The sequence below is a fragment of the Curtobacterium sp. MCBD17_034 genome, assembly GCF_003234515.1.
Lineage (GTDB): Bacteria > Actinomycetota > Actinomycetes > Actinomycetales > Microbacteriaceae > Curtobacterium.
Genome location: NZ_QKTN01000004.1, coordinates 230,686 through 286,872 on the forward strand (window position 1 = coordinate 230,686; position 56,187 = coordinate 286,872).

Here is a 56,187-nt window from a genome sequence, read left to right on the forward strand (position 1 = left end):
GACGATGAGGCCTGCCACGCCGGCCAGGGACAGCCGGTAGTCGATGCGCCACGACATGATCGCGATGACCAGGTAGGTGATCGCGGCGGACACCGCGAGCGACAGGACGGTCACGAACGCGAGCGCCCGGTACTGCACCACGGAGTAGATGACGACGAGGAGCAGACCGATGAGACCGGCGATCAGACCGCCGATGAGCTGCGCCGAACCGAGGGTCGCCGAGATGACCTCGTTGCTCTGCACCGTGAAGTTGATCGGCAGGGCACCGAACTTGAGCTGGTCGGCGAGCGTCTTGGCGGAGTCCGCGGTGAACGACCCCGTGATCTGCGCCTTGCCGTTGGTGATCGCGCTGTTCGTGGCGGGCGCGGTGATCACCGTGCCGTCGAGGACGATGGCGAACTGGTTCCGCGGCGCCGTGAGCGAGACGAGGCGCGAGGTGACCGCCCGGAAGTCCTTGGTGCCCTGGCCGTTGAAACTGAGGTTGACGGCCCACTCGCCGGTGGACACGCCCTGCGAGTTCGTGGCGATGCCGGACGTCGCGTTGCTGATGTCGGCGCCCACGACCTCGACCGGGCCGAGGATGTACTTGCTCGCGCCGTCCTGGTCACACGTGACGAGCGGCTTCGAGTCGGGGGCGGAGGTGACGTCGTCCGGCGCGTTGCAGTCGTAGTTCTCGTACAGGTCCTGGAGGCGCGCGCTCACCCAGTTCGGGTCGCTCGCGTTCGTCGGCTTCGCCGTGGGTGTGGCCTCGAGCGACGCGGGCGGGCTGTACGGCGTCGGTGAGGCCGTACCGTTCTTGCCCTTGCCGCCGACCGAGGTGTTCGTCGCCGCGGTCGTGTACAGGACGGGGCGGAAGGTCAGCTTCGCGGCCGCCTCGATCCGCTGGATGGTCTGCTTGTCGGGCCGGCCGGGGATCGACACGACGATGTTGTTCGAGCCCTGCGTGTTGATCTCGGACTCGGACACTCCCGAGGCGTCGATGCGCTCACGGATGATCTCGACCGCCTGCTGCAGCTGCTGCGCGTTGACGTCGTTGCCACCCGTTTGCTTCGCGGCGAGCGTGATCTGCGTGCCGCCCTGGAGGTCGAGCGCCAGTTCCGGCACCCAGCTCGCCGAGTCCCACCATCCGGAGGTCTTCGCGCTGTTGGCCAGGATGGTCGCCGTCCCGTTGAGCGCCGAGAGCGCGGCGATGATGATGACCAACCAGGTGAGCGAGCGAAGCGCCTTCTTGACCGGTGTCGTTCGTGCCACCTGTGCGTCTCTGCTTTCTGTACGGACCGCGCAGCCGATCGGCTACCGGGTGCGGAGGAGTCGCCCTCGGGCGGGCCGATCGGGGTCGGCCGGGCGGTGGGTCGGGGTCAGCGGTCGTCGCGCTTGGCGTCCGGGTCGACCACGCCGGTGGTGTCGCTGCCGAGACGTTCGCCGAACTCCGGCTCGCCCGTGGTCTCGACCGGGGCGATCACCGGCCGGGGTTCCTCGTCGCCCGTGGCCGTGGTGCCCACGACCGCGGTGGCGGCGTCGTCGCCGTTGTCGTCGACGACCCGCGACAGGGTCTGGCGGTGGACGGTGACGATCGTGCCGGGCGCGATCTCGACGTCGGCCGTGACCTTCTCGTCGTTCACGGACACGATGGTGCCGTAGAGCCCGAACGACAGCATGACGCGCGCGCCCGGGACCATCTTGGTGGTCATCGTCTCCTGCTGCTGCTTCCGCTTCCGGCTGTTGCGGAACATGAGGAACACGAGCCCCAACGCGAGGACCAGCATGACGATGGTGGTCGGACTAGACTGCATGGGATGGGCCTTCCGGGGGGTGCTCGAATCGGGCGGGGGTAGTCTAGGGCACCGCGCTGGGAGCATCGTCCCGCCCCGCGTCGCCGCTCGGAGCGTCAGTCGCGCTCGAACAGTTCTGGCTGTGCCGTGGGAGCGGAGCCCTGCTGGGCGGCGCCGCCGGGTGTGAGCCCGAAGTGCCGCCACGCCGTCGGCGTCGCGATCCGGCCCCGGGGTGTCCGGGTGACGAGCCCGACGCGCACGAGGAACGGTTCGACGACCGACTCGATGGTCTCGCTCTCTTCGCCCACCGACACGGCGAGCGTGTTGAGACCGACCGGACCGCCGTCGAACCGCGTGAGCATGGTCTCGACGACCGCGCGGTCGAGGCGGTCGAGACCGAGCTCGTCGACGTCGTACAGGTCGAGTGCGCCACGGACGGCGTCGATGCCGCTGACGGGCGCGTGCACGAGGGCGTAGTCGCGGACGCGACGCAGCAAGCGGTTCGCGATGCGGGGTGTCCCCCGGGACCGTCCGGCGATCTCGCGGAGGGCGGACCGGTCGATGGCGAGGTCGAGCAGCCCCGCGGCGCGGACGAGGACCTGCTCGAGCTCGTCCTGTTCGTAGAACTCGAGGTGGGCCGTGAACCCGAAGCGATCGCGGAGCGGGTTCGGCAGCAGCCCGGCCCGCGTGGTCGCCCCGACGAGGGTGAACGGGGCGAGGTCGAGCGGGATGCTCGTCGCGCCCGCGCCCTTGCCGACCATGATGTCGATGCGGAAGTCCTCCATCGCGAGGTAGAGCATCTCCTCGGCGGAGCGCGCCATGCGGTGGATCTCGTCGATGAACAGGACCTCTCCCGGCACGAGTGAGGACAGGACGGCGGCGAGATCGCCGGCGTGCTGGATCGCCGGCCCGCTCGACATCCGCAACGGTCGCCCCGACTCGTGCGCGACGATCATCGCGAGCGTCGTCTTGCCGAGCCCGGGAGGCCCGGCCAGCAGGATGTGGTCCGGCGTGCGCTCCTGCATCGCCGCGGCCGTGAGCAGGAGCTCGAGCTGCCCGCGCACCTTGCGCTGGCCGACGAACTCCGCCAGGGACCGCGGCCGCATGGCTCCCTCGAAGGCGAGCTCGGCCTCGGACTCGGGTGCGGAGGACGTGATCCCGCTCATCGCGCCGCACCCGACGGCCGGAGCGTGCCGAGCGCGGCACGGAGCAACGCCTGCGTGCCCATCGCTGCGACACCGGGCTCGTTCGCGATCGTCTCGTCGACGGCGGTGCGCGCAGCGTCCTCGCGCCAACCGAGACCGACCAGGGCGATGACGACGTCCTCCGATGCGGGGTGCGGAGCCGCGGGCGAGGGGGTGGCCTGGTGTACGGCGGTGAGCTTGCCTGCGAGGGCCACCGTGATGAGCTTGGCCGTCTTCGGGCCGATGCCGCTCACCTTGCGGAAGGCCGTGTCGTCGTCGTCGGTGACCGCGCGCGCCACCTGTGCGGGCGTCATCGTCGCGAGCACCCCCATCGCGGACTTCGGCCCGACGCCGGAGACGCCGCGGAGCAGGTCGAACACCTGCAGCGCCTCGGCGGTCTCGAACCCGTACAGCGACATGTCGTCCTCGCGGACGACGAGCACGGTCCACAGGAAGACCTCGGCCCCGTGTCGGACGGCCAACGCGTGCTGCGGGGTCACGGTCACGCCGTACCCGACGCCACCGACCTCGACCACCATGCGGGAGCCCGCCGTGTCGATGCAGGTACCTCGGAGACTCGCGATCATCCTCCGAGCCTACGAGACACCACCGACCGCTCGGCCTCTCGCCACGCCCGCTGGGCCGGCGTGAGCGTGACGGCCCGCACACCGGCCTCGGTCGGTGCGCCGACCCTCCAGGCGTGGCAGATCGCGAGTGCGAGCGCGTCCGATGCGTCGGCGGGCTTCGGGGCCTCGGCCAGTCCGAGCACCCGCGCCACCATCGTCGCCACCTGCTTCTTGTCGGCGTTGCCGTAGCCGCTGATCGCCGCCTTGACCTCGGAGGGGGTGTGCAACGTGACGGGGATCGACCGCGACGCCGCTGCGTGGAGTGCGAGTCCTGCCGCCTGGGCGGTGCCCATGACCGTGCGCACGTTCGCCTGGGCGAAGACACGCTCGACGGCCACGGCATCGGGCCGGAACTCGTCCATCGCGGCACCGACGCCCGCGGCGATGCGGACCAACCGCTGCTCGAGCGCCATGTCCGACGGTGTGCGGACCACCGTGACGTGCACGAGACGGGCCCGACGGTCGGCCGCGACCTCGACGACGCCGACGCCACACCGGGTCAGGCCCGGGTCGACGCCGAGGACGCGGATCACGGACGGGGCCGGTCGGACCCGGTCACGGGACTAGTCCTCGTCCTCGTCGAGCTCGGCCTGCACCTCGGCCGGGATCGCGAAGTTCGCGTAGACGTTCTGCACGTCGTCGCTGTCCTCGAGGGCGTCGATGAGCTTGAACACCTTGCGGGCCGTCTCGGCGTCGACGTCGATGCGGAGCCCGGGGACGAACTCGGCGTCGGCGGCGTCGTAGTCGATCCCGGCGTCCTGCAGGGCCGTCCGCGCGGCGACGAGGTCCGAGGCCTCGGTGATGATCTCGAACCCGCCACCCTGGTCGGTGACCTCCTCGACACCGGCGTCGAGCACGGCACCGAGGACGTCGTCCTCGGTGAGGCCGTCGGTCTTGGTGACCGAGATGACGCCCTTGCGCGCGAAGTTGTAGGCCACGCTGCCCGGGTCGGCCATGGTGCCGCCGTTGCGCGTCATCGCGGTCCGGACCTCGGCCGCGGCGCGGTTCTTGTTCTCCGTGAGGCACTCGATCAGCATCGCGACGCCGTTCGGGCCGTAGCCCTCGTACATGATCGTCTGGTAGTCGATCGACTCACCGGTGAGGCCGGCGCCGCGCTTGATCGCGCGGTCGATGTTGTCGTTCGGGACGGAGGTCTTCTTCGCCTTCTGCACGGCGTCGACCAGCGTCGGGTTGCCCGAGAGGTCCGCACCGCCCATCTTGGCGGCGACCTCGATGTTCTTGATGAGCTTCGCGAAGGACTTCGCACGGCGCTGGTCGATGACCGCCTTCTTGTGCTTGGTCGTTGCCCACTTGGAATGCCCGGACACGGTTCTCCTCGATCGGTTCTGGTGATCCCGGTCATCGTACAGGCCGGGAGGGACGGGACGGGTGGTGCCGCGCCTCCCCGCTGGCGCGCGCCGACCGGGTCAGGCGTCGGCGACGAGCTGGAGGAAGCGGCGGTGGAAGCGGTCCTCGCCGCTGACCTCGGGGTGGAACGCCGAGGCGATGACGTTGCCCTGCTGCACCGCGACCGGTCGGCCGTCGGGCAGGGCGCCGATGACCTGCACATCGGGACCGTGGTCCTCGACCACCGGGGCACGGATGAACACGGCGTGCACCGGGGCCTCGCCGAGGTCCGGCATCGGGATGTCGATCTCGAACGAGTCGTTCTGGTTGCCGAACGCGTTGCGGCGGACCGTCGTGTCGAGCACGTCGAGCGTCCGCTGCCCGTCGATGCCGTCCTGGATGCGCGACGACAGCATGATCATCCCGGCGCAGGTGCCGTACGTCGGCAGGCCCTCGTGGATGGCCTGGGACAACGGCTCGGCGAGACCGAACGACCGCGCCAGTTTGTCCATCACGCTGGACTCGCCCCCCGGGATCACGACGCCCTGGAGGCTCGCGAGTTCCTCCGGGCGACGGAGCGGCACGACCTCGGCACCGAGCGCCGTCAGCGACGCGATGTGCTCCCGGAAGTCGCCCTGGAGTGCGAGGACCCCGATCCGGGGCCGGACGCTCCCGACGACGGGGCTACCAGCCACGCTCGGCGAGGCGGTGCGGCGCGGGGACGTCGGCCACGTTGATGCCGACCATCGCCTCGCCCAGACCGCGGGAGACCTCGGCGATGACCTTCGGGTCGTCGTGGAACGTGACGGCCTTCACGATCGCCGCGGCGCGCTTCGCCGGGTCGCCGGACTTGAAGATGCCCGAGCCGACGAACACGCCGTCCGCGCCGAGCTGCATCATCATCGCCGCGTCCGCCGGGGTGGCCACGCCGCCCGCGGTGAACAGCACGACGGGCAGCGCACCCGTCCGGGCGACCTCCTTGACGACGTCGTACGGAGCCTGCAGCTCCTTGGCGGCGACGTAGAGCTCGTCGTCCTTGAGGTTGCGGAGCGCCGCGATCTCCTTCGAGATCGTGCGGATGTGCCGCGTCGCCTCGGAGACGTCACCCGTGCCGGCCTCGCCCTTGGAGCGGATCATCGCCGCACCCTCGGTGATGCGACGGAGGGCCTCACCGAGGTTCGTCGCGCCGCACACGAAGGGCGTGGTGAAGTCCCACTTGTCGATGTGGTTGACGTAGTCCGCCGGCGAGAGGACCTCGGACTCGTCGATGTAGTCGACACCGAGCTCCTGCAGCACCTGGGCCTCGACGAAGTGGCCGATGCGTGCCTTCGCCATGACGGGGATCGACACGGCGGCGATGATGTCCTCGATCATCGACGGGTCGGACATGCGGGCGACGCCGCCCTGGGCCCGGATGTCGGCGGGGACACGCTCGAGCGCCATGACCGCCGTCGCGCCGGCGTCCTCGGCGATGCGCGCCTGCTCTGCGTCGATGACGTCCATGATGACGCCGCCCTTGAGCATCTCGGCGAGGCCGCGCTTGACGCGCGAGGAACCGGTGATCGAGGTGCCGGGGGTCGAGGCGGGATCGGTGGTCGATGCGGTGCTGTCGCTCATGATCCACCCAGTCTAGTTGCCCGGCGGAGCGTGATCACGCTGGGCGAACACGCGACTCGTGCGGCCACGCCTCGGCCACCAGGCGCCGGGTCTCGCCGAGGAGCTGGGTGATCGCCTTCGTCCGCGCGATGATCGGGAAGAAGTTCGAGTCGGACGCCCAGCGCGGCACGATGTGCTGATGCAGGTGCGCCGCGACGCCCGCGCCGGCGATCTCGCCCTGGTTCATGCCGATGTTGAAGCCGTCGCAGTGCGCCACGGTCCGGAGCACGCCCATCGCGGTGCGCGTGAGGGCGGTCATCTCGGCGGCTTCCTCGTCGGTCGCCTCGTCGTACAGGGGCACGTGGCGGTAGGGGCAGACGAGCAGGTGGCCGTTGTTGTACGGGTAGAGGTTGAGCAGCACGAATGCCGTCCGGCCGCGGGCCACGATGAGGGCGTCCTCGTCCGGCAGGGTCGGCGCGACGCAGAACGGGCAGTCGTCCTTCTGGCCGCGCCCCTCCCCCGCGCGTCCCTGCTCGATGTACACCGCGCGGTGCGGCGTCCAGAGGCGCTGGAACGCGTCGGGCACGGCGGCCATGTCCGCGGAGGAGCGGATGACGAAGGGGTCGCCCTCCGTTCCCGGGGTCTCCGCCACGGTCAGACCTGCGCCCGCTCGCGGATGGCCGTCGTGATGCGGTCCACGGCCTCCTGGATCGGCACGCCGTTGAGCTGGCTGCCGTCGCGGAACCGGAAGCTCACGGCGCCCTGCTGCCGGTCCTCGTCGCCCGCGATGAGCATGAACGGGACCTTCTGCTTGGTGTGGGTGCGGATCTTCTTCTGCATGCGGTCGTCAGAGTGGTCGACCTCGGCGCGCACGCCCTGCTCGCGGAGCCGCGTGACGACCTCGTCGAGGTAGTCGCCGTACTCCTCGGCCACCGGGATCCCGACGACCTGCACCGGTGCGAGCCACGCGGGGAAGGCACCCGCGTAGTGCTCGGTGAGGACGCCGAAGAACCGCTCGATCGACCCGAAGAGCGCGCGGTGGATCATCACCGGACGCTGACGCGAGCCGTCCGCGGCGGTGTACTCGAGGCCGAAGCGCTCGGGCAGGTTGAAGTCGAGCTGCACCGTCGACATCTGCCACGTGCGGCCGATCGCATCACGGGCCTGGACCGAGATCTTCGGACCGTAGAACGCCGCTCCGCCCGGGTCCGGCACGAGCTCGAGACCGGAATCGGCGGCGACCTCCGCCAGCGTGCTCGTGGCTTCCTCCCAGACCTCGTCGGAGCCGACGTACTTGTCCGGGTCCTTCGTGGAGAGCTCGAGGTAGAAGTCGGTGAGGCCGTAGTCGCGGAGCAGCGACAGCACGAAGTTCAGCGTGCGGGTGAGCTCGTCCTTCATCTGCTCGCGCGTCGTGAAGATGTGGGCGTCGTCCATCGTGAGACCACGGACACGGGTCAGGCCGTGGATGACACCGGACTTCTCGTTCCGGTACACGGTCCCGAACTCGAACAGCCGGAGCGGGAGGTCGCGGTAGGACCGGGCCTGCGAGCGGTACACGAGGATGTGCATCGGGCAGTTCATCGGCTTGAGGTAGTAATCGGCGCCCTGCCGGGTGATCTCGCCCTCGTCGTTCCGTGCCTCGTCGAGGTGCATCGGCGGGAACATGCCGTCCTTGTACCACCCGAGGTGGCCGGACTGTTCGAAGAGGTCGCCCTTCGTGATGTGCGGCGTGTTGACGAAGGAGTAGCCCTCGGCCTCGTGGCGGCGCCGCGAGTAGTCCTCCATCTCGCGGCGGATGATCCCGCCCTTGGGGTGGAAGATCGCGAGGCCCGAGCCGATCTCGTCCGGGAACGAGAACAGGTCGAGCTCGGCCCCGAGCTTGCGGTGGTCGCGCTTGGCGGCTTCCTCGAGGCGCTCGAGGTACGCGCGGAGCTGGTCCTTGTCGGGCCATGCGGTGCCGTAGATCCGCTGGAGCTGCGGGTTCTTCTCGGAGCCACGCCAGTAGGCCGCAGCCACCCGCATGAGCTTCGCGGCGTTGCCGATGACCCGGGTCGTGGGCAGGTGCGGCCCGCGGCAGAGGTCCTGCCAGACGACCTCGCCCGACTTCGGGTCCACGTTCTCGTAGACGGTGAGTTCGCCGGCACCGACCTCGACGCTCTCGCCGGCGTCACCCTCGCTCGCCGCGCCCTTGAGGCCGATGAGCTCCTGCTTGTACGGCTCCCCCGCCATGAGCTCGCGCGCCTCGCCGTCGCTCACCACGCGACGGACGAACCGCTGGCCCTGCCGGATGATGCGGTCCATGCCCTTCTCGATGGCCTTGAGGTCCTCGGGCGTGAACGGCTCGGCCACGTCGAAGTCGTAGTAGAAGCCGTCGGTGACGGGCGGTCCGATGCCGAGCTTCGCCTCGGGGTTGATCGCCTGCACGGCCTGCGCGAGCACGTGCGCGGTCGAGTGCCGGAGGATGTCGAGGCCGTCCTGCTCAGCGAGGGTCACGGGCTCGACGACCGCCCCGGCGGAGACCTCGGCCGCGAGGTCACGGAGCACACCGTCGACCCGGATCGCCACGACCGACCGCTCGCCCGCGAACAGCTCGGTCCCGGTCGTCGTGGTCGTCGCCGTCACGGTCGCGGGTGCCGGCGGCACGTCGGGCTGGTCGGCGGCGGGGACGACTGACTCGGTCACGGTGGTGGGGCTCCCTCGTTCGGTGGTGCACCAACACTAGTCGGCCGGGAGGCCCGCACCGCCCCGTCGACGACCCCGGCCCGCACCGTGGCGGGAGTGCTCGCTGCGCAGCGCGCGCGAGGCGTCAGGCGGGCGCGGTCCCGAGGGTGTGCACCGGCAGTCGACCCTCGAGACGGGCCCGGCCCCCGAGGCCGTCGAGTTCGAGGAGCGCTGCGAACCCGACCGCGTGGTACCCGGCACGTTCGAGCAGCGTGATGGTCGCCTCGGCGGTACCACCCGTCGCGAGGACGTCGTCGACCACGAGGACGCGCGTGCCCTCGGGCAGTTGTCCGGGGCGCAGCTCCACCGCGGCCTCGCCGTACTCGAGCGCGTACTGCTCGCTGAGGACCTCGCCGGGGAGCTTCCCCGCCTTGCGGACGGTGAGCACACCCCTGCCCCGCTGGACGGCGATCCCCCCGGCCAACGCGAACCCGCGCGCCTCGATGCCCGCCACTGCCTCGACGTCCGTGAACGGCTCGGCGAGTGCGCCACAGACGGTCGAGAACGCGACGGGATCGGCGAACACCGGGGTGACGTCGCGGAAGAGGATCCCCGGCTTCGGGAAGTCCGGCACCACGGCGGTGAGTCGTTCGACGAGGGACGCGGCGTGCTCGGTCATGCCCCAACCGTACGGGGACGGCGCTGGCCGACGTGCCGTCGGTACCGGCGCGGATCGGGGTACGCCGTGTGCCGATCCGGGATGCCTACCGGGGTACAGGCCGTCCTGCTGTCCGGCGAGGAGCACACGGCGTGGCTGTTGGCAAGCCCCTCCGGTCCGCGTGGACAAGCGGAACGGCGGCCGGTTGACTTGTCCCCCACACACGGCAGACGTACAGGACATCTGTCAGCGATCACCCAGGGGAACAACCGATGAACCGCATCGTCCGTGCGGCCCTCGTGGCCGCCGCCGTCGCCTCGATCAGCACCACGACGGCCATCACCGAGACCGTCAGCGCATCGGCGGCGACCGCCACCGTCACACCGGCGACGATCCGTACTGCTCCGACGCAGACGATCTACCAGGGCGGTCTGTACGTCCAGCCCGACAGCCAGCCGGCGCAGGCGGCAGCGACCCTCGCCGCACAGGGCCGGGCCACCGAGGCAGCGGCGGCGCGGACGATCGCACGCCAGCCGATCGCGATCTGGTTGGGCGAGTGGTTCCAGGGCGGCCTGCTCGACAGCACCATCGCACGGAGCCTGGCGAGCGCAGAATCGAAGGGCACCACCCCGGTGTTCGTCACCTACGCGATCCCCGACCGGGACTGCGGCGGGTACTCCGCTGGTGGGCTGACGCCCGCGCAGTACACCGCGTGGAACCAGCAGATCGCGGACGACCTCCACGGTCATCGCGCGGTCGTGCTCGTCGAGCCCGACTCGCTCGCGATGCTCCCGTCGTGTTCGCAGGACGCGTCGACGCGGCTCCCGCTCCTCAGGACAGCGGTCGCACAGTTCCACGCCGCCGGTGTCCCCGCGTACCTCGACGGGGGGAACTCGAGCTGGAACACGCCGGCCGTCACGGCCTCGGAGCTGAACCAGGCGGGCGTCAGCCAGGCGCGCGGGTTCTTCACGAACGTGTCGAACTTCAACGCCGTCGACCCGGAGCGCTCCTACGCCGGCAAGGTGTCCGCCCTCACCGGCGGATCGCACTTCGTCATCGACGTCTCGCGGAACGGTCGCGGTGCCCGCGGCGACTGGTGCAACCCAGCGGGTGCCGGCCTCGGTCAGGACCCGCACGTCACGTACGGCAGCGGCCAGCTCGACGCGCTGCTGTGGGTGAAGACACCCGGTGCGAGTGACGGCACGTGCAACGGTGGGCCGGCGGCCGGCGACTGGTTCGCGTCGTACGCGGTCGGACTCGTGCAGAACGCCGCGCGCTGACGCCCGTCCGGTCCGTGGCACCGCCCGGACAGGGGACGGGAACGCCCCCGGTGTCGATGCGACACCGGGGGCGTTCCTCCACCCGGAGTGGACCTAGACCCGCACGCGGGCGTCCCGGTCCACGGTGGCGACGAGCTGGTCGGCGACCACGTCGATCGCGATGGTCTCGCCGGCCGCGACCTCGGAGCGGACCATGAGGTCCGCGACGCGGTCCTCGACCTCGCGCTGAATGAGCCGACGCAGCGGACGGGCGCCGTACTCGGGTTCGTACCCGTGCTCGGCGAGCCAGTCGACCGCGGCGGGACGGACCTCCAGGTCGAGGTCCTGCGCGGCCACCCGACGTGCGGTGTCGGCGAGCAGGAGCCCGACGATGGCGTGCAGCTGCGCGCGGTCGAGCTTGCGGAACAGCACGATCTCGTCGATCCGGTTGAGGAACTCGGGCCGCATGGCCTCGCGGAGCTTGCCCATCACCCGGTTCCGCAGGTCCTGCTCCTCGTACCCCGAGGCGTCGGTCGCCGCCGAGAACCCCAGGGCGCCCGAACGGCTGGCGAGGAACTCGGACCCGAGGTTCGACGTCATGATCACGACCGTGTTCCGGAAGTCCACGGTGCGTCCCTGCCCGTCGGTGAGCCGTCCGTCGTCGAGCACCTGCAGGAGCAGGTTGAACACGTCCGGGTGCGCCTTCTCGATCTCGTCGAGCAGGATCACCGAGTACGGGTTCCGGCGGACACGCTCGGTGAGCTGCCCGGCTTCGTCGTACCCGACGTACCCGGGAGGGGCGCCGACGAGCCGACTGACCGTGTGGCGCTCCCCGAACTCGCTCATGTCGAAGCGGAGCATCGCGGTCTCGTCGCCGAACAGGCTCGACGCGAGCGCCTTCGCCAGCTCGGTCTTGCCGACACCGGTCGGGCCGAGGAACAGGAAGCTCCCGACGGGGCGACGCGGGTCGCCCATGCCGGTGCGGCTGCGACGGACGGACTTGGCGATGGCGGCGACCGCGTCGTCCTGCCCGACCACCCGTGCGTGCAGGTCGTCCTCGAGGACCGCGAGCCGGGCGCGGTCGTCCGCGGTGAGCCGCGAGGCGGGGATGCCGGTCGCACGGGCGACGACCTCGGCGATGTCCGCCTCGGTGATCGTCGTGTCGGCCTCCGTCCGGGAGGCGCTGCTCGCGTCGGTCGCGGTCGGCGCGGTGGCGGACTCGATCCGGGCCTCCAGTCCGTCGATGGCGTCACGGAGCCGCGATGCCTCCTCGTACTGCTCCTCGGCGACCGCGCGGTCCTTGGCGGACTGCAGGTCGACGATCTCGGCACGCAGGGCGTCGACGTCGACCGTGCCGCTGAGGGCGAGACGGCGCCGCGCGCCGGCCTGGTCGATGAGGTCGATGGCCTTGTCGGGCAGGAAGCGGTCGGTCACGTAGCGATGTGACATCTCGACGGCCGCGCGGATGGCGTCGTCCGTGTAGGCGACGCCGTGGTGCTCGGCGTACCGCGGCGCCAGGCCGGCGAGGATCTGCACGGCGTCGGCCACGCTCGGCTCGCCGACCGTCACGGGCTGGAAGCGGCGTTCGAGCGCGGCGTCCTTCTCGATGCGGCGGTACTCGTCGAGCGTCGTGGCGCCGACCATGTGCAGGTCACCGCGGGCGAGGCGCGGCTTGAGGATGTTGCCGGCGTCCATGCCGCCGTCACCACCGCTGCCGGCGCCGACGACGGTGTGCAGCTCGTCGACGAACACGATCAGCTCGTCGCGGTGCGCCGCGATCTCGTCCATGACCTTGGTGAGTCGCTCCTCGAAGTCACCGCGGTAGCGCGTGCCCGAGACCATCGCGGCCATGTCGAGTGCGACGACCCGCTTGCCCTGGAGCAGCGTGGGGACGTCGCCGTCGACGATGCGCTGGGCCAGGCCCTCGACGATCGCGGTCTTGCCGACGCCCGGTTCACCGATGAGGACCGGGTTGTTCTTGGTACGGCGGAGCAGGATCTCGACGGTCTGCTCGATCTCACCGGCGCGGCCGATCACGGGGTCGATGCCGCCCTCGCGCGCGCGGGCCGTGAGGTCGGTGCCGAACTGGTCGAGCGTCGGGGTGTCGGACTCCTGGCCCGGTGTGCCGGCCGCGGTGCTGCCGGCGACCGGGCGACCCTCGCGGGCGGCACGGGCGGCGTCCTGCGCGTACTGCTGCATGGTCTGCGGCGTCACGCCCGCGGCGACGAGCATCTGCCCGGCGACGGTGTCCTGCTCGACCACGAGCGCGAAGAAGACGTGCTCGGGGTCGACGTACGTGGATCCGAACGCGCGCGCGGCCTGCGCGGCGTCGAGGAGCGCGCGCTGCGCTGAGGGCGTGAGCGCGGGACGGCCCTCGGGGCGCTCGTCGGACGGCTCCGGGAGTCGTTCGTCGACCGCGGCGGCGAACCGCTCGGGGTCGGCGCCGACGGTGCGGACGAGCCCGGCGAACGGCTCGGCGGTCACGAGGACGCGGAGCAGGTGCAGCGCGTCGATCTCGTGGTGGCCGCGCTCCACGGCGAACGTCGCCGCGGCGCGGAGCACTTCGTGGGTGCGGCGGCTGAGGAGCCGCGTGATGTCGACGGGCCGGCCGAACGGCACGGACCGCTGCTGGCCCTGGAGCAGGCGGGCGAGGAACTCGTCGAACGAGTTGTCGCTGCCGGTCGGGCCGAAGACGTCTGACAAAGGGACCTCCTGTGGAACTTGAGTGCGTCCGACTCAATACAACGCAGAGGTGCCCCGGCCATTCCCGGGTGCGGGAAGAAGTTGCGTCGACACGACTCAAGCCCGCGAGGAGGTCGCCACGGGGTCGGCTCAGTCCCGCGCGATCGCAGCCGTCGCGCCCGCCGTGACCGCGAGGAGGTCTCGCGGCGCGAGTTCGATGTCGAACCCCCGCCGTCCGCCGCTCACGAAGATCGTGGCGTAGTCCTCGGCCGACGCGTCGAGCACGGTTCGGAGCGTGGTGCGCTGTCCGACGGGGCTGATGCCGCCGACGACGTATCCCGTGCGCCGCTCCGCGAGGTCCGGTGCCGCGAGCGACGCCTTCTTGCCCCCGACCGCGGTCGCGATCGCCTTGAGGTCGAGTCGGTTCGCGACGGGGACCACCGCGACCACGAGCTGCTCGTCGACCTGGACGACGAGCGTCTTGAACACCTGGTCCTCGCGGAGCCCGAGCGCCGCGGCCGCCTCGGCGCCGAAGTTCGTCGCCGTCTCGTGGTGCTCGTACACGTGCGGCGTGTAAGGGACACCGGCACGGTCGAGTGCGACCGTGGCCGGGGTGCGCGGGGAGGCAGCGGTCATGCCGTGATCTTGCCTGGAGTCCGCTGAACGTGGTCCGCGGCGCGCGGGCAGCCGTCGCTCCCGCGGAACGGGATCAGCCGCCCTGACCCTCCTGCTGCGGGCCCTGGTCCACCGGGTCGTACTCCGTGCCCCGTCCCTGCTCCTCGTCCGGCAGCGGGTTGCGGCGCTCGGCGGAGACACCGCCCGTGTTCGTGGCCACGTAGTCCGCCGCACCCGACTGGGTGTCCTCGCTCATCGGCCGGGTGAGGTCGCCCTGCAGCACGCTGTCGGAGGTGCTCGCCGCTGCCGCCTCGGCAGCCGCAGCCGGGTCGCGCTGGTCGTGCCCTGGTTCCGTCATGTCGCCGAGCCTAGGCCGACGGCGACGACGACGTCCCTGGGAACGGGGGTCGCGCGCCGCGCCTACCGTCGGCGCGAGGAGCGCTCAGCGTGGGCGCCCCGGCCACGCGGACGAGGAGGCGTCATGAGCAACGACGGAACGAGCGGCAGCGACCGCGAGTGGGAACCGCCCATCGTCGACGGGGAGCCGGTCACCGCGGAACGGCTGGAGCGCGACCTGTCCTTCGACAGCGATGCGGCGCCCGCGGACGACGCGCTCACGGACGACGACGCCCGGACCGCCGACCTGGAGGCCACCGAGGCCGAGGACTGACCCCGGCCGCTCCGCGGGCCGCTCCACGGAGCAGGATGGGTGGGACGAACGGCGGAGGACATGTCGGCACTCGATGACGGGGTCGGCGGCGCAGGCCCGGAGCCGGGCCGGCGCCGCGCGGCGTTGCAGGCGATCGCGTACGGGCCGGACGCCACGCCCGCCGAGGCGCAGGCCGCTCGCCGGGCGCTCGATGCCCTCGACCCCGCGCCTGGCCGGCCGGTCGTCGCCGAGACGCGCGATGCTCGACCGACCGGCGCCGACCGGACCGACTCGATGCCGATGGCTGCCGACCGGGTCCCGTCCGGTGCGGGCGCCGCTGCCCCCGCACCGCCCGACCCGACCTCGGCCCGGGCGAGCGACGTCGCACCGGTGACCGCGCTCGACGACGGGCGGTCCAGCGGCTCCGGCTCCGGTCGCGCGCCGAGGCGAGGAGCGTGGGGCCGCCTCCCGGTCCGGCTCCGCCGTGTCGGCCTCGTCGCGATCGTCGGCACCGCACTCGCGTCGTTCGGCGTCGGTGCACTGGTCGGGACGACGATCGACCAACAGCGGTCACGACCGTCGGTCGCGGCCGCCACGAGCGACGGGGAACGCACCCTCGCGGCGCTGCTCTCGGCGCCGCAGACGTTCGCCGACCAGATCCCGGGAGCGGTCTCGGCTCCCGTGCGGCTGCACTCCACACGCCTGGTGTTCACGAACCGCTCCCTGTCCGCGGACGACGCCCAGACGCCGTGGGACGTGTACGCGGCGGTCGGGACGAACGCGTCGCTCGTCTGCCTGCTCGCGACGGCGGACGGTCGGACGGCGAGCACGTCGTGCTTCCCCCGTGCCGACGCCCTCACCGGATCCGTCACCCTCGTGACGCAGAGCGAGAGCGGCACCCTCACCGTGCACGTCCGCGGCGGGGTCGTGTCCGGTCGTGTGCGGCCCTCGTCCTGAGCCCGCCGCCTCTCTCGTGGGCGCGACGCCTCTCTCGGGTGCGACGCCCCTCTCGTGGGCGCGACGCCTCTCTCGCCGCCCCTCTCGTCGGCGCTACGCCTCCTCCCGACGGAGCAGGGTGAGCAGGGCATCGAGCGCGGGCACCTGACCCGCCACGAGGTCCGTCCGTGCCGTGGCGACGCTCGTCCACCGGGCGTCGTCCACCTCGGGGAACGACACCATCCGGCCCGACCCCCGCGGGAGCTCGACGAGGAAGGTCGTGCTCCGGACCGTCTCCACGACGAGGTCCGACGCGCCCGCGAACAGCGTGACGCGCTTGCCCGAGGCCTGGCGGAACGTGCCGAGTTCGACGTACGGCACGTCCGGTGCGGGGACGCCGATCTCCTCGTGGAACTCGCGCCGCGCGGCGTCGAGCGGTGTCTCGTCGAGGTACTCGCCCTTCGGGAAGGACCACGCCCGTGGTCGCCGCCGCCAGAACGGGCCGCCCATGTGCGCGACGAAGACCTCGGTGTCGATCTCCGGGTCGGCGGCACCACGAGCGACCGGTGCCGCGGCCGGTCGGTACAGCACGATGCCCGCGCTCGTCACCACGGCCGTCACGACCCGTCGGGACGACGTCGACGACGCACGAACGCCCAGACGACCACGACAGCGCCGAGGACGACCACCCCCGCGCCGATCGCCAGCCGGCCCGCGTCGGCGGAGGACCGAGCGGCGGCCGCACGAGCCGCTGCCGACGCGGACGCCCGCGCCTGCGCGGACGCGCTGGCCCGTGCCTCCCGGGCCCGTGCCGCGGCCTCCGCGTACACGGCGCGGATGCGGCGTCCGGCGTCCGTGGCCATCGCTCCGGCACCCGCTGCGTTCGGATGCAGCGCTCCGGGTACGAGGTCGACGTCCCGGAGGCCGGACGAGGCGGACAGGGTGATCCCCCGGACGAACGGCCGGGTCCTCGAGCACGGTGAGTGGGCGGCCGTCGCGGAGAGCATCGAGACGTAGGTCCCACCGGCCTGGTGCACGACGGCCCGCGTCGTCCGGTCGAGCCGCTGCTGCACGCCGTGGAGGTAGCGGACGTCGGTGTCCGTGAACGGGAACGCATCGCGCGGGAACGAGCCGGTCAGGCTCGCGGCGTCGAGCGCGGCGCGGAAGCAACCCGCCGCGGGTGTGTGGGCGGCGTCCGGGAAGATCGTGGGGTACCCGACGACGACGAGTCGGGCGTGCGGCGCGGCCGTCCGCACCGCACGCACCGCCGACCGGATGCCACGGGTGACGGGACCCTCGACGGCCGCCGCGAGCGCGTCGGTCCCGTCGGTGACCAGGCGGCTGCGACAGTTCGGCACGTCCGCCCCCGACAGCACGGGTCCGCGTCGGGACAGGGCGACGCACGAGGACGCCGTCGCGAACAGCCCCGCGTCGTTGCCGCCGATGGACAGCGTGACGAGCCGCGTCCGGTCGCTCAGCGCGTCGACCTGCGGTGCGGCACCGTTCTGGCGTCGGGAGACGACGTCGGCGCTCGTGGCCCCCGCGCACGTCACGTCCACGAGCCGGAGGTCCAGGCTGGCCGCGATGCGGTGCGGGTAGTCCTCGGATGACTGGCCGCAGGCCGGGACCGGGTCCCCCGTCGCATGTGGCAGGCCGTAGCCGGCGGCGTAGGAGTCGCCGAGCGCGACGTACTCCGCTCCGCGCGGGGGCAGACCGTCGCGACCGGCGCGCGCACCGTGGTGCGCGGTGGAGGCGGGCACCACGGTGGCCGCCGACGCGGCCGGTCCCGCACCGGGGTCGGCGGTGCCGATGACGACGACGGACAGGGCGGCGGATGCGGCGATCACGGCCAGCGGACGGCAGAGCAGGATGGGGACCTCACCAAGCGGGGACGGGGGCGGCGGGGCGACCGATGCTACGCCTCCCGGCCCGCGTGACGATCGTGCGCGGCGGTCAGCCGACGAGTCGCCGCAGCCGACGACGGATGCGGTCGACGTCGTCGCACCCGGCCTCCTCCATCGCCTCGATAGCGCGTTCGGTGGCGGACGCGAGGGCCGCGGGCGTGGCACCGAGCGTCGCGTAGCGGTCGAGCGCGTTCGACACGGCCCGGGCGACGAAGCCCTCGTACTCGCCGAGCGACTCAGCGAGCTCGTGGAGGCCGACGAACCCGGCGACCATCAGGTGCGCCTCGAACGGGATGTCGACCTCGGGCGGGGCGTCCCCGATGTCGACCGCGCGCTGCAGCGTGGTCGCGCACAACTGGATCCACCCGACGTACGGCACCGGCAGGTCGATGTCGATGAGTTCGGCCTCGCGCTCGAGCCGCACGACGGCCCGACCGATGGGGTCCGACTGCTCCTGCATCGCGACGAAGACGGTCGACAGGGCGAGTTCGTCGAACGGGGGACGATCGGCGGCCGGCAGCGCGGCGAACACGCCCTCCTGCGTGAAGGACACGTCCATGATCGCCTGGACCATGTCGGTCTTCGACGCGAAGTGGTAGCTGACGAGGCTCTTCGCCACCTGCGCCCTGGCCGCTACGGAGGCGTAGGTCGTCGCCTGGTAGCCGCGTTCCCCGAATTCCAGGGCTGCGGCCTCGAGGATGGCGTCCCTCGTGCGTCGGCGTTGGTCCTCACGCATGCCCATGGCAGACCACCGTAGTGGCAGGAGCGATGAGGGACGCCGCCCCGGCCTGGTTCCCGTCGATTTCCCAGGACGCGCGTCCTGTGGGAGACTTCGAGCACAGGCGCGGCTCCGGCCGTGCGACGGCCGTCGAGCGGCCGGATGGACGTGCCGATGTGGGGGGACGTCCAGGGCCCGCTCGACGGTCGTCGGGGTCAGCGGCGCCCGAGTCGCCGTTCGCCGCCCGCACCGGCCTGGTACACGAGGCCGTAGTGCTGGTACAGCGTCGGTTCGACCGACGCCTCGAGCTCGCCGTCGGTGTCGATGGACGGCGCGTCCTTGACGAGCTTCTTGTCGTAGGTCACCTTGAGGTGCTTGGGCGACACGGTGGCGCCGTCGAGGGGCACGAACACGAGTCGCTGCCGACCGATCAGACCGATCTGGACGCTCGCGAACGCCGGCTGCGACGTCGCGGTGTCGAAGTAGATGCTCTCCAGGCTGCCGATCCGGTCGTCGCCGGCGTCGACGACCGGCTGCCCGATCCAGTCGCGGATGTTCTCGGCCTCGAACACGTCGTTCCTCTCCCCGCGCCGGAACGATTCGGGCGCGGTGCCGCAGACGGTAGTCCCGGTTCGGGCGTCGTGTCGCCGGTGCGCCGTGTCGCCGCTGCGTCGTGTCGCCGCTGCGCCGTGTCGTCCGTGCTCAGGGTCGCGGTCCAGGATCGGGTCGTGACGGACCGACGAGCGACCCTGCCGCGCCTGGCCGATCTCGCCCAGGGCGACGACACCGCGACGGGGACGCTCCGCGACCGTGCTCGCCGGTTCGCGGAGCTGCTCGGCATCGCTCGGCGCAACGGGCTGCTGCCGTTCGGCCGCCTCGACTTCTCGCGGTCCCCGGGAACGGCCGGTCTCCGGGTCGAGCAGGCGACCGGGTTGCGGCGCGCACTCGAGGAGGCCGGCGGCGCGTTCGTCAAGATCGGTCAGCTGCTCTCGACGCGTGACGACCTGCTGCCGGACGAGTGGCGCGCCGCCCTCGCCGATCTCCAGGAGGACGTCACCCCCGCGCCGGCCGACGCGGTCGCGGCCCTCCTCCGTGAGGAGCTCGGTGCGCCCGTCGACGAGGTGTTCGCCGCGTTCGATCCCGTCCCGGTCGCGGCCGCGTCGATCGCGCAGGTCCACCGTGCCCGCCTCCGGGACGGCCGGACCGTCGCGGTCAAGGTGCAGCGACCCGGCGTCGCGGTCGTGATCCGCCGCGACGTCGACATCGCCCTGCGGGTCACCCGGTTCATCGCGCGCACCTCCGCGCAGGCACGTCGGCTCGGGGTCGAGGACGCCGCGGCCCAGTACGCGACGGACCTCGTGCGGCAGGTCGACTTCGGCCGCGAGGCGACGAACCTCGCCGCACTCCGCGCGACGCAGGCGCGCAGTCGTCGTGCCGCGGAACTCCACCTGCCCGAGCTCGTCGACGAGCTGAGCTCCCGCCGCGTGCTCGTCATGGAGTTCCTCGACGGTCGTACGCTCGCGACGGCCCGCGCGGACGGGGCCGACACCGCGTCGCTGGAACCACTGATGCGGACCGTGGTCCGCGCCTTCATCCGGCAGGTGGTCGTCGACGGGGTCTTCCACGCGGACCTGCACCCCGGCAACATCCTCGTCATGCCCGACGGGCGGCCGGCGCTCGTCGACTTCGGATCGGTCGGGAGGCTCGACCTCACCCTGCGCGAGACCGTCCAGGAACTGCTCGTCGCCTACCTGCAGTCCGACACGCGCGGCATCGCCGACGGGGTGCTCCGGCTCGCCCCGCTCGCCGACCCCGTGGACGAACCGGCGTTCCGACGGGACATCGCGACGTTCGTCGTCGACGAGCTCGGACCCGGAGCCCGCATCGGGATCGACACGGTCGACGCCGCCGTCGAGGTCTTCGGCCGCTACGGCATGGCGGTCCCCGCGGAGTTCGTCGCGGCCGCCCGGGCGTTCGCGATCCTCGAGGGCACGCTGCGCACCGTCACGCCCGCGTTCGACCTGCTCGAGGAGGCCCGGACGCTCGCCCGCGACCAGATCCGGGACCAGGTGACCCCCGCCGGGGTCCGGGACCTCCTCGTCCGTGAGGCACTCGCGGTGCTGCCCGGACTCCGGCGCCTGCCCCGCCGCGTCGACCGCATCGGGGAAGCCCTCGAGACCGGTCACCTCAACGTGAACGTGCGTGTGCTCGCCGACCGACGCGACCGACGCCTGGTCGCCGGTCTGGTCCGTCGAACGGTCTGGACGGTGCTCGGGGCGCTCGCGGGCATCACGGCGGTCGTGTTCCTGGCGGTCCCGCGACCCGTCCACCCCGGCGCGCTGACCCCGGCGGCGGCGGGCTGGGTGCTCGTGGTGGTCGCCGTGGTGTCCCTCGGCGCGACCGCGATCGACGCGGCGCTGGCTCGGCGTCGCGAGTGACGCCGGCCGGATTCACCCCGCGAGGGACCGGTACCAGTCGCGGTCCTCGGCGTCGAGCTCGAGCGTGCCGAGTGGCTCCGGGTCGGCGACGTCGAACCACGCGTCGTCGAGCAGCATCGCGAGTTGGTGGGAGCTGAGGCCCCGACCGGCGGCGCGATCGCGGAACTCCTCCACGGACACGACCGGGGGCAGGGAGCGGCCGAGCACCTCGGCGGCGGTGACCACGACCTCGCCCGCGGCCACGGGCGGATCGGTGTGGACGGGGACGACGCCCGATGCGCGCGTGAGGGCGGCGGCCGCGATGCGGCGGCCGAGTGTCCGGACGTGCACGACGCTCACCCGCGCCGCGGTGTCCGGAACCGCCCCCACGGCCGTGACGAGGCGCAGCGCCGACGGGAACACCCATCGGTCCCCCACCCCGTGGACGACGTTCGGGCGGACGACGGCTCCGCCAGCTCCGAGGACCAACCGCTCCGCCTCCGCACGGCTCACGGAGGTCGCGGACTCGGGCGTCGCACCCGGACGCGGACCGCCCCGGTGCGGCCCGGAGCCGAACACCGCCGCGGTGGACACCAGGACCACGCGCGCTCCTGCCTCGGCCGCCGCCTCGACGACGATGCGCGTGCCGTCCACGTTCGTGCGGCGGACGGCGTCGTCGTCCCCGCCGATCGCGACCGCGCTGTGCACGACGGTCTGCACACCCGCGACCAGGCGGGCCACGGCCTCCGGGCCGAGCAGGTCCCCGGACACCGGGGAGAAGGCGGCGTTCTCGGGCACCGCACGACGCACGAGACCGCGGACCGGCACGGCCTCCGCCACGAGCGCGTCGACGACGCGTCGCCCGATGAACCCGAGCGGACCGGTCACCGCGACAGGTGTCGAGGAGGACAGCGAGGAGGACATTTCGGGGGACGATTGCACGCTGGGGGCCATCCATTCACGTCGAGGGGTGTCGTGCGGACGGTAACAGGACCTGAGCGTGGCTACCATGTCGGAGCGGCCGTCGGGGCCGTTGGGAGTCGGAGGGGACACCATGGCCCAGCAGGAGCGCGCCGTCGTCACGCGCGACAAGATCGTCCGGAGCGCCGCGACGATCTTCGAGCAGCGCGGGTACGCGAACGCGTCGCTCGACGTCGTCGCCTCGGAGGCGGGCGTCACCAAGGGTGCGCTCTACCACCACTTCAAGTCGAAGGAGGAGGTGGCGAACGCGGTCATCGAGCTGCAGTACGAGATCGCGCAGTCGTACGGCGAGCGGGTGTTCCTGCTCGGACGCACCGCGCTCGAGCGGATGATGTGGATGTCGCAGACCTTCGCCCAGCAGATGAAGGACGAGGTCGTCGTGTCCGCCGGGGTGCGGCTCACCACCGAGGCCGGCGGCAACGGTCTCGAGCGCGAGGCGCCGTACGCGGGCTGGATCCACACGGTCGAGGGGCTCATCGCGGCGGCGGTCGAGGAGGGCGACATCCGCGCCGACGTGGACCCCACGCGCCTGGCGGCGTTCCTCATCCCCGCGTACACGGGCGTGCAGCTCGTCTCGGACATCCTGCACAGCCGCGAGGACCTCTTCCAGCAGCTCGAGAACATGTGGACGATGTTGCTCATCCCCGCGCTCGTGCCGGCCGAGCGGCAGCCGCTCGTGGCGGACCTCCCGGCCCGCATCATGCGTTCGGCGGTCTGACCGCACGCCCCACGGCACCGCTCTGTCGGGCGGTGCGGCTCGGCCGGACAGTGCGACGAGGCCGGGCAGTGCCGCTCAGCCGGACAGTGCCGCTCAGCTGGGCAGTGCCGCTCAGCGGGGCAGTGCGACTCAGCCGGGGAAGGCGGAGGCGCGCACGCGCGACACGACGACGCCGTCCTGGCACAGGACCGCGACCTCGGTGCCGTCCTCGCGCTCGAGCGTGATCGTCACGGGACTCGTGAGCTCCGCGTGGGCGAGGAACTCGACCGTGACCTCGCGGGGCGTGTGCGTCGGATCGTCCGCGTGGGCGCGGAAGGCCTGCAGCGCGGCCTCGAGCACGACCATGCCCGGCACGTGGTCGAGCGGGTGGTCGAAGTACACCGGGTTCGTGGCGTCGAGCGAGAGCTCGAACGCGTCGCTGCCCGCGGCACCGGACAGCAGGACGAAGTCCGGCGTCGGCGCGCCCACCAGCCCGTGCGCGGCCGGACTCGGGCGAGGCGGCAGGCGATCGACGTCCGCTGAGGACGGCGCGCCCTCGCGCATCCGGCGGTACACGGGTCCGGGGATGGTGCGGGCACGACCGCCCCCGCGGGCGAGGACGTGGTCGCCGTCGCGGACCGTGAGCATCGAGTCGTAGGACGCGGCGACGCCCTTGCGCTCGACGAGCTCCGAGACCACGACGTCGATGGTCGGCGATCCGGGGCGGTCGGAGCGGCGGACCGCGTCGTCGGCGACCTCGACGCGCATCGACTCCATCACGAACGCCTGTCCGAACGGCACCCCGAGGTGCAGGTGCGCGAGTGCGATCGCGGTCTGACGGAGCGTCTCGAGCGCGAGCGCGGGTCCGACGGCGACGTCGTCCGTGCCCCACGGTCCGAAGTACGCGTGCCGCCTCGGCCAGTGCACGTGCGCCACGAAGGTGCTGTCGCTCGTCCGCTCGAGCGCAGTGAGCAGCACCTCCGTCAGCTGACGGCGGTGCACCAGGGCTCCCGGGAGGAGATGCGCGTGAGGGGACAGGTCGGTCTTCCGGGTTCGCGTACTGGACGTACGTTCGGTGGCGGTCATGAGCATCGTATGGGGCAGCGGTCCGTCGCGACACCACCCGTTCCACACGGTCGCGCCGCCCCGACGGCGACGTGCACCTCGCGCGGGGTACACGACGCGTGTCGTGCGGCACCACGCCCTCGCCGCCGTGCTGCCCGCGCGCCCGGAGTGCCGCGGATCGCGAGGAGCGGGGCGTCCCGCCGTCCGGGGTCCGCGCCTGCCCGGTCGACGGGCCGAGCGGTACACGGGGACAGGCTGCGTCCCCCGTTTTGGGGTCGAACCCCCGTCCTCCCCGAGCGCCGCCGGACCGACACCCCCGGAGTGGGGCCAAGAAGCATACCCAACAGTACGGTTTTGCCGTTACGCTGCTGGTGATCGGACGGAACGGCGCCGGTGTCGTGGTCTCAGGGGTGGTACCGGCGTCGTCCCCGTCCACCGCCGACCGACCCGGAGCCGACATGACCACAGCGCGCGTCACCGCACCGCGGAGCAGCACGATGCTCCTCGGTGGCACCGCGCTGGTGGTGGGCGCCCTGCTCAGCGTCATCGCCCAGCTCGCCGGTCCCACCGGCGGTCCCACCGGACCGTCCGGTCAGGCGTCGTTCGCGATGCTCGGTGGTGCCGCGACCTTCATGGCCGCGTTCGTGCTCGGGTTCGGCGACGGCGGCGCATGGGACGCCGTCCGTGGATCGTGGATCGGGCGGGTCTCGTTCGCCGTGTTCGGCGGCGCCGGCCTCCTGGTCGGGGTCGTGCCGCTGCTGCCCTCGCCGCCGATCGCGTCGGCCGGGGTCGTGGAGGCCGGCCTCATGGTGACGGCGGGAGCCGCGGCGGTGACAGCCGCCGTCGTCGTGCGGAGGGTCGCGGCGACACCACGCCGCATCTCGGTCGTCGTCGCCGCGATCGGCGCCGCCACCGCGGCGTCCGGACTCCTCGCGCTCGCGCCGTCCACGGGGCACCTCGCTCCGTTCGCCGCGGTCGCCGCAGGGCTGCTCCAGGCCGCGGTCGGCGCCGTCGTCCTCCGGCAGCGCCGACGGAAGGGCCGGCCCGTGCCGTGAGCCAGACCTCCAGCGTCGGTCATGCACGCGCTCCTGGTGGATGCATCCCCCCTGCACCCGTCGGGACCGCGATCGACACTGGACCAGCCCGCCGCCAGGCGGGCCCACGGGGCGACCGAGCCGTGTTCGGGTCATGGCGCGATCGTCCGCGTGGACGCCCCGTCGCACGTCGCGACGCCGGGCACCGGAGGGTCCGGGTGCGTTCGGGTCGCGCCCGGACCCTCTCCACGCTCGTCGACTCGGGTCGCGGGCGGCGTCGGCCGGGAGGCGCGGCATGGGTCGCCGAGGCGTGGTCTCCGACCGTCGTCAGATCCCGCCAGCCACGGTCAGATGACGCCACCGGCCGCGTCGGTCGCGCCCGCGGTCACTCCGGCACCCTCCCAGGCGACGCAGGTCCACCCGTCGTCCGGTGACCCCTGGAGCTCGACGACACCCGTGTTGCCGAGGACGTGGTCGGCCACGAACGCGAGGTCCACGTTGTCCACCCGGAGGCCGACCCACGCCCGGATGGCCGCGCCCGAGCTCACGGCGACCACGACCTCGTCGCCGGCGGTCGCGATGCGCTCCACTGCACCGTCGAATCGGTCGAGGAAGGCGCGGCCCGTGATGGTGCCGGGCATCGCACGGTCGAGGTCCCCCGCGACCCACGCACCGATCGTGCCGTGGTACCGCTCGACGGCGGCACGGTCGTCGTGACCCTCGAGCTCACCCGCCTCGATCTCGAGCAGGCCCGGGAGTTCCACCGCGACCAGGTCACGCCCCTGGAGGAGCGGGGCCGCGGTCTGGTGCGTCCGGACGAGCGGTGAGACGTAGACGGCGTCCAGCCTGCGGCTCACGAACGATGCCGCGAGGGCGTCGGCCTGCTCGCGTCCCGTCGGGGTGAGGTCCGGACCCGGGACGCGGGTCTCGAGGCGCTTGACGACGTTCGTGGGGGTCTCCCCGTGGCGGATCAGGAACAGCTGCACGAGGGACAGCGTAGGGAAGCGGCGGCGCGCTGTGCGCGCCGCCGCTTCCGCGTGTCGGCGCCGGAGGACCTCCCGGCGCCGTGCTCCCCGCCGCGCGCGGCCGCCTCGGGCCCGGTCGCGATCAGCGGTGTCGTGGTCGGTCGACGTCGTCGTCAGAGCCGAAGTGCATGCGAGGGAGCGGGCGTGTCGACGCCGTACTCCCAGCCGTCGTAGTCACCGTGGTGGTGACGGGCCAGGTCGGTGAAGAACCGCCGGGCGTCGGACACCGTGCGTTCGTCGATCACGGAGACGGTGCGGACCGCGATCACGGCCCATCCGTCCTCACCGACGGCCCGGCCGAGGCGACGGATGCCCCATCCGGACTCGCGCATGCGGTCGGCCGCTGCTCGGGCGTCCCGCTCCGTGTCGCAGTACCAGAAGTGCAACCACGGTCGTGCCGTGGTGACCGCGCCCGACACGGTCGCGAGCGACGCGCGGTCAGCGGCGGTGAGGAGCGCCTCCCCCGCGCTGCCGCTCGTGCGCCGACCGAACTCCCAGATCTTCCCCATGGCCGTCATACAACCATGCGTGAGCATGGTTCAGGAAAAGGATACTCGGTATGCTTTCTCGGTCCCCGTGTTTCCGCGGGAATCGGCCTTCCTGGACGCCGTCCGGCAATCCGATTCCCAGCCGTTTCCGAGCGGAGTGGAACGGACCGCCGCGCCGTGCGCATCGGGTGCGGGAGCGCCGTCGCGTCGGGGGTCCGCCGTACCGTGCGAGGGTGACGAACGACGACGAGATCGACGACCGTGGCCACGGGACCGCCGCGCGACGCTCGCGGGGAACACGGGCGGCCGCCTGTGCGGGTCCGGTGTGCGGCTCGTCCTGCCGCCGCCCGGTCCCTCCGGACGCGCCCGTCGCGCTCTGCGCACAGCACCTGGCCGTGGCGGCCGAGTGGGCCGGCGCCACGGGCGGTGTCGACGACGTCCTCCCCGCGCCGTGCGCCTCCTGCGGAGCACGGACCGGCGTGCGGTATCCGTCTGGGTGGGTCTGCGGGGTGTGCGAGTGGCGCCTCGGGGCGGTGCCCGACGGCGAGGCACGTCCGCCACGCGTCGACGTCGTCTACTACATCCGCTTCGAGGAGCGCATCAAGATCGGCACCTCCGCCAACCCCCGCCAGCGGCTCGCCCGGCTCTGGCACGAGGAACTCCTCGGGTTCGAACGGGGTGGGCGCGCCCTGGAACGCGCCCGACACCACCAGTTCGCGCACCTGCGGTACCCCGGGTCGGAGTGGTTCAGGATCGAGGACGACCTCCGCCAGCACGTCGGCCGCGTGACGGACGGCCAGCCGGCGCCGTGGGACCTCTACACGCGCTGGGTGAGCGAGGCCGTCGCGCTCCGGACCTGATCTCGGGACCCGTGCGGACCGTGCCCGGTGTCAGTCGCGCAGGTAGGCGTCGACGAGCAGGTCCCCGCGCACCGCCCGCAGTTCGTCCACGAGCCGGGCGAGCGTCCGCCGGGACCACCCGCCGGCCTCGATGTCGTGCGGCCCGAGTGCCGGGAGCCGTCCGGTCCGGATGCGGATGACCTCCCACCCCGCGGCTCGGAGGGCACGGTCCTTCCGGCGGTCGGCGTCCTCACGGCGGCCCACGTGCTCGAGACCGTGGCGTCCCGTCGAGTCGTACTCGATCGCGACGCGGAGCTCCGGGAGCACGACGTCGGGCCACGCCTCGAGGTGGTCGAAGAAGGGTCGGGCGAGACGCACCGCGTTGTCGCCCTCGGTGTGCTCGAGCCGCGCGCGGAGGTCGGCACGCAGCTGCGCCTCCACCGCGGACGCCGGGCGCGGGGCGCACGCACTGCGGAACGGGGTCCCCGCCGGGAGGTCGGGGGTCCGGGTGCAGACGTCCCGGCCACGACGTGTGGGTCGAGTCGGACGCGTCGCGAGCGGAGCGGGCGCACGTGGTGCGTCGGATGCCGGCCCGGTGACTCCGTCCGGACCCGTGGCCGGCACCACGGCGGGGTGCAGCAGGGTCAGCGGTCCGCGGGGTCGGGCTTGCGCGGCACACTCGGGACACCACGAGGACCGCCGGCGCTCGCGGCCGGGACGGGACCGCTGTTCGCTCGGTGTGGCGACGAACACGTGGCCCGCGTCACACTCCCAACACAGGAAGACGTCGGCGGCGGGCGGGATCTGGCTGAGGACGATGCCGCTGTTGCGGTCGGGGTGGTACTGGCGCACGAGGACCGGGAAGGAACGCCATGCCTCGCGGAACTCACCGACGGCGTAGGGCACCTCGCGCCCGCGCGACCACTGCCGTCGCGCCCACCACACACCCACCGGTTCGGCCACGGACCGCAGCGTAGGGAGCACCACCGTCACCGGCGGCCGCGCCCGATCAGGAGCGCACGAGTCGCGCGATCGCCGCCGATGCCTCTCGGATGCGTTCGTCCGCGGCATCGCCGCCCTCCGCGACGGCGTCGGCGACGCAGTGCGCGAGGTGGTCGTCGAGCAGTCCGAGGGCGACCGATTGCAGGGCCTTCGTCATCGCGGAGACCTGGGTCAGGATGTCGATGCAGTACTGCTCCTCGTCGACCATCCGCTGCAGGCCGCGCGCCTGCCCCTCGATGCGCCGGAGCCGTTTCAGGTAGTCGTCCTTCGCGGAGATGTACCCGTGGTGGTGCGTGGTCTCGTCGGTCATGCCGTGCCTCCCGGTCGGTGGCGGTATCGTGGTGCGGTACCCCGCCAGGGTATCGCGACGACCGAGGGAGACGAGCATGACCGAGCCGACGACGACCGACTACCGGATCAGCGGGATGACCTGCGAGCACTGCGTCATGAGCGTCGACGAGGCGTTCCGCGAGCTCCCGGGCGTCCTCGGCGTCGTGGTGGACCTGCAGGTCGGCGGGATCTCGACCGCGACGGTCACGAGCGAGCGTCCGCTCGGTGACGCCGAGGTCGCGGCCGCCGTCGACGATGCGGGGTACGCGCTGGCGGAGGCATGAGCGACACCGCCGCACCGGTCGAACTCGCGATCGAGGGCATGACCTGCGCATCGTGCGCGAACCGCATCGAACGCAAGCTCAACAAGCTGCCCGGCGTGGCGGCGAGCGTCAACTACGCGACCGAGACCGCCACGGTCCTCCTCCCGCGGGAGATCGGGGTCCCCGACGCGATCCGGACGGTCGAGGCCGCCGGGTACCACGCGCACCTGCCCGAACCGGACGTCGAGGAACGGGACCCCGCCCTCCCCCTGCGCCGTCGACTCGCTGTCTCCGCCGCGCTCGCCCTGCCCGTGGTCGCGCTGTCGATGGTGCCCGTCCTGCGGTTCCCCGGGTCGACCTGGGTCGCGCTCGTGCTGGCGCTCCCGATCGCGGCGTGGGGCGCGTGGCCGTTCCACCGGTCGGCGGTCGTGAACGCCCGACACGGCGCCGCGACGATGGACACGCTCGTGTCGCTCGGGGTGACCGCCTCCCTGCTCTGGTCGGTCTGGTCCCTGGGGGCCGGTCTCGCCGGCCGGGACGTGGCCGGGACGCACTCCTACGCCGAGGTGGCCGCGGTCGTGACCGTGTTCCTGCTCGCCGGCCGCGTGGCCGAACTCCGGGCCCGTCGTCGCTCGGGGGCCGCGCTGCGGGTGCTCCTCGACCTCGGCACCCCGACCGCCCGCCTGCTGCGCGACGGTCGGGAGGTCGAGGTGCCCACCACGGCGCTCCGCGTCGACGACCGATTCGTCGTCCGTCCCGGCGACCGGATCGCCACCGACGGTGTCGTCGTCGAGGGGACCTCCGCCGTCGACACCAGCATCATGACGGGCGAGTCGGTGCCCGTCGAGGTCGCGGTCGGTGACGCCGTGACCGGCTCCACCGTGAACGTCGGCGGGGCCCTGGTCGTCGCTGCGACGAGCATCGGCGCCGACACCGAGGTCGCGCGGATCGGTCGCCTCCTCGTCCGCGCCCAGACGGGGAAGGCGTCCGTGCAACGGCTCGCCGACCGGGTCTCCGCGGTGTTCGTCCCCGTCGTGATCGGCCTGGCGCTCGTCGCGCTCGTCGGCTGGCTCGCGATGGGGTCCGGAACCGGTCCGGCGGTCGCCGCCGCCGTCGCGACGCTCGTGATCGCCTGTCCCTGTGCCCTCGGTCTCGCCACGCCCACGGCGTTGCTCGTCGGGACCGGCCGTGGATCGCAGCTCGGGGTGCTCATCACGGGCCCGCAGGTGCTCGAGGTCACCCGGCGCGTCGACACCGTCGTGCTCGACAAGACCGGCACCGTCACCACCGGTCGCATGCAGGTCCGGGAGGTCGTGCTCGCGCCCGGCACGGGGACCGACGAGGAGACCGTGCTCGCCCTGGCCGCCGCCGTGGAACGTCGGTCCGAACACCCGGTCGGGCGCGCGCTCGTGGAGCGCGCGGGTCACGACACCGCTGCGACCGTCTCGGCCTTCCGCTCAACCGCGGGATCCGGCGTCGAGGCCGTGGTCGACGGCGCCGTCGTCCGCGTGGGTCGTCCAGCGTGGGTCACGGGGCTCGGAGCGACACCCCTGCCGGCAGCACTCGTGGCTGGCATCGAACGGGCGACCGCGACCGGGCGGACCGTCGTGGCGGTCGCACGCGACGGCCACGTCCTCGGCCTGGTGTTCGTCGCCGACGCGGTCCGCCCGACGAGTCGCGCCGCGGTCGAGCGGTTGCGACGCATGGGTCTCCGGACGGTCCTGCTCAGCGGCGACGGGCAGGAGGTCGCCCGTGCCGTCGCCACCGAGGTCGGCATCGACGAGGTGGTCGCCGAGGTGCGACCCGAGGACAAGCACCGCGCCGTGACCGACCTGCAACGTGCCGGGGCGGTCGTCGCCATGGTCGGGGACGGTGTGAACGACGCGGCCGCGATCGCCGCCGCGGACCTCGGCATCGCGATGGGCACGGGGTCCGACGTGGCGATGGACGCCGCGGACGTGGTCCTGGTCCGGAGTGACCTGGCGGCCGCGGCGGATGCGATCGCCCTGAGCCGACGGACACTCCGGACGATCCGCGGCAACCTGCTCTGGGCGTTCGCGTACAACATCGCCGCGCTCCCGCTCGCCATGGCCGGGCTGCTCGACCCCATGATCGCGGGTGCCGCCATGGCTGCGTCCTCGGTGTTCGTCGTCGGCAACAGTCTGCGGCTCCGCCGGTTCCGTCCCGCCTGACCGTCCGGAGCGGCGGCGGACGACGGGGCACCCGCGGACGACAATGGACCTGGCGCACGAGGGTCGAGGGCCCCTCGTGCCGGAGGGGGAACAGTGGACACGACCGATCACGTCGACGAGCCGGGCGACCAGGCCGACGCGCTGCGGGCCTCCCGGTCGAGGCGGCGGCAGCGTCCGCTGCTCGTCGCGGTGGGCGTCGTCGTCGGGCTCGTCGCGGTGGGCATCGGGGTCGGCGTCACCCACGGTCGTCCGGCCACGCCCGCGACGACCCCCACCGCCGAGGCACGCCGCATCACCCCGACGCCCGCGCCGACACCCACCCTCGCGGCCGTGCCACCGCCGGTCGGTCCCCAGGCGCTCGCGGCGCTGCCGTTGGCGTACTACGACGCCGTCATCCCCGGCCTGCTCGACGGCACCACGGCCCACCCCGCGAACCAGTGGGAGATCGCGACACCGAGGCAGGCGCTCGTGCCGCTCTACGCCAGCCCCGCCGCCGACAGCGCGCCGATCGCAGCGCTCGGCGCCACCGTGCCGACCGTCAACCGGCCAGCGACCACGGCGGTCTGGGGACGCTCCCCCGGTGCCGACGGCGGGATGGTCCTGGTGTCCACGCCGTCCCGGAAGAGCACCCCTGGCACGAACGGTGTGGCCACCGCCCCGAGCGCGACCTTCGCGTGGGCGCGGGCGGCCGACTTCACCCTGACCCGGACGGACCGGATGATCCGGGTCGACAACGCGACCTCGACGATCGCGATCGTCACCGAGAGCGGTGCGACGGCCACGAGCGAGGCCGCCCGGTTGGGCACACCGACCGATCCGACGCCCGCCGCCACCTCGACGTACATGGAGGCGGACTACGTCGACACGAGGATCGCGTACACCGAGGGCCACCCGATCGCCCTGACCGGGGCGCACTCCGCCCTGCTTCCCGGGTACGGAGGGAACTCCGCCCTGACTGCGCTGCACTACTACCCGGACCCCACGGGCAGCTCCCACGGCTGCGTCCGGATCTCCGCCGCGATGACCGCCGCGCTCGCGACCCTGCCGGTGGGGACGCCGATCCAGTTCACCTGACGGCCGTGCGGGCAGCCGTCGTGCTGGTCGCCAGGGCGGGGAGCCTCAGCCGATGACCCGGCGGCGCCCGGCGAGCAGGCCGAGCCCGGCGAGCGCGACCTCGAGCACGAGCAGCACCACGAGTGCCGGTCGCCAGGAACCGACCGCGTCGTGGAGGGCGCTCACGGCGATCGGTCCGGCCGCGGCCAACAGGTACCCGACGGTCTGCGCCATCGCGGACAGCCCCGCCGCCTGTCGGTGGTGCTCGGTGCGGAGGCCGAAGAACGACAGGGCCAGCACGATGCACGCTCCACCGGACACACCGATGAGGCTGTCCCAGACCGCGGCGAGGTGCGGGTCCACGAGCTGTCCCGCCATCGCCGCCACGAAGAACAGCGGGCTCACCGACGCCAGGATGCGCTGGTCCCGGAACCGCGGCAGCGCGGCGGAGCACAGGAGGCTGCCCGCGATGGCGAACGCGTTGAGGAGGAACTGGTGCACGCCCGCCGCGGCGGCGCTCACCCCGGCGGTGCGTTCGATCGTCGGCAGCCACGTGATGACGACGTAGTAGCCGACCGACTGGAGGCCCATGAACGCCGTGACCTGCCATCCGAGCGCCGAGCGCCACGGTGACCGGTGGGTCGGGTCCGGGTGCCGGACGTCGTCGAGCGCGACGTCGTCCGCGGCTGGCGGCACGACCGTCCGGGCCCGGAGCTGCGGCGCGAAGACGGCCAGCGCGACGAGCGCGAGACCCGCCCAGAGCCCGAGCGCGAGCCGCCAGCCCGAGCCGTCGGAGCCGGCGACGGGGACCGCGATCCCGGCCGCGATCGCGGCGAACGTCGACTGCACGGCGGAGTAGGCACCCGTGACCTGCCCGATGCGGTCGGGGAAGTCCCGCTTGACGAGCGCGGGCAGTTCGACGTTCACCACCGCGATCGCGACGCCGAGCAGGACGGTGCCGACCCACAGCAGCGCCGGTCCGGGCACCGAGCGGAGGACGATCCCGACCGCCAGGGCGGCCAAGGACACCCCGAGCGTGCGCTCGATCCCGAGGGCACGTGCGATCGCGGGCGCGACCGGTGCGACGGCCGCGAACGCGAGCAACGGCAGGCTGATGAGCGCCGACGCCGTCGCCGAGGGAAGGTGCACCGATTGCTGCACGTCGGCGAGCACCGGCCCGACCGACGTGATCCCGGCGCGGAGGTTCGCGGCGACGAGCAGCAGGCCGACCAGGACGAGGCCGGGACGGAGCACGCGTGCGGGCGAGGTGGAGCGGTGGAGCACGGCAGTGACGCTACCCCGCTCCAGCTCTCCGACGTCGGCGGGACCCCTTGCCGTCGCGCCCGGGCCGGACCGCGCCGGGCCCGATCGCCGGACCTGGACCGTGCCTCCCGGCGGGTGCCAGGCTGGGAGCGTGCGCCCGGACCACGGGCGCGGACGCGAAGGAGCGGACGATGACGGGTGCCAGGGTGTTGTTCATCGGCGGGAGCGGCGCGATCAGCGCCTCCTGCACGCGGGAGGCCGTGCGGCAGGGGTTCGACGTGACCGTGCTCAACCGCGGATCGAGCGACCTGCGGGCGATCCCCGACGAGGTCACCCGGCTGACCGCGGACACTGCCGATCGGGAGGCGCTGGAGGCGGCCCTCGGAGACGCGCAGTTCGACGTGGTCGTGAACTGGGTCGTGTTCACGCCGGACCAGGTCCGTCAGGACATCGAGGTGTTCGCGGGACGGACCCGCCAGTACGTCTTCATCAGTTCCGCGTCGGCCTACCAGACGCCGGCGACCCACCTGCCGATCACGGAGTCGACCCCGCTGAAGAACCCGTACTGGGAGTACTCGCGGAACAAGATCGCCTGTGAGGAGCTCCTGCTGCAGGCCTACCGGGACGACGACTTCCCGATGACCATCGTCCGACCCTCGCACACCTACGACGAGACGCTCATCCCGTTCGACGGCGGCTGGACCGTGATCGCCCGGATGCGGGCCGGCAAGCCGGTCGTCGTCCCGGGCGACGGCACCTCGCTCTGGACGATCACCCACAGCCGCGACTTCGCCGTCGGGTTCACGGGCGTCCTCGACCGCGCCGAGGCGATCGGCGAGGCGTTCCACATCACCGGCGACGAGACCCCGACGTGGAACCAGCTGTTCACCGAGGTGGCGGCCGCTGCGGGCGCGCCGGAGCCGCAACTCGTGCACGTGCCGACCGAGGCGATCCTCGCGAACGACCCGGCGTGGGGTGCGGGGGTGATCGGCGACAAGGCGAACACGATGGTGTTCGACAACGCCAAGATCCGGACGCTCGTGCCCGGGTTCGCGGCGCGCACGACGTTCCGGCAGGGCGCGCGCGAGATCGTCGCCTGGTACGACGCGCACCCCGAGCGCCAGCAGGTCGACCCCGAGAAGGACGCGCTCATGGACCGCCTCGCCGAGGCACACGCGCCGCGGGTCGTCTGAGCGGGGACAACACCGCCCGCCTCCGCCGCGTCGCCGCGTCGGTCGACCCGCGCGGAGTCCTCGCGCAGCCGCACTGGGTCCGACCTCGCAGCGGCGCCGGGTCCACCACCACGACCACCATCTCCACCACCACGGAAGGACCCACCATGGCCACCTGGCTCATCACCGGCTGCTCGACCGGACTCGGGCGCTCGTTCGCCGGGGCCGTGCTCGCCCACGGTCACAACGCCGTCGTCACCGCGCGCGACGTGACGAAGGTCGAGGACATCGCCCGCGACCACCCCGACTCCGCGCTCGCGCTCGCGCTCGACGTCACGGACGACGCGCAGGTCACCGCCGCCGTGCGGGCCGCGGAGGACCGGTTCGGCGCCGTCGACGTCCTCGTCAACAACGCCGGGTACGGGTACCGGGCGGCGGTCGAGGAGGGCGAGGAAGGACCCGTCCAGACCCTCTTCGACACCCACGTGTTCGGGACCGTCCGCACGATCAAGGCCGTGCTGCCCGGCATGCGCGGCCGCCGATCCGGCACCATCGTGAACATCTCGTCGATCGGCGCCCGCATCTCCCCCGCCGGATCCGGCTACTACGCCGCGGTCAAGGCGGCGATGGAGGCCCTGACCCTGTCGCTCCGCGCTGAGGTCGCGCCGCTCGGCATCACCGCGATGGTGGTCGAGCCCGGTGGATTCCGGACGGACTTCGCCGGACGCTCGCTGACCCAGTCGGCCGAGCCGATCGCGGACTACGCCGAGACCGCCGGCAGACGCCGGAAGGAACACGACACCGTCCACGGCACGCAGAAGGGCGACCCGGCCAAGGCCGCGGAGGCGCTCATCACCGCCGTCGAGTCGGACGAGCCGCCGTTCATGCTCCTGCTCGGCAACGACGCGTCGGACGGCTTCCGATCCGCCCTCGACGCGCTGCGCGCGGACGCGGACACCTGGGAAGCCGTCAGCCGCAGCACCGACTTCGACGACTGACCGCCCGGCCGCGGAGGGCGGGCGTACCGTTGACGGGGTGATGCGTCCAACGATGACCACCGTCGGCGATCTCCGCGCCTCGGGCCACCAGGCCCGGAGCGTCCGCGCCGAGATCCGTGACAACCTCCTGGCCGCCCTGCGCGCCGGTCGGGATCCCTGGCCCGGCATGCACGGGTTCGAGTCGACGGTGATCCCGCAGCTCGAGCGTGCGCTCATCGCCGGTCACGACGTCGTGCTGCTCGGGGAACGTGGCCAGGGCAAGACGCGCATCCTCCGGACGCTCGCCGGCCTGCTCGACGAGTGGACGCCCGTCATCGCCGGCTCCGAGCTCGGGGAGCACCCGTACGAGCCGATCACGACCGAGAGCGTGCGCCGGGCGGCGGAGCTGGGCGACGCCCTGCCGATCGAGTGGCGGCGCCGGGAGGACCGGTACGTCGAGAAGCTCGCGACGCCCGACACGAGCGTCGCGGACCTGATCGGCGACGTCGATCCGATGAAGGTCGCGGAGGGCCGCAGCCTCGGTGACCCCGAGACGATCCACTTCGGGCTCATCCCCCGCAGCCACCGCGGGATCGTGGCGATCAACGAACTCCCGGACCTCGCCGAGCGGATCCAGGTGGCGATGCTCAACGTCATGGAGGAACGCGACATCCAGATCCGCGGGTACGTGCTCCGCCTGCCGCTCGACGTGCTCGTCGTCGCGAGCGCCAACCCCGAGGACTACACGAACCGCGGGCGCATCATCACCCCGCTCAAGGACCGCTTCGGTGCCGAGATCCGCACCCACTACCCCACCGAGCTCGACGACGAGATCGCGGTCATCCGGCAGGAGGCCGAGTTCACCGCCGACGTGCCGGACGTGCTCGTCGAGATCCTGGCCCGGTTCACCCGCGCGCTCCGCGAGTCGAGCGCGGTCGACCAGCGCAGCGGCGTCAGCGCGCGGTTCGCGATCGCCGGTGCCGAGACCATCGCCGCCGCGGCGGTCCACCGCGCGACACGGCAGGGCGAGGACCAGGCCGTGGCGCGCCCGATCGACCTCGAGACCGCGGTCGACGTGCTCGGCGGCAAGATCGAGTTCGAGTCGGGCGAAGAGGACCGCGCGGACGACGTCCTCGAGCACCTGCTCCGCACGGCGACCGCCGAGACGGTGCGCGCGCACTTCCGAGGCATCGACTTCGGCGTGCTCGTCGACGCGCTCGAACGCGGCGGGATGGTCACCACGGGCGAGCAGGTGACCGCGCGGGACTTCCTGTCCGGCCTGCCGTCACTCGGCGAGTCCGACCTGTACGACCAGGTCGCCGACCGGCTCGGTGCGCACACCGACGGCGAGCGCGCCGGGGCGATCGAACTCGCGCTCGAGGGGCTGTACCTGGCCCGTCGCGTGAGCAAGGAGACCGGCGGGGGCGAAGCAGCGTATGGGATGTGAGGTCGCATGACGGGGACCAACCGGCGGCTCGCCCGCGACGCCCGGTACCGGAAGTACGCCGGCGGCCCGGACCCGCTCGCGCCGCCCGTCGACACCAGCGAGGCCATGGACGCCATCGGTCAGGACGTCATGGCCGGGTACTCACCCGAGCGCGCGATGCGGGAGTTCCTCCGCCGTGGTGGTCGTGACCAGGCCGGGCTCGACGACCTCGCCCGCCGTGTCGCCGAGCGTCGACGCGAACTGACGCGCAAGCACAACCTCGACGGCACGCTCGAGGAGATCCGCGAGCTGCTGGACCAGGCCGTCACGCAGGAGCGCGGCCAGCTGGCGCGTGACGTGGAGATGGACGACGGCGTCCGCGCCCTCGCCCAGATGCAGCTGGACAGCCTCCCGTCCTCCCCCGCCGCGGCGGTGAGCGAGCTCAGCGACTACCGGTGGCAGAGTCCGCAGGCGGCCGCGGCCTACGGGCGGATCAAGGACCTGCTCGGGCGCGAGATGCTCGACCAGCGGTTCGCCGGGATGAAGCAGGCGCTCGAGAACGCCACCGACGCCGACCGGGCCGCGATCAACGACATGCTCACCGACCTGAACGAACTGCTCGACGCGCACGCGCGGGGGGCCGACACGCCGGAGCAGTTCGAGGACTTCATGGCGAAGCACGGGGCGTTCTTCCCCGAGGCGCCGGTGGACATCGACGAACTGCTCGACGCCCTCGCCGCCCGAGCCGCGGCCGCCCAGCGCATGCGGAACTCGATGACCCGGGAGCAGCGGGACGAGCTCGACGCGCTGGCGGCCCAGGCCTTCGGCTCCCCCGACCTGATGCAGTCCCTCGCGCAACTCGACGGGAACCTCCGCGCGCTCCGTCCGGGCGAGGACTGGGGCGGGGGCGAGCGCATGGACGGCGACGAGGGTCTCGGGCTCGGCGACGGGACCGGAGTGTTCCAGGACCTGGCGGACCTCGACCAGCTCGCCGACCAGCTCGCGCAGTCGCACAACGGGTCACAGCTCGACGACCTCGACCTCGACGCGCTCCGGCGGCAGCTCGGTGAGGAGTCCGCGGTCGACGCACGGACGCTGCAGCAGCTCGAGAAGGCCCTCCGCGACACCGGGGCACTCAAGCGCGGACTCGACGGGCAGCTCCGCTTGACACCCAAGGCCATGCGACAGCTCGGCACGGCGCTGCTCCGCGACGTCGCCGAGAAGATGAGCGGCCGCACGGGAGGCCGTGACCTGCGGAGCGCTGGAGCAGCGGGCGAGCGCTCCGGCGCGACGAGGGCCTGGGCGTTCGGGGACACCGAGCCGTGGGACGTCACCCGCACGATGACGAACGCCCTGACGCGCACCGCTGGCGAGGGGCGCGCGATCGGTTCCGGCGTCCGGTTGACGATCGACGACGTCGAGGTGCAGGAGACCGAGGCGCGGACACAGGCGTGCGTGGCGCTCCTCGTCGACACGTCGTTCTCGATGGCGATGGAGGACCGCTGGGTGCCGATGAAGCGCACCGCGCTGGCCCTGCACACGCTCATCACGAGTCGGTTCCGCGGCGACGACCTGCAGCTCATCGGGTTCGGGAGGACCGCCGAGGTCATGGAGATCGAGCAGCTCGTGGGGCTCGACGCGCAGTGGGACAAGGGCACGAACCTGCACCACGCGCTGCTCCTGGCGAACCGGCACTTCCGGAAGCACCCGAACGCGCAACCGGTGCTGCTCGTCGTGACGGACGGCGAGCCGACCTCGCACCTCGAGCCGGGCGGTGAGGTGTACTTCGCCTACCCGCCGGATCCACTGACGATCGCTCACGCGATCCGCGAACTCGACACGTCGACGCGCCTGGGAGCGCACACGAGCTTCTTCCGTCTCGGCGACGACCCCGGGCTCGCCCGGTTCATCGACGCCATGGCGAAGCGCGCGGGCGGGACCGTCGTCGCACCGGAGGCCGACGACCTCGGGGCCGCGGTGGTCGGGTCCTACCTCGGTTCGAGACGCGGCGGCTTCGGCGCCGCCGGGTTCGACGACGCCTTCGGCGGCGGCTGGGGACGCGGAGACCAGGGGCGCGGCGGCTGGGACCGCTAGAACAGCGGCCAGGGCAGCGCGGGCATCGGCCCGTGCGGCGCCGGGAAGCGACCACGCGCCGCCAAACGGGCGCACCGGCCGGCGAACGCCCCGATCTCCTCGGCGCTCAGGTACGCGATGAGCGTCTCGGCGAGGTCGCCCTCGAGCCCGGCGCGGACGCGGTCGAGACCGGCCAGCTCGTCGTCCGTCAGTTCCTCGCCCACCCAGCCCCAGAGCACGGTCCGGAGCTTGTGCTCCTGGTGGAAGGTCAACCCGTGGTCCACCCCGTGGCGATGACCGTCGGGCATCGCGAGGACGTGCGCGCCCTTCCGGTCCGCGTTGTTGACGACGACGTCGAACACGGCCATGCGCCGGAGTGCGACGGAGTCCTCGTGGACGAGGGTCACGGGTCGGCCGGTCTCGTCGTCCCCGTCGAGGACCTCGCGCCAGCCGTCGTCCGGGACCTGGTCCGAGGGGACGAGGTCGACCGGGTCCTGGTCCGGGTCGACGTCCTGCCAGAGCTGCACCATCCCCGCGCCGAGCGGGCCCTCGCGGAGCCACGTGCGCGGGACGACGTCCCATCCGAACGCCTCGGACACCAGGTAGGCCGCGACCTCGCGGTGCGCGAGGTCGCCGTCCGGGAAGTCCCACAGCGGGCGCTCCCCCGACACCGGCTTGTACACGACCGTGGTGTCGCCGATGGTCCCCAGGAAGGTGGCGTTCGAGGCGGTCGTGATGCGCCCGCTGATCTCGAGGTCCGCGGTGAGGAGGTCGGGCCCCTCGGGCATCAGCGCTCGCCGAGCACCGGGCAGACGTGCCCGTCCGGGTCCATGGGGGTGCCGCAGAACGGGCACATCGCTCGACCGGCGCCGACGACCTCGAGCGTGCGCTCGGCGAAGGCGCGCGCCGTCCCGACCGGGATGCGCACCACGAGCATCTCGGCGGGTTCGTCGGGGACGTCGTCGTCGTCCGCGGTGTCGATGGGGAACGCCTCGATCACGACCTGCGAGGTCGTCGGGTCCCACCCCAGCGTCATCGCACCGGCTCGGAACTCCGGCTCCACGGGCTGGTCGAGTGGCTCGTTGTCGACGAGCTCGACGGGTGTCCCCGAGGGCACGCTGACGGGGTTGCCCGCCGTCGTCATCAGCTGGTCGAGGATCTCGCCGATCTTCTCGGCGAGGGCAGCGGACTGTTCCTTCTCGAGGGCGACGCTGACGACCCGCGAGCCGGACCGGACCTGCAGGTAGAACGAGCGCGATCCCGGTCGGCCGACGGTGCCGACGACGACGCGATCGGGCCAGTCGAACCCGTGCACGATGGTGGGCATGCGTCCATCCTACGAGCGTCCGGTCGGACCCCGGTCAGCGAGGCGCGGGGCCGTCGGCCGTCGGTTCCGGATGCCCGGCACCGCCGCCCACCGGGGCGTCCGCGGCGGGTGCCGGCGCGCGCAACCAGGACAGGTCACCCGAGTCCGTGTTCGTGGCGACGACGTCCGGACGGGCGGTGCCGTACCGGATGATCGACACCGACGCCGGCCCGACCGAGATCCGCTGGAAGAGGTCGAGGTGCATGCCGAGGGCGTCCGCGATCACGGACTTGATGACATCGCCGTGACTCACCGCCGCCCAGACCGCGCCCGGACCGTGCTCGGCCTCGAACCGGGCGTCGTGGCGCCGGATCGCCGCGACGGCGCGTGCCTGCATCGCCGCCATGGACTCGCCGCCCGGGAACACCGCGGCCGACGGTTGCGACTGCACGACCGACCACAGGGCCTCCTTCGCGAGCTCGCCGAGGGCGCGCCCCTGCCAGTCCCCGTAGTCGCACTCCGTGATGCCACGGTCCGCCAGGGTGGTCGGTGATCCGGTCTGGAGGTCCGTCACGGCCCGCGCCGTCTGACGGCAGCGCTCGAGGGGGCTGGTGACGACGCCGACGAGCGGCACGACGGCGAGTCGCTCGGCCGTGCGGCGCGCCTGCGACCGTCCGACGTCGTCGAGCGCCACGCCCGCCGCCCGCCCCGCCAGGACGCCGGAGGCGTTGGCGGTGGTGCGGCCGTGGCGGACGAGGATGACGGTGGCCATGCGGTCCAGCCTAAGCGGCGCGCCGTGGTCGTGGAGATGCATGCAAGGGCGTGGACCGCGCGATCCGGATGGTCCGGTGGAGGGAGTTGGGCCTCCCGATCGCAGATCGTAGAGTCGTGGAACCGGGCTGTTCAGCAGTCTCGTCGCCACGACGGCCTCCGCGATCCGCGGAACGCTGGCACAGCGAGGCGGTCCGGCAGCGATGAGGTGTCCACAGCCTCGTGAAGGGCTGGTCGCATGACCGCCGTCCGTTCCTTCCTCACCGACTCCGACCGGTTCGCCGGTGTTCCGCGGAACCCCGCACTCCACTGCGCCGAGCAGACCCGAACACGATCCGGCCGCGGCGACCACACGCGACGGCCCGCCCACTCGGCCTGACGCCGGGCGGCGGCGGCGCGCGACGCGGCGCCCGGGCCTCCCGGCCGTGACCGCGCTCGGCCGGACCGCCGTACCGTGTGCGCGGTGACGACAGCGACCAAGGGCAGGGGCATCCCCGACGAGATCGATCGCGAGGGCCGGTCCGACGACGAGGTGGCGTCCGCCACGCGCGGGCACGTCCGGCGCATCGCGCTCATCGCGGCGCTCGGCGGTCTGCTCTACGGCTACGACACCGGTGTGATCTCCGGGACGTTGATCTCGATCGGCAAGGACTTCGGGATCGGCAACGGGGTGAAACAGCTCATCACGGCGGCGATCCTCGCCGGTGCCGTCCTCGGCGCGTTCTGCAGCTCCTGGCTCTCACGTCGCATCGGTCGGCGTCGGACGATCATGATCGTGGCGGCCGTGTTCGTGCTCGGCGTCGTGTTCGCCGGACTCTCCCCCGGGCCCACGACCCTCGTGCTCAGCCGCCTGTTCCTCGGCCTCGCCGTCGGGGGGTCGACGCAGGTCATCCCGACGTACGTCGCCGAGCTGTCGCCCCGGGAGCGGCGCGGGCGGATGGTCACCCTGTTCAGCTGTGCCATCGGCATCGGCATCCTGTCGGCCGCGTTCGTCAACGTCGCGCTCGACGACGTGCTCTCCTGGCGTTGGCTCATCATGCTGTCCGGTGTGCCCGCCATCGTGCTGTTGCTCGGCATGTTCGTGCTCCCCGAGAGCCCCCGATGGCTCGTGCACGCGGGCCGGGACGACGACGCGGGGACGGTCCTCCGGTGGGTGCGGCGGTCCCCCGCCGACGCGGGTGACGAGCTCGACGACATCCGGTCCGTCGCCGACCGCGAGCAGAACGGGGGCACCGGCGGGGGCGCGGCGTGGTCGCAGCTCCGGGAGCGGTGGGTGCGGCCCGCGCTCGTCGCGGGGGTCGGCGTCGCGATCCTGACGCAGATCACCGGGCTCGAGATGATGATCTACTACACGCCGACGATCCTGACGCAGGCCGGGTTCCCGCACGCGTTCGCACTCTGGGCGAACGTCGGGGTGGGTGCGGTGTACCTGCTCATGACGTTCATCGGCAGTCGGCTCGTGGACCGGATCGGCCGTCGGCGGCTCCCCCTGCTCACGCTCCCGTTCTCGGCGGCGAGCCTGGCGGCGTTCGGGGCGCTGTTCCTGTTCGGGGGCGACCACCTCAACCCGGTGCTCAGTCTCCTGTTCCTGCTCCTGTTCATGTTCTTCCAGTCCGGGGGTCTGCAGGTCATCGGCTGGTTGCTCGAATCGGAGCTCTACCCGCTCACCGTCCGACCGGCCGCGACGAGTCTGCAGGCGATGACGCTGTGGGGTTCCGACCTGCTCGTGACCGTCACGGCCCTGACGCTCGTGCTGTGGCTCGGGCTCGGCGGCGCGATGTGGGTCTACGCGGGGCTCAACGTGGTCGCCTGGGTGTTCATCTTCTTCCGCCTGCCCGAGACGAAGAACCGGTCGCTCGAGGACATCGAGCGGTCCCTGCGCGACGGCGTGTTCCTGCCCCGCGTGGGGCGGCGGAAGACGGCGCCGGAGGCGGAGGGCGCCCCGGCGTCGTGACGCCGGCGCGCTGACCCGCGCGCGGCACGACCCGCCGCGGTCAGTCGCGTGGGTGGAGCGCGGCGATCGACGGCATCCGGTCGCGCTCGATGTGGGAGTACGCCAGCGCCTCCGCCATCCGCTCGTCGCCGCGTTCGATCGCGGCGGCGAGTTCGACGTGGTCGTGGAACGCGTCGTGCACGTCGAGTTCGCTCGTCAGGTAGAACAGCCACTGCACGCGGCCGGAGACCGAGCGCATCGAGGCCTGCATGAGCGTGTTGCCGGTCATCTCCACGATCACCTCGTGGAACCGCGTGCTCGCCGCGGCGATCGCGTACGGGTCCCCGTCGTCGACCACGGCCTGCGAGTGCTCGAGCGCCTCGTGCAGTGCGTCGACGGAGGCACCACCCGCGACGGCGCGGGCGGCGTGGCGGGCCGCTCCGACCTCGAGGACCTCACGGAGGTCGAAGAGGTCGTGGACGAGGCGGGAGGTCCACGTCGCGACGACCGCTCCGCGTCGGGGCGTCGTGACGACGAACCCCTCGGACTCGAGCATCGGGACGGCCTCGCGCAGCGGGACGCGGGAGACCGCGAGCTCGTCGGCGATCCGGACCTCCGGCAGCTTCTGCCCCTGCGGGTACTCGCCGCGGATGATCGCCTCGCGGAGGCGCGCGTGGATCCGCAGTGGGAGCGACGGCGCGGCGGGGACGGTGGCCAGGGCGGCGATCTCGGGAGGGGTCATCAGGTCGATCTTCCTGGAAGCGGTGGACGGGGGGAAGGACCGCGGGCGCCGGCGTGCACCGGCGCCCGCGGACCTCACCCGGCGATGCCGAGCTTGCTGAAGTCCAGCTCGTTCGCGCCGATGTTGTGCGACTTCGCGACGCCGGTCAGCCACTTCTGCGCCACGACCCAGTCCTTGTTGTAGGAGAGGTTGTAGTAGCAGCCGGTCTGGGCGTACTGCTCGGCCGCGGCGACGTACTCGCTGTCGTCCCCGGTCTGCACGGCGTGGTCGAGCTTCTGGTCGACCGCCGGAACGTCGCAGCCGAAGTAGTCGATCCCGCCCGACTTGTCCCAGAAGACGTGGCCCCACATGTACGGGGATCCGCCGTCGGGGCCGTTGTTGCCGTCGAAGAACGCGTCCGGGCCCGTGGTCGGGTCGTTGATCCACCCGAACACCTGGGACGTCGGGTACGACTTCGCCGTGGCCGTGATGCCGTCGGCCTGGAGCTTCGCCGCCTGGATGTTCGCCATCTGCTGGGCGTTCGTGTTGCCGCTCGCGTAGCCGATGGTCATCGTGGTGCCGGACGGCAGCGTCTTCGCGTACGACTTCATCGCCGAGGGCTCGTACGTGATCGTCTGCTCGTCCTTGCCGCCCGGGATCATGCCCTTGGCGTAGAGGGTCGTCGCCGGCTCGGAGCGGCTGCCGAGCACCTGCTTGACGATCGACTTCTGGTCGATGCTCTCGAGGAACGCGAGTCGGGCCTGTTTGCTGCTGAAGAACGACTTGGTCGGGTTCACGGTGACCAGGGCGGACTGGAGCGTTGGGAGCATGTAGCTGGCGTACTGCTTGCTGTCCTCGTACTTCGACAGGCTCGACGAGGGCAGCGCGGCGACGATCGCGGACACGTCCCCGCGGTCGAACGCGAGCTGCAGCGCCGAGACGTCCGAGTAGATCGGCAGCTTCACGGTGGTGAACGGCGACTTCGTGCCCCAGTACCCGGCGTAGCGCGACAGGGTCCACGAGGTGCCGGGGTCGGCCGAGCTGATCTCGTACGGCCCGGTGCCGACGTCGTGGGTCTGCAGGTAGGTCTGCGCGTCGTCGGATCCGGCGTGCTTCTGCAGCGCGGTCGGCGACTCCATCTTCGGGCCGAACGGCGACGCGAGGTAGTCGAGGAACGCCGAGTTCGGGGCGTCGAGGGTGACCACGGCGGTCGAGGCGTCGGGGGTCGCGACGCTCTTGACGCCCTGCACCATGTAGGCGGCGCCGCCCTTGACGGCGATGCGGCGGTCGAAGGCGACCTTGACCGCCGCCGACGTGAACGGGGTGCCGTCGTGGAAGGTGACGCCCTTGCGGAGGTGGAACGTGTAGACGGTGTTGTCGCCGCTCACGGTCCACGAGGTCGCCAGGCGCGGCGCGATCTTCACCGAGTCGGTGTCGTCCGCGTACTGCACGAGCCCCTCGTAGGTGTTGAGCACGATCGCGAGGCCGTTGTTCGCGTAGTAGATGTCGGGGTCCGGCGGCTGGCCGATGTCGCCGAGCAGACCGACGGTGAGCGTGCCGTTCTTCGGTGCGGCGTTCGTGCTCGAGCCGCCACCTCCGGAACAGGCCGCGAGGGCGAGGAGCGGGACGGCCGCGGCCGCGACCAGCGCGATGCGGGTCCGCCGACGGAGTGAGCTGAGCCTCACGGTGTCTCCTTCGTGGATGGGGTGGTGCGTTGCGGGTGGGATGGGGTGGAGCTGGCCGTGGTCGCTCCCGCCGTCAGGCGAGGCGCGGGTCCGCGGCGGTCTGGAGGACGTCGGCGACCGTGTTCACGACGACGTAGATCGTGCCGAGCACGAGCGTCACCGCGGCGATCGCCGGGTAGTCGGAGGTCGGGATGCTGTTGGCGAGGTAGTTGCCCATGCCCGGCCAGCTGAACACCTGCTCGACGACGACGTCGCCGGCGAACATGAACCCGAGCTGGAGGCCCGCCATCGCCAGCGCGGGACCGATCGCGTTCCGGACGACGTGCCGCGCGAGCACGGCGCCCTCACCGAGGCCCTTGGACCGCGCGGTGCGGACGTGGTCGGCGGCGAGCGTCGTCTCGAGACCGGCCCGCAGGATGCGCCCGATCGCCAGGGCCGGGGCGATGGCGAGCACGGTCGCGGGCAGGACGAGGTGCGACACCGCGGAGCCGACCCCGCCGGTGCCCTGTCCGGACGCCGGGAGCCAGTCGAGCTGGGCGTAGAACAGGATGATCCCGCCGAGTGCGAGCAGGAAGGGCGGTGCGGTCGCGCCCAGGAGCAGCGCGCCCCGGTAGACGCCCGCGAACGGCCAGCGGAGCGCTGCGGAAGCCGCGAACAGTCCGGCGAGCACGAGTGCGATCACGAACGCGGCGAGCACGAGCTCCACGGTCGCGGGGAACGCCGATGCGAGATCGGTGGCGACGGCACGGTGGGTCCGGTACGAGGTCCCGAAGTCTCCGTGCAGCGCCCCGGCGAGGAACCGCACGAACTGCACCGGCAGCGGGTCGTCGAGCCCGAGGCGGTGGCGCTCCGCGTCGACGGCCTGCCGTGACGCGTTGGCACCGAGTGCCGCGCGGGCCGGGTCGCCGGGCGAGATCTGCTGGAGCAGGAACACGACGGCGCTGAGCACGAGGAGCACGGCCACGAGGGACCCGAGTCGACGGAGCAGGAAGCGGACCACGCTCGTCACCTCCTGGACCCGACGAGGGTGCGGATGCCGTCGCCGGCGAGGTTCGCGACGAGGCTGAGGACGAGCACGGCGACGCCGGGGACGACGGGCACCCACCACGCGCTGAGGAGCAGCTGCGTGTTCGCGGCGGTGTCGGCGCCCAGCTCGGGTGCGGGTGACGGCGCGCCGAGACCGAGGAACGACAGCCCGGCGAGCAGGAGCACGACGTTGCCGATGTCGAGGCTCGCGGTGACGATGGCGGTCGGCACGGCGGCGGGGAGCACGTGCCGGAACACGAGCCGTGCCCGGCCGACCCCGGCCACCCGGGCCGCCTCGACGTGGGGACGGGCGACGGTGGCGCGGATCTCGGACCGGATGATGCGTGCGTAGTAGGGCCACCACACGACCGAGATGCCGATGAGCGTGTTCGTGATGCCGGGTCCGAGCGCCGCGACGATCGCGATGGCCACGAGCGTGGACGGCAGCGCGAGGAACAGGTCGGTGACCCGCATGAGCACGCTGTCGACCCACCCGCCGGCGACGCCCGCCGCCACGCCGACCACGCCGCCGACGACGAGGCCGACCGCGACGACGGCGAGTGCCGAGAACCAGGACGTCTGGAGGCCGTACAGCGTGCGCGAGAGGATGTCGCGCCCGATCGAGTCGGTACCGAGCAGGTGTCCCGGCGACCCGAGCGGGAGTTGCACGCCGCCGACCGGCTGGATCGGGTCGTCGGGCGCGATGAGGCGGGCGACGATCGCGACGACGGTGAGTGCGCCGAGCAGCCCGACGAGCACCCATGCCGTGGTGCGTCCGGCGTGCACGCCGCTCGTGAACGCCGCGGGTGAGAACCGGCGGGTCGCGACGACGGCGCTCACCGGGCCACCGCGATCTCGGGGACCGACGCGACGAGCGTGCGGGTGTACGGCTCACGTGGGTCGCCGATGACGGTGTCGGCGGCGCCGAGTTCGACGATGCGACCGCGCTCGACGACGGCGATCCGGTCGCCCATGAGCCGGGCGACCGCGAGGTCGTGCGTGACGAACAGGACGGTCATGGCGAGTTCCTCCCGCATGTCCCGGATGAGGTTGAGGGTGGTCGCGGCGAGCGAGGCGTCGAGCGCGCTCGTCGGTTCGTCGCACAGGAGCACGGCGGGCCGCACGACGGTCGCTCGGGCGAGCGCGACGCGCTGCCGTTGCCCACCGGACAGGTCGGAGGGGCGGAGCCGTGTGACCGATGCGGGGAGACCGATGGCGTCGAGGGCCTCGGACACGCGTCGGTCGGTCTCGGTGCGGCCGAGCCGCTGCGGGCGGAGCCGCTCGGCGAGCGTCTCGCCGACCGTCATCCACGGGGTGAGTGACGACCCGGCGTCCTGGAACACCATCTGCGCGCCGCCGTCGGCGACCCGGATGTGTCCGGACCGGACGGGCACGAGGCCGGCGATCGCGCGGAGGATCGTCGACTTGCCCGAACCGCTCTCGCCGACGATCGCGAGTGACGCACCGGCGGCGACGTCGAAGCGCATGCCGCGCACGGCCTCCACGGTGCGGCGCCGTCGGCCGTGGCCGGTGACGTACGTGCAGACGACGTCGTCGACGACGACCGCCGGGGCGGGGGCCGTGCCGTCACCGACGCGGGCGGCACCGGCCGGTGCGGCGCGGGTGGCGACCGGCCGGGAGGCGCGGCCCGGGCCGGGTGCGACCGCGGCGGTCCGCGGCGTGGCCGCGTCGGTGCGCACGACCTCGGCCGGGGCCCAGCACGCGGCTGCGTGGTCCGGCGCGGGTACCGAGGCGTCGAGCCCGGGGGTCTCGGCGACGCACCGGTCGAACGCGAGGGGGCACCGTGCGCGGTACGGGCAGCCGACGAGGCGTTGCTCGGGCGTCAGCGTGTCCGGCGGCAGGGTCGGGAGCCGGACGTCGCGGTCGAGGCCGAGCGACAGGCGGGACCGCATGAGGCCGGCCGTGTACGGATGCGCGGGGGCGGTGAGCACGGCGTCCGTCGGACCGACCTCGGCGAGGCGTCCCGCGTACATCACGGCGATCCGGTCGGCGATCTGGGCCGCGACGCCGAGGTCGTGGGTGATGAGGAGGACGCTGCAGCCCTGCTCGTCGCGGAGTTCGCGGAGCAGGTCGAGCAGCTGCGCCTGCACGGTGACGTCGAGCGCGGTGGTGGGCTCGTCCGCGACGACCAGGGCGGGCCTCCCGGCCATCGCGATCGCCGCCATGACGCGCTGGCGGAGGCCACCGGAGAGCTCGTGCGGGTAGACGCTGAACCGCATCGCGGGGTCGGGCACGCCCATCGCGTCGAGGAGGGCGATCGAGCCGGCGCGGTCCTGCCCGGCCTCGACGATCTGACGGCCGACGCGCATCGTCGGGTTGAGCGACGTCATCGGGTCCTGGAACACGGCGCCGAGCGCGGTGCGCCGCGCACGAGCACGTTCGGCCTCGGTGCCGTGGGCCATGTCGGTGCCCTGCACCCGGACCTCGCCGCTGATGTGCGGACGGGCGGCGTCCGGCAGGAGCCCGAGCAGGCTCATGGCGAGCATGCTCTTGCCGGAGCCGGACTCCCCCACGAGCCCGACGATCTCGCCGCGGGCGATGTCGAGGTCGACGCCGCGCAGCACCGCGCTGCGGGCACCGTCACGTTCGAGCGACACGTGCAGGTCCCGGATCGACGCCGTCACGCCGCCCGTCCTGGCCGCCGCGCCCGTGGCCGTGCCTCCAGCGTTCGGGGTGTCCATGGGGTCGCTCACGCCGTCACCTCCGTCGTCGCGAGGTGCGCCGCGATCGCCCGCGGTTGGGTGAACCAGACGCGGTCCCGGTGTGCGGTCATGTGCTGCAGGGCCCGGTCGAGAGCACGGAGGCGGAACGGGGCGCCGGAGATGAACGAGTGCACGACGACGCTCATGACGAGCGGCTGCTCCTCGGAGCGTTCCAGGAGCTCGTCGAACTCGTCGACCACCATGTCGGCGAACTCGGACGCCGACGCGCCGCGGCCGACGATCGTCGTGCTGTCGTTCACCTCGAGCGCGTACGGCAGCGCCACGATCTCGCCGGCAGCGGTCGTGATCGGCACGGGGCGGTCGTCGAGACGCAGGTCGAGGAGGTAGCGGTACCCGCTCGCGACGAGGTTGTCGAGCGTGGAGGGCGTGTGGGTCAGCCAGGGGCTCGACCAGCCGCCCGGCGCCTCGCCCTCCTCGGCGGCGATCCGGTCGGCCACGGCGGCGACGTACGCGGCCTCCTCGGCGCTCGACATGGCCCCGAGCGAGTCGGAGTTCGAGATGCCGTGCCCGACGAACTCGGCGCCCAGGGCCCGGGCGGCCCGGATGAGGTCCGGCGCGGCGTCGTACACGGCCGTGTTGAGGAGCACGGTGGGTGGGATGCCCGCACGGTCGAGACGCTCGAGCAGGCGGAACGCCCCGACGCGGTTGCCGTAGTCCCGCCACGAGGTGTTGACGAGGTCCGGCGCGGTGACGTCCGGCACGATGTCCTCGGTCGCTCCGACGCCGAAGCGGTACTCCTCGAGTCCGACGGCGACGTAGACGGCCAGGCGTCGGCCGTCGGGCCAGTCCCGGCCGGGCGCGTCGGTGATCGGCCGGTAGTCCCAGAAGCCGTGACCCGGGGCCGTGTCGGTGCGGGTGTCGTCGTGCGTCATGCTGTCGTCCTGTCCGTGGCGATCCACCTGGTCATGCCCACGTCGGTGCGGGCGGCCCGCCGCACCACGGCGTCGTACGCCGGGTACAGGGCGTCGGCCGCGGCCCACGTGCGTTCGAGCGCGGGACGCCGGGCTGCGTGCAGCTCCCGTGCCTCCGCGAGGAGTGCGGCCTCGTCGACCGAGACCACGCGGCCGCCCTCGGCGACGATCCGACCGGCGACGACCGTCATCCGGACGCTGCCGCCGGACTCGCAGTAGACGAGCTGTCCGCGGAGGTCGTTGAACGGCGTGAACGCCGGCGCGTGCAGGTCGAGCAGCGCGAGGTCCGCCTGCGCGCCCTCGGCGACGCGGCCGATCCGGCCGCGCTCGGCGTTCCACCCGTCGCGGCGCATCGCGGCGGCGCCGCCCTCCCAGAGCGCGTCGAGGACCTCGGCCGGGAGTGGCCAGCGGTCCGCGTCGAGCCCGGCGACGTTGTGGATGAGACCGGCCTGCTTGACGACGCCCCAGGTGTTGACGGTGTCGTCGCAGATCGCCTCGTCGACGCCGAGCGCGATCCGGATGCCGCGGTCGCGCATGGCGCGGAACGGCATGACGCCGCTGCCGAGCCGCAGGTTGCTCACCGGGTTGTGCGCCACGACGGCGTCCGCTGCGGCGATGAGGTCCAGGTCGTGCTCGTCGACCCACACCGCGTGGATGACGTTGACGCGGTCGCTGAGCAGCCCGAGGTCCGCGGTGTACCGGACGAGGCTCCGCCCGGCGAACCGTTCCTGCCCGCTGCCCGGCGCGGAGAGGGCACGCTGCGTGCGTGTCTCGAGCATGTGGGCGAAGAGCGGGACGTCGTGCGTACGGCTGAGGTCGTCGAGCGCACCGAAGTACTCCGGGCTCACCCGCTGGGGCGCCGAGATCGACACCGCTGCGGTGAGCCGGCCGTCGGCAGCGCCGTGCCACCGCCGGAACAGGTGGTCGTACGCGGCCAGGAGTTCCGGTGCCGCGGCCGGTGCCGGCGCGTGGAGTGCCGCGGGCAGCGCGTCGTCGGCGTCGTCGAGGAACGGGAGCTTGTCGGCGTCGGCGAGCTCCGGCTGGTCCAGGGCGACGCTCGCGCGGATGCCGCTGTCCTCGTACGCCTGCATGACGGCGTCGATGACGTCGGGATCGGGCGCCGGCATGAGGAACGCGTCGTCCTGCACGCTCGTCGTCCCGGTCCGGAGCATCTCGAGCGCGCCGAGCATCGTCCGGAGGTACGCCTCGCGCGGGGTCGGGGCGAGGTCGGGGTCCGCGGGCGACTCGTAGAGCATGAAGGTCTCGAGCGGGCGGCTGGGGAACGCGCCCTTGAGGTGGTTCGCCGGCGAGTGGAAGTGCGCGTTGACCAGTCCCGGGACGAGGACGTGGTGCCCCCCACCGGCGACCACCCGCGCGTCCGCCGGAGCCTGCTGCCGGACCGCCGGGCCGATCGCGCGCACGGTGTCCTCGACGACCAGGAGATCGGTCGGCCCCACCATGCCTGCGGGCGTCTCCGGTGCCCAGACGAACACGTCGGTGAACAGCACGCTCATGCCCACACCTCGCTCGTGGTCGGGGACCCGGTCGGCGCGGCCCAGGTGTTCGCACGCGAGGTCGTCAGCCCCTGCGCGAGCAGCCCCTCGACCGCGGTCGTGGCGGCGGCGACACCGTCGACCACCGGCACGCCGAGCGCGTCCCCGAGGCCGGACACCAGGTCCGTGAGTCCTGCGCAGCCGAGCACGATGGCCTCCGCACCGTCCGCGACGAGCGCGTGCCGTGCCTCCCGGGCGAACGCGTCGAAGGCGGGGCCGGCGCCGGTCTCGATCTCCTCGACCGCCACGTCGACGGCGCGGACGACGCAGCGGTGCCCGAGGCCGAGCGACGCGACCACGCGGTCGGTCATCGCGATGGTCCGCGGGGGCATCGTGATGACGGTGAACCGGTGGGCGAGGAGCGCGGCGGTCTGGAGCGCTGCCTCCGTCATGCCGACGACCGGTCCGCGGGCGCGCTCACGAGCGGCCGGGAGGCCCGTGTCGCCGAAGCAGGCGACGACGTAGCCGTCGACCCCGTCGCGTTCGCCCTGCTCGACCTGCGCGAGCACACCGGCGGCGCCGAACACCTCGTCGACGTGGGTCTCGACGGTCGCCGGCGCGCCAATGGAGTGGCTCGCGGTCAGGACGGTGTCCGGGCGCGCGACCGCGCGGGCGGCGGCCAGGACGGCGTCGGTCATCGGCAGGCTCGTGTTCGGGTTGAGGAGTCGGACGTGCATCAGGCGGCCCCGGTCGTCGTGGCGGTCGGTGCGCCACTCGGTGCGGCGGCGGCCGCGGTGCGCTCGTCGAGGAGCGCCGTGACGCCGTGTGCGCTGATCGCGACGCGGGCGGCGGCGGCGCCGGCGTGGGCCGCCGCGACCGGGTCCGCGCCCGTCTGGTGGGCGGCGGCGAAGGCGCCGCAGAACGCATCGCCCGCGCCGGTCGCGTCGACGGGGGTCACGACGTCGGTCGGCACGACGAGCGTCCGGTCCGCCGTCGCCACGACGCAGCCGCGCTCGGCCGTCTTGATCACGACGAGGTCGGCCCCGGCGGCGCGGAACACCGCGGCTGCTGCGACGAGGTCGTCGGTCCCCGCGAGGGCGACCGCCTCGACCTCGCTCGGCAGGAACACGTCGCAGGTCGGCAGGAGCGCGAGGAGCGCGTCCTCGTTGCCCGCGACGTAGTCCTCCTGCAGGTCGAGGTAGACGGTCGCCGCGGTCGCGGCGCGGAGCCACGGGCCGAGGGCGAGCTGTGACCGGAGGCTCATGGCGGAGACGAGCACGCCCGTGGCCGTGAGCGCGGCGGGGGTGACGTCGTCCGGGTACACCGACATCGCGTCGAACGCGTCCTCGCCGTCGAGGAGGTCCCAGGTGCGGGTGCCGTCCGCGGCGTAGGTGACCCGGTTGCGGACGGTGCGTCCGTCGCGCGGCCGTGCCGACTCGACGCGGATCCCCGCGTCGGCGACGTCCTGGAGGAGCGCGGCGGGCAGGTCCGTCCCGACCGGCGCGAGCATGCGGACGTCGTCGAGCACGCGTCGCGCGGCCAGCGCCGCGAAGAGCGCGTCGCCGCCGAGTGCGGTGGTGGTCACACCGTCGATGACGGAGTCGTCGATCGTCAGGTTGCCGACGCACAGGAGGCTCGGCGCGGCCGCGTCCTCACGCATGCGTCGCCGCCGTGGTCGTCGTCCCCGCCTCGGCCGCCACCGCGGCCTCGGCCGTGGCGAACTGCTCCATCGCGAGCAGGTAGCCGGTGAGCTGGGCCGGGAGGACCGTGAGGAGTGGGCTGATCGGCTCCGGGACCGCCGGGACGGTCACGACGTCGTCGGCGACGTCGTCGAAGTCGTGCACGCCCTCGGTCGTGACCACCGTGACGCTGCCGCCGAAGCGCTTCGCCTCGCTCGCGGTGTGCACGGCGCGCGGCACGGACGGCCCGGCGGGCGCGATCACCCAGATGGGCTCCCCCGCCTTGAGCGAGTTGTAGTGGTGGAACTCCTCGACCTGGATCGCCTCGGCGTGGTCGGGGGTGCACTCCTTGACCTTGGCGGCGCCGATGATCGCCGCGCCCCACGAGGGGCCGGCGGCCGAGAACAGGAACGCGTCGGCGGCCTGCTCTCGCTGTGCGATGGCGCGCAGGCGGGGCTCGGTCTCGGCGATGACGCGTTCCATGAGCGCGGGCACCGTGTCGAGCGCCTGCCGGAGTGCGGGGGCGGCCGCGTGCCCGCGGAGCGCACCGACGCGGATGGCGAGGTCGACGAGGAGCGCGAGCGCCGTGGTGGAGGACTGGGTGGGCCAGCCGACCCGGGTGGCTCGGAGGAGCAGGGTGCGCTCGGACTCCGTGTCGAGCGTGGAACCCGCCGTGTTCGTGATCGCGACGGTCAGGGCGCCGATGTGCTGGGCGACGAGGGCCGCCTCGACCGTCCGGGTGGTCTCCCCCGAGCTCGAGAGGGCGATGACGACGCTGCGGGTCGTCACGAGCGGTGCGAGGTAGTACGCGAGGTCGAGGCTCTGGACCGGCTCGACCGGGACCCCGAGCATGAGCTCGAGCGTCTGCCGCGCGGCGATCGCCACCGCGAGGGAGTCCCCCGCGCCGGTCACGAACACGCGGTCGACGTCCATCGCGGCGATCCGGTCCGCGAGTTCGTCGAGGGCGGCGTCGTTGGCGGCCAGGGTCTCGCGGATGCGGTCGGGCTGCGCGATGAGCTCCGGGTAGGTGGCCTCGTCCCGCGCGCGCCGCTTCGGGTCGAGCGGGTGGTCCGTCGGCAGGGCGACGATCGACGCGTGCTCCGCGGCCGACACGCGCTCGACGATCTGCTGCTGGCGCGCGTCGAGCGGGCTGTCCGGGCCGATGAACGGGCTGGGCGGGGTGGTGGTCATGGTTCCTGTCCTGGGGTCCGGCGCTGGTGCTGGTGTGGGGTGGGCCGTGCGGGCGGGGGCGGGGCCGGTGTCGCCGGGCGTCAGGCGGCGGCGGGCACGAGCGCGCGGCCGAAGGCGGCGGCGACCGCGGGGTCGACGCGCGCGTCCGGGGCGCTCGACCGCTTGATCGCGCTGCCGAGGATCGCGCCGTCCGCCCGGGCGACGGTCTTCGCGATGGTGTCGAGCCCGACGCGGCCACCGACGACGAAGGGCGCGTCCAGGGCGGTCGCGCGCAGGCCGTCGATGTCGTCGAGCGCGTCACCGACGCCGCTGTCCCGGGTGACGACGAGGACGTCGGCGCGACCGAAGGCCCGGGCCTCCTGCGCGGCCCACGCCGCGCTGCCCGCGAGTGCCAGGCTCGTCGCCTCGTGCACGTCGGCCCAGACCTCGACGTCGCTGCCGAGGCGCTGGCGCATCGCGGCGACCTCGTACGCGCAGCCCTCGATCCAGCCGGTCGGGCCGACGGAGACGCCGGTGAGCACCTTGACGCGGACGAACGTGGCGCCGATCGCGTGGGCGATGGCGACGGCGCTCGGGCCGTCGTTGTGGCCGACGACGACACCGACCGGGACGTCGACGGCCCCGACGACCGCGGCGCCGACGACGGACAGCGCCGCGACCGTGGGGGCGTCGACACGCACGGCCTGGGGCATGTCGCTCGCGTCCTGCACCATGACGTGGGTGAAGCCGGCGTCCTGCAGGGCGCGGGCGTCCTCGGCGGCGCGCACCGCGATGTCGGCGACCGGGACGCCCGTGTGGTTCACGGCACCCGGGAGCGGCGGCAGGTGCAGGACGCCGACCAGGCGGAAGCCGGTCGGGTCGGTGTCGGGGTGGCGCAGGGAGTCGGTCACGCGGGGCGCTCCTCGGGGTGGAGGGGGTGGGTGACCAAACGGTATACAGAACCGTGTTTCCGGGGTGTGAACGCGCGTTACCGGCTCGTGAAGCGATGCTGGACGCGGTACCGGCGTGCGAGGGAAACCCCTGCTGAGGAGCAGTTTCAAGCCGCCGTCAGGAGCTCGGCGGAGCGGTCAGGATCGCGATGTCGTGTATACGAGGAACCGGGTCAGGGCGTCGATCCGGCCGGCCGGTCGTGGTCGGCACCGTCCCAGAGGTCGCCGCACTCGACCCGCTCCACCCCGTGCTGCCGGAGGTACGCTCCGGCCCCGCGGTCGCCGTGCAGGGACGCCGCGAGCGGTGCCCAGTGTGCGCGCCCGACGAGCACGGGATGCCCCGGTCGGTCGCCGAACACCGCCTGCCGGAGGCGGGCACGGCGGCCTCCGTGCGGTCCGCAGGGACCGGGCGGGTCCACCTCGAGCAGGCGTCGGACGGCAGCGACGGGGAGCTCAGGGAGGTCCACGAGTGTCACGAGGACCGCGTCGGCGCCGCCTCGTGCGCCGTCGTCGTCACACGAGCGGTCGTCGGGTGCGCGGTCGCCGTCGGCGACCGCGACCAGGCCGGCGCGGAGCGACGCCCCCAGCCCCTCCGCCCAGGCGTCGGCGACGACGACCCGGACGGCCGGATGGTCGGGTACGAGCGGCCGTGCGACATCGGCGGCCGCTCCGAGGACCACGACGACGGTCCCGCAGCCACCGTCGAGCAGGGTCCGGACGGCGCGCTCGACCCAGGGGCGTCCGTCGGCACCCCGGACGAGTGCCTTCGGTCGGCCCATGCGGGAGCCTGCGCCGGCGGCGAGCACGAGGCCGACGACCGTGCTGCCGGGACGCTCCCCGGTGGCGTCGGTGGTCACACGAACCCGGGCACCGACGTCCACGCAGCGGGGGCCT

56 protein-coding genes (2 of these 56 cut by a window edge) are annotated in these 56,187 nt (G+C 72.8%); 15 read left to right on the top strand and 41 right to left on the bottom strand.

Features of this window, described 5'->3' with window-relative positions; genetic code table 11:
• The 11 genes from secD to DEI92_RS09780 form a co-directional block, all read right to left on the bottom strand.
• Positions 1-1,251: the 5' portion of a protein translocase subunit SecD gene (gene secD, locus DEI92_RS09730; protein WP_111009034.1), read on the bottom strand. Its footprint begins 507 nt before the window's first position; 1,251 of the gene's 1,758 nt are visible here — the first part of the coding sequence; it begins with the start codon at positions 1,249-1,251; its stop codon lies off the left edge, out of view.
• A gap of 107 nt (positions 1,252-1,358) precedes the next feature.
• Positions 1,359-1,793: a preprotein translocase subunit YajC gene (gene yajC / locus DEI92_RS09735; protein WP_111025594.1), complete on the bottom strand. Its 435-nt coding sequence runs from the start codon at positions 1,791-1,793 to the stop codon at positions 1,359-1,361.
• Between the two features lie 95 nt (positions 1,794-1,888).
• Complete coding sequence (ruvB, locus tag DEI92_RS09740) at positions 1,889-2,938, bottom strand: Holliday junction branch migration DNA helicase RuvB (RefSeq protein ID WP_111009032.1); 1,050 nt, start codon at positions 2,936-2,938, stop codon at positions 1,889-1,891.
• A complete protein-coding gene (gene ruvA / locus DEI92_RS09745) occupies positions 2,935-3,543 on the bottom strand; it encodes a Holliday junction branch migration protein RuvA (protein WP_111009031.1) in 609 nt (202 codons plus the stop codon). The genes ruvB and ruvA overlap by 4 nt, the downstream gene beginning before the upstream one ends.
• Entirely contained in the window at positions 3,540-4,115 is a 576-nt protein-coding gene (gene ruvC, locus DEI92_RS09750) for a crossover junction endodeoxyribonuclease RuvC (protein ID WP_111013332.1), read from the bottom strand. Before ruvC ends, ruvA begins: the two co-directional genes overlap by 4 nt.
• Before the next feature lie 30 nt (positions 4,116-4,145).
• Positions 4,146-4,910 (bottom strand): YebC/PmpR family DNA-binding transcriptional regulator, encoded by a 765-nt coding sequence (locus tag DEI92_RS09755; protein ID WP_111013333.1) that lies wholly within the window; start codon positions 4,908-4,910, stop codon positions 4,146-4,148.
• A 99-nt stretch (positions 4,911-5,009) separates the two neighbouring features.
• Positions 5,010-5,624: a pyridoxal 5'-phosphate synthase glutaminase subunit PdxT gene (pdxT, locus tag DEI92_RS09760; RefSeq protein ID WP_111013334.1), complete on the bottom strand. Its 615-nt coding sequence runs from the start codon at positions 5,622-5,624 to the stop codon at positions 5,010-5,012.
• Positions 5,614-6,546, bottom strand: coding sequence for a pyridoxal 5'-phosphate synthase lyase subunit PdxS (gene pdxS / locus DEI92_RS09765; RefSeq protein ID WP_111009027.1), 933 nt, complete (start codon positions 6,544-6,546; stop codon positions 5,614-5,616). The genes pdxT and pdxS overlap by 11 nt, the downstream gene beginning before the upstream one ends.
• Positions 6,547-6,580: 34 nt before the next feature.
• Positions 6,581-7,120, bottom strand: a complete 540-nt coding sequence (locus DEI92_RS09770) for an HIT domain-containing protein (RefSeq protein ID WP_111013400.1) — start codon at positions 7,118-7,120, stop codon at positions 6,581-6,583.
• 59 nt (positions 7,121-7,179) lie between these two features.
• Positions 7,180-9,147: a threonine--tRNA ligase gene (gene thrS, locus DEI92_RS09775; RefSeq protein WP_111013399.1), complete on the bottom strand. Its 1,968-nt coding sequence runs from the start codon at positions 9,145-9,147 to the stop codon at positions 7,180-7,182.
• A 184-nt stretch (positions 9,148-9,331) separates the two neighbouring features.
• On the bottom strand, positions 9,332-9,865 hold the full coding sequence (locus DEI92_RS09780) for an adenine phosphoribosyltransferase (RefSeq protein WP_111009026.1): 534 nt from the start codon (positions 9,863-9,865) through the stop codon (positions 9,332-9,334).
• A 251-nt stretch (positions 9,866-10,116) separates the two neighbouring features.
• Between DEI92_RS09780 and DEI92_RS09785 the strand changes: the two genes are divergently transcribed.
• Positions 10,117-11,124, top strand: a complete 1,008-nt coding sequence (locus DEI92_RS09785) for a glycoside hydrolase family 6 protein (protein WP_111013335.1) — start codon at positions 10,117-10,119, stop codon at positions 11,122-11,124.
• A gap of 93 nt (positions 11,125-11,217) precedes the next feature.
• On the opposite strand, the gene DEI92_RS09790 is transcribed toward DEI92_RS09785, so the two are convergent.
• The 3 genes from DEI92_RS09790 to DEI92_RS09800 all read right to left on the bottom strand — a co-directional run bounded on the left by DEI92_RS09790 (position 11,218) and on the right by DEI92_RS09800 (position 14,758).
• Positions 11,218-13,806, bottom strand: a complete 2,589-nt coding sequence (locus DEI92_RS09790) for an ATP-dependent Clp protease ATP-binding subunit (RefSeq protein ID WP_111013336.1) — start codon at positions 13,804-13,806, stop codon at positions 11,218-11,220.
• A 129-nt stretch (positions 13,807-13,935) separates the two neighbouring features.
• Positions 13,936-14,421, bottom strand: a complete 486-nt coding sequence (gene ybaK, locus DEI92_RS09795; protein WP_111013337.1) for a Cys-tRNA(Pro) deacylase — start codon at positions 14,419-14,421, stop codon at positions 13,936-13,938.
• A gap of 73 nt (positions 14,422-14,494) precedes the next feature.
• The gene (locus tag DEI92_RS09800; RefSeq protein WP_111009022.1) at positions 14,495-14,758 is read right to left on the bottom strand and encodes a hypothetical protein; all 264 of its coding nucleotides are present in this window, start codon (positions 14,756-14,758) and stop codon (positions 14,495-14,497) included.
• Between the two features lie 123 nt (positions 14,759-14,881).
• Between DEI92_RS09800 and DEI92_RS09805 the strand changes: the two genes are divergently transcribed.
• Both DEI92_RS09805 and DEI92_RS09810 read left to right on the top strand, forming a co-directional pair.
• Complete coding sequence (locus tag DEI92_RS09805) at positions 14,882-15,070, top strand: hypothetical protein (protein ID WP_111013338.1); 189 nt, start codon at positions 14,882-14,884, stop codon at positions 15,068-15,070.
• 60 nt (positions 15,071-15,130) lie between these two features.
• On the top strand, positions 15,131-16,006 hold the full coding sequence (locus tag DEI92_RS09810; protein WP_111009020.1) for a hypothetical protein: 876 nt from the start codon (positions 15,131-15,133) through the stop codon (positions 16,004-16,006).
• A gap of 93 nt (positions 16,007-16,099) precedes the next feature.
• On the opposite strand, the gene DEI92_RS09815 is transcribed toward DEI92_RS09810, so the two are convergent.
• From DEI92_RS09815 to DEI92_RS09830, 4 genes are all read right to left on the bottom strand, one after another.
• Positions 16,100-16,606, bottom strand: a complete 507-nt coding sequence (locus tag DEI92_RS09815) for an NUDIX domain-containing protein (RefSeq protein ID WP_258370151.1) — start codon at positions 16,604-16,606, stop codon at positions 16,100-16,102.
• Complete coding sequence (locus DEI92_RS09820; protein WP_146249140.1) at positions 16,603-17,832, bottom strand: SGNH/GDSL hydrolase family protein; 1,230 nt, start codon at positions 17,830-17,832, stop codon at positions 16,603-16,605. Before DEI92_RS09820 ends, DEI92_RS09815 begins: the two co-directional genes overlap by 4 nt.
• A 106-nt stretch (positions 17,833-17,938) precedes the next feature.
• Entirely contained in the window at positions 17,939-18,631 is a 693-nt protein-coding gene (locus DEI92_RS09825; RefSeq protein ID WP_111009018.1) for a TetR/AcrR family transcriptional regulator, read from the bottom strand.
• A gap of 191 nt (positions 18,632-18,822) precedes the next feature.
• On the bottom strand, positions 18,823-19,179 hold the full coding sequence (locus DEI92_RS09830) for a PRC-barrel domain-containing protein (RefSeq protein ID WP_111009335.1): 357 nt from the start codon (positions 19,177-19,179) through the stop codon (positions 18,823-18,825).
• 156 nt (positions 19,180-19,335) lie between these two features.
• On the opposite strand from DEI92_RS09830, the gene DEI92_RS09835 reads away from it, so the two are divergent.
• Complete coding sequence (locus DEI92_RS09835) at positions 19,336-21,045, top strand: AarF/ABC1/UbiB kinase family protein (RefSeq protein ID WP_181434808.1); 1,710 nt, start codon at positions 19,336-19,338, stop codon at positions 21,043-21,045.
• Between the two features lie 12 nt (positions 21,046-21,057).
• Here the strand turns inward: DEI92_RS09835 and DEI92_RS09840 are convergent, their stop codons facing one another.
• Positions 21,058-21,912, bottom strand: coding sequence for an NAD(P)-dependent oxidoreductase (locus DEI92_RS09840; protein WP_181434810.1), 855 nt, complete (start codon positions 21,910-21,912; stop codon positions 21,058-21,060).
• A 166-nt stretch (positions 21,913-22,078) separates the two neighbouring features.
• Here DEI92_RS09840 and DEI92_RS09845 point away from each other — a divergent pair, with 166 nt between their 5' ends.
• Positions 22,079-22,723, top strand: a complete 645-nt coding sequence (locus DEI92_RS09845; protein WP_181434812.1) for a ScbR family autoregulator-binding transcription factor — start codon at positions 22,079-22,081, stop codon at positions 22,721-22,723.
• Between the two features lie 129 nt (positions 22,724-22,852).
• On the opposite strand, the gene DEI92_RS09850 is transcribed toward DEI92_RS09845, so the two are convergent.
• Positions 22,853-23,704: a ScbA/BarX family gamma-butyrolactone biosynthesis protein gene (locus DEI92_RS09850; protein WP_181434814.1), complete on the bottom strand. Its 852-nt coding sequence runs from the start codon at positions 23,702-23,704 to the stop codon at positions 22,853-22,855.
• A gap of 521 nt (positions 23,705-24,225) precedes the next feature.
• Here DEI92_RS09850 and DEI92_RS09855 point away from each other — a divergent pair.
• Positions 24,226-24,822 (top strand): hypothetical protein, encoded by a 597-nt coding sequence (locus DEI92_RS09855; protein WP_146244853.1) that lies wholly within the window; start codon positions 24,226-24,228, stop codon positions 24,820-24,822.
• A 326-nt stretch (positions 24,823-25,148) separates the two neighbouring features.
• Here DEI92_RS09855 and DEI92_RS09860 read toward each other — a convergent pair whose 3' ends face one another.
• Together DEI92_RS09860 and DEI92_RS09865 are read right to left on the bottom strand one after the other, a co-directional pair.
• Positions 25,149-25,787, bottom strand: a complete 639-nt coding sequence (locus tag DEI92_RS09860) for a histidine phosphatase family protein (protein WP_111013344.1) — start codon at positions 25,785-25,787, stop codon at positions 25,149-25,151.
• Positions 25,788-25,939: 152 nt separating this feature from the next.
• Complete coding sequence (locus tag DEI92_RS09865; protein WP_181434815.1) at positions 25,940-26,344, bottom strand: ribonuclease E inhibitor RraB; 405 nt, start codon at positions 26,342-26,344, stop codon at positions 25,940-25,942.
• A gap of 203 nt (positions 26,345-26,547) precedes the next feature.
• Here DEI92_RS09865 and DEI92_RS09870 point away from each other — a divergent pair, with 203 nt between their 5' ends.
• Complete coding sequence (locus tag DEI92_RS09870) at positions 26,548-27,174, top strand: GIY-YIG nuclease family protein (RefSeq protein ID WP_375342539.1); 627 nt, start codon at positions 26,548-26,550, stop codon at positions 27,172-27,174.
• Positions 27,175-27,204: 30 nt separating this feature from the next.
• Here DEI92_RS09870 and DEI92_RS09875 read toward each other — a convergent pair whose 3' ends face one another.
• Positions 27,205-28,116: a zinc-ribbon domain-containing protein gene (locus DEI92_RS09875; RefSeq protein WP_111013346.1), complete on the bottom strand. Its 912-nt coding sequence runs from the start codon at positions 28,114-28,116 to the stop codon at positions 27,205-27,207.
• A 46-nt stretch (positions 28,117-28,162) separates the two neighbouring features.
• Entirely contained in the window at positions 28,163-28,465 is a 303-nt protein-coding gene (locus DEI92_RS09880; RefSeq protein WP_111009011.1) for a metal-sensitive transcriptional regulator, read from the bottom strand.
• A 76-nt stretch (positions 28,466-28,541) separates the two neighbouring features.
• Here DEI92_RS09880 and DEI92_RS09885 point away from each other — a divergent pair, with 76 nt between their 5' ends.
• The 3 genes from DEI92_RS09885 (at position 28,542) to DEI92_RS09895 (ending at position 32,014) form a co-directional block, all read left to right on the top strand.
• Positions 28,542-28,769, top strand: coding sequence for a heavy-metal-associated domain-containing protein (locus DEI92_RS09885; RefSeq protein ID WP_111009010.1), 228 nt, complete (start codon positions 28,542-28,544; stop codon positions 28,767-28,769).
• Complete coding sequence (locus tag DEI92_RS09890; protein WP_111013347.1) at positions 28,766-30,940, top strand: cation-translocating P-type ATPase; 2,175 nt, start codon at positions 28,766-28,768, stop codon at positions 30,938-30,940. Before DEI92_RS09885 ends, DEI92_RS09890 begins: the two co-directional genes overlap by 4 nt.
• A 93-nt stretch (positions 30,941-31,033) precedes the next feature.
• Entirely contained in the window at positions 31,034-32,014 is a 981-nt protein-coding gene (locus DEI92_RS09895; RefSeq protein ID WP_111013348.1) for a L,D-transpeptidase family protein, read from the top strand.
• A gap of 45 nt (positions 32,015-32,059) precedes the next feature.
• On the opposite strand, the gene DEI92_RS09900 is transcribed toward DEI92_RS09895, so the two are convergent.
• Positions 32,060-33,277 carry an MFS transporter gene (locus DEI92_RS09900; RefSeq protein WP_111013349.1) on the bottom strand — a complete coding sequence of 406 codons (1,218 nt, stop codon included), beginning with the start codon at positions 33,275-33,277 and terminating at the stop codon, positions 32,060-32,062.
• A gap of 170 nt (positions 33,278-33,447) precedes the next feature.
• Here DEI92_RS09900 and DEI92_RS09905 point away from each other — a divergent pair, with 170 nt between their 5' ends.
• The 4 genes from DEI92_RS09905 to DEI92_RS09920 all read left to right on the top strand — a co-directional run bounded on the left by DEI92_RS09905 (position 33,448) and on the right by DEI92_RS09920 (position 38,925).
• Positions 33,448-34,449: an SDR family oxidoreductase gene (locus DEI92_RS09905; RefSeq protein ID WP_111013350.1), complete on the top strand. Its 1,002-nt coding sequence runs from the start codon at positions 33,448-33,450 to the stop codon at positions 34,447-34,449.
• Positions 34,450-34,595: 146 nt separating this feature from the next.
• Positions 34,596-35,426 (top strand): oxidoreductase, encoded by an 831-nt coding sequence (locus DEI92_RS09910; protein ID WP_111009332.1) that lies wholly within the window; start codon positions 34,596-34,598, stop codon positions 35,424-35,426.
• Positions 35,427-35,466: 40 nt separating this feature from the next.
• On the top strand, positions 35,467-36,852 hold the full coding sequence (locus DEI92_RS09915; RefSeq protein ID WP_111013351.1) for a magnesium chelatase: 1,386 nt from the start codon (positions 35,467-35,469) through the stop codon (positions 36,850-36,852).
• 6 nt (positions 36,853-36,858) lie between these two features.
• Positions 36,859-38,925 (top strand): VWA domain-containing protein, encoded by a 2,067-nt coding sequence (locus tag DEI92_RS09920; protein WP_111013352.1) that lies wholly within the window; start codon positions 36,859-36,861, stop codon positions 38,923-38,925.
• On the opposite strand, the gene DEI92_RS09925 is transcribed toward DEI92_RS09920, so the two are convergent.
• Genes DEI92_RS09925 through DEI92_RS09935 form a run of 3 tightly spaced genes read right to left on the bottom strand, consistent with a single transcriptional unit; the run spans position 38,922 to position 40,982 of the window.
• Positions 38,922-39,692: an SCO1664 family protein gene (locus DEI92_RS09925; protein WP_111013353.1), complete on the bottom strand. Its 771-nt coding sequence runs from the start codon at positions 39,690-39,692 to the stop codon at positions 38,922-38,924. The two genes, DEI92_RS09920 and DEI92_RS09925, sit on opposite strands and share 4 nt — an antisense overlap.
• Complete coding sequence (locus DEI92_RS09930; RefSeq protein WP_111009003.1) at positions 39,692-40,231, bottom strand: DUF3090 domain-containing protein; 540 nt, start codon at positions 40,229-40,231, stop codon at positions 39,692-39,694. Before DEI92_RS09930 ends, DEI92_RS09925 begins: the two co-directional genes overlap by 1 nt.
• A 34-nt stretch (positions 40,232-40,265) precedes the next feature.
• The gene (locus tag DEI92_RS09935) at positions 40,266-40,982 is read right to left on the bottom strand and encodes an MSMEG_4193 family putative phosphomutase (protein ID WP_111009002.1); all 717 of its coding nucleotides are present in this window, start codon (positions 40,980-40,982) and stop codon (positions 40,266-40,268) included.
• Positions 40,983-41,444: 462 nt separating this feature from the next.
• Between DEI92_RS09935 and DEI92_RS09940 the strand changes: the two genes are divergently transcribed.
• On the top strand, positions 41,445-42,935 hold the full coding sequence (locus tag DEI92_RS09940; RefSeq protein ID WP_220037483.1) for a sugar porter family MFS transporter: 1,491 nt from the start codon (positions 41,445-41,447) through the stop codon (positions 42,933-42,935).
• 40 nt (positions 42,936-42,975) lie between these two features.
• Here the strand turns inward: DEI92_RS09940 and DEI92_RS09945 are convergent, their stop codons facing one another.
• The 13 genes from DEI92_RS09945 to pucL all read right to left on the bottom strand — a co-directional run.
• Positions 42,976-43,656: a GntR family transcriptional regulator gene (locus tag DEI92_RS09945; protein WP_111013354.1), complete on the bottom strand. Its 681-nt coding sequence runs from the start codon at positions 43,654-43,656 to the stop codon at positions 42,976-42,978.
• Positions 43,657-43,730: 74 nt separating this feature from the next.
• On the bottom strand, positions 43,731-45,320 hold the full coding sequence (locus DEI92_RS09950; RefSeq protein ID WP_111013355.1) for an ABC transporter substrate-binding protein: 1,590 nt from the start codon (positions 45,318-45,320) through the stop codon (positions 43,731-43,733).
• A 73-nt stretch (positions 45,321-45,393) separates the two neighbouring features.
• Positions 45,394-46,329, bottom strand: a complete 936-nt coding sequence (locus DEI92_RS09955; RefSeq protein WP_220037484.1) for an ABC transporter permease — start codon at positions 46,327-46,329, stop codon at positions 45,394-45,396.
• Entirely contained in the window at positions 46,326-47,186 is an 861-nt protein-coding gene (locus tag DEI92_RS09960; protein ID WP_111013356.1) for an ABC transporter permease, read from the bottom strand. The genes DEI92_RS09955 and DEI92_RS09960 overlap by 4 nt, the downstream gene beginning before the upstream one ends.
• Positions 47,183-49,060: an ABC transporter ATP-binding protein gene (locus tag DEI92_RS09965; protein WP_220037485.1), complete on the bottom strand. Its 1,878-nt coding sequence runs from the start codon at positions 49,058-49,060 to the stop codon at positions 47,183-47,185. The genes DEI92_RS09960 and DEI92_RS09965 overlap by 4 nt, the downstream gene beginning before the upstream one ends.
• The gene (locus DEI92_RS09970; protein ID WP_111013358.1) at positions 49,057-49,962 is read right to left on the bottom strand and encodes a polysaccharide deacetylase family protein; all 906 of its coding nucleotides are present in this window, start codon (positions 49,960-49,962) and stop codon (positions 49,057-49,059) included. The genes DEI92_RS09965 and DEI92_RS09970 overlap by 4 nt, the downstream gene beginning before the upstream one ends.
• Complete coding sequence (locus DEI92_RS09975; RefSeq protein WP_111013405.1) at positions 49,959-51,515, bottom strand: amidohydrolase family protein; 1,557 nt, start codon at positions 51,513-51,515, stop codon at positions 49,959-49,961. Before DEI92_RS09975 ends, DEI92_RS09970 begins: the two co-directional genes overlap by 4 nt.
• Positions 51,512-52,231 (bottom strand): aspartate/glutamate racemase family protein, encoded by a 720-nt coding sequence (locus DEI92_RS09980; RefSeq protein WP_111013359.1) that lies wholly within the window; start codon positions 52,229-52,231, stop codon positions 51,512-51,514. Before DEI92_RS09980 ends, DEI92_RS09975 begins: the two co-directional genes overlap by 4 nt.
• Positions 52,231-53,154 carry a carbohydrate kinase family protein gene (locus tag DEI92_RS09985; protein ID WP_111013360.1) on the bottom strand — a complete coding sequence of 308 codons (924 nt, stop codon included), beginning with the start codon at positions 53,152-53,154 and terminating at the stop codon, positions 52,231-52,233. Before DEI92_RS09985 ends, DEI92_RS09980 begins: the two co-directional genes overlap by 1 nt.
• A complete protein-coding gene (locus tag DEI92_RS09990) occupies positions 53,147-54,364 on the bottom strand; it encodes an SIS domain-containing protein (protein WP_111013361.1) in 1,218 nt (405 codons plus the stop codon). Before DEI92_RS09990 ends, DEI92_RS09985 begins: the two co-directional genes overlap by 8 nt.
• Before the next feature lie 80 nt (positions 54,365-54,444).
• Complete coding sequence (locus DEI92_RS09995; protein ID WP_181434817.1) at positions 54,445-55,254, bottom strand: BtpA/SgcQ family protein; 810 nt, start codon at positions 55,252-55,254, stop codon at positions 54,445-54,447.
• 212 nt (positions 55,255-55,466) lie between these two features.
• Complete coding sequence (locus tag DEI92_RS10000; protein WP_258370153.1) at positions 55,467-56,150, bottom strand: NTP transferase domain-containing protein; 684 nt, start codon at positions 56,148-56,150, stop codon at positions 55,467-55,469.
• Positions 56,147-56,187: the 3' portion of a factor-independent urate hydroxylase gene (gene pucL, locus DEI92_RS10005; RefSeq protein WP_111013363.1), read on the bottom strand. Its footprint extends 880 nt past the window's final position; the window shows 41 of its 921 coding nt (coding positions 881-921); its start codon lies beyond the right edge, outside the window; the stop codon is at positions 56,147-56,149. The genes DEI92_RS10000 and pucL overlap by 4 nt, the downstream gene beginning before the upstream one ends.

Excerpts from the sequence above, each read along its gene's own strand:
- yajC (WP_111025594.1), bottom strand. The coding sequence starts at position 1,793 with ATGCAGTCTAGTCCGACCACCATCGTCATGCTGGTCCTCGCGTTGGGG.
- ruvB (WP_111009032.1), bottom strand. The coding sequence starts at position 2,938 with ATGAGCGGGATCACGTCCTCCGCACCCGAGTCCGAGGCCGAGCTCGCC.
- ruvA (WP_111009031.1), bottom strand. The coding sequence starts at position 3,543 with ATGATCGCGAGTCTCCGAGGTACCTGCATCGACACGGCGGGCTCCCGC.
- pdxS (WP_111009027.1), bottom strand. The coding sequence starts at position 6,546 with ATGAGCGACAGCACCGCATCGACCACCGATCCCGCCTCGACCCCCGGC.
- DEI92_RS09770 (WP_111013400.1), bottom strand. The coding sequence starts at position 7,120 with ATGGCCGCCGTGCCCGACGCGTTCCAGCGCCTCTGGACGCCGCACCGC.
- DEI92_RS09780 (WP_111009026.1), bottom strand. The coding sequence starts at position 9,865 with ATGACCGAGCACGCCGCGTCCCTCGTCGAACGACTCACCGCCGTGGTG.
- DEI92_RS09785 (WP_111013335.1), top strand. The coding sequence starts at position 10,117 with ATGAACCGCATCGTCCGTGCGGCCCTCGTGGCCGCCGCCGTCGCCTCG.
- ybaK (WP_111013337.1), bottom strand. The coding sequence starts at position 14,421 with ATGACCGCTGCCTCCCCGCGCACCCCGGCCACGGTCGCACTCGACCGT.
- DEI92_RS09800 (WP_111009022.1), bottom strand. The coding sequence starts at position 14,758 with ATGACGGAACCAGGGCACGACCAGCGCGACCCGGCTGCGGCTGCCGAG.
- DEI92_RS09805 (WP_111013338.1), top strand. The coding sequence starts at position 14,882 with ATGAGCAACGACGGAACGAGCGGCAGCGACCGCGAGTGGGAACCGCCC.
- DEI92_RS09810 (WP_111009020.1), top strand. The coding sequence starts at position 15,131 with ATGTCGGCACTCGATGACGGGGTCGGCGGCGCAGGCCCGGAGCCGGGC.
- DEI92_RS09825 (WP_111009018.1), bottom strand. The coding sequence starts at position 18,631 with ATGGGCATGCGTGAGGACCAACGCCGACGCACGAGGGACGCCATCCTC.
- DEI92_RS09845 (WP_181434812.1), top strand. The coding sequence starts at position 22,079 with ATGGCCCAGCAGGAGCGCGCCGTCGTCACGCGCGACAAGATCGTCCGG.
- DEI92_RS09855 (WP_146244853.1), top strand. The coding sequence starts at position 24,226 with ATGACCACAGCGCGCGTCACCGCACCGCGGAGCAGCACGATGCTCCTC.
- DEI92_RS09865 (WP_181434815.1), bottom strand. The coding sequence starts at position 26,344 with ATGACGGCCATGGGGAAGATCTGGGAGTTCGGTCGGCGCACGAGCGGC.
- DEI92_RS09880 (WP_111009011.1), bottom strand. The coding sequence starts at position 28,465 with ATGACCGACGAGACCACGCACCACCACGGGTACATCTCCGCGAAGGAC.
- DEI92_RS09885 (WP_111009010.1), top strand. The coding sequence starts at position 28,542 with ATGACCGAGCCGACGACGACCGACTACCGGATCAGCGGGATGACCTGC.
- DEI92_RS09890 (WP_111013347.1), top strand. The coding sequence starts at position 28,766 with ATGAGCGACACCGCCGCACCGGTCGAACTCGCGATCGAGGGCATGACC.
- DEI92_RS09905 (WP_111013350.1), top strand. The coding sequence starts at position 33,448 with ATGACGGGTGCCAGGGTGTTGTTCATCGGCGGGAGCGGCGCGATCAGC.
- DEI92_RS09910 (WP_111009332.1), top strand. The coding sequence starts at position 34,596 with ATGGCCACCTGGCTCATCACCGGCTGCTCGACCGGACTCGGGCGCTCG.
- DEI92_RS09915 (WP_111013351.1), top strand. The coding sequence starts at position 35,467 with ATGCGTCCAACGATGACCACCGTCGGCGATCTCCGCGCCTCGGGCCAC.
- DEI92_RS09920 (WP_111013352.1), top strand. The coding sequence starts at position 36,859 with ATGACGGGGACCAACCGGCGGCTCGCCCGCGACGCCCGGTACCGGAAG.
- DEI92_RS09925 (WP_111013353.1), bottom strand. The coding sequence starts at position 39,692 with ATGCCCGAGGGGCCCGACCTCCTCACCGCGGACCTCGAGATCAGCGGG.
- DEI92_RS09930 (WP_111009003.1), bottom strand. The coding sequence starts at position 40,231 with ATGCCCACCATCGTGCACGGGTTCGACTGGCCCGATCGCGTCGTCGTC.
- DEI92_RS09935 (WP_111009002.1), bottom strand. The coding sequence starts at position 40,982 with ATGGCCACCGTCATCCTCGTCCGCCACGGCCGCACCACCGCCAACGCC.
- DEI92_RS09945 (WP_111013354.1), bottom strand. The coding sequence starts at position 43,656 with ATGACCCCTCCCGAGATCGCCGCCCTGGCCACCGTCCCCGCCGCGCCG.
- DEI92_RS09970 (WP_111013358.1), bottom strand. The coding sequence starts at position 49,962 with ATGACGCACGACGACACCCGCACCGACACGGCCCCGGGTCACGGCTTC.
- DEI92_RS09975 (WP_111013405.1), bottom strand. The coding sequence starts at position 51,515 with ATGAGCGTGCTGTTCACCGACGTGTTCGTCTGGGCACCGGAGACGCCC.
- DEI92_RS09980 (WP_111013359.1), bottom strand. The coding sequence starts at position 52,231 with ATGCACGTCCGACTCCTCAACCCGAACACGAGCCTGCCGATGACCGAC.
- DEI92_RS09985 (WP_111013360.1), bottom strand. The coding sequence starts at position 53,154 with ATGCGTGAGGACGCGGCCGCGCCGAGCCTCCTGTGCGTCGGCAACCTG.
- DEI92_RS09990 (WP_111013361.1), bottom strand. The coding sequence starts at position 54,364 with ATGACCACCACCCCGCCCAGCCCGTTCATCGGCCCGGACAGCCCGCTC.